The following is a 55,877-nucleotide window of genomic DNA, read 5'->3' as shown; positions in this document are numbered from 1 at the left end:
CCCAGCTCGACGCCGCCGACCTGGTGCGGCACCGGGCTCACCCCAAGGTGATTGGCCTGGCCGAGTTCATGAGTTTCCCCGGCCTGCTGGCCAAGGACGAGGCGGTGCTGGAGAAGCTGGCCGCCTTCCAGGACGGCCATATCGACGGCCATTCGCCGCTGCTGCGCGGCAAGCCGCTGAACGCCTATCTCGCCTGCGGCATCCGCAACTGCCATGAGACGACGGGACCTGAGGAAGCGCTGGAGAAGCTGCGCAAAGGCATGCAGATCCTGATCCGCGACGGTTCGGTCAGCAAGGATGTGCACGCGCTGGCGCCGATCATCTCGGCCGAGACCTCGCCGCTGCTCGGCCTCTGCACCGACGATCGCAACCCGCTCGACATCGCCGAGGAAGGCCATCTCGACCACCTGATCCGGGCCGCGATCCGCCAGGGCGCGCCGGTGGCCCATGTCTACCGCGCCGCCACCTGGTCGGCCGCCCAGGGTTTTGGCCTGCGCGACCGCGGCCTGGTCGCGCCCGGCCGCCGGGCCGACCTGGTGCTGCTCGACGACCTCGAGACCTGCGCCGTGTCGCAGGTGATCAGCGCCGGGCGTTTGGTCGGGCCGGAGATCTTCGCGGGCCGATCGGCGCCGGCGCCGGTCGGTCTCGGCTCGGTCAAGCTCGACCCGGTGGCGGTGGAGGATTTCCGGGCCCCGACCTCCGGCCCGACCGGCCCGGTGATCGGACTGATCCCGGGCAAGATCATCACCGACGCGTTGACCGCGACCCTGCCCTGGCGCGACGGCTGCCGCCACCCCGACCCGGACCAGGACATCCTCAAGATCTGCGTCTTCGCCCGGCACGGGGTGAACCGCAACATCGGCCGCGCCTTCGTGAAAGGCTTCGGATTCCGCGGCGGGGCGCTGGCCTCCTCGGTCGGGCATGACAGCCACAACATCTGCGTGGTCGGCGACAACGATGCCGACATGGCGGTGGCGGTGAACCGGCTGATCCAGCTGCAGGGCGGCTTCGTCGCGGTGCGCAATGGCCAAGTGGCCGGCGAGATCGCGCTGCCCCTGGCCGGGCTGATGAGCCTGCAGCCCTTCGAGCGGGTGGCCGACGATCTGCGGGCGCTGCGCCGGGCGGTCAGGGCGATGGGCTGCCCGCTGCCGGAGCCCTTCATCCAGCTCGCCTTCCTGCCGCTGCCGGTGATCCCGCACCTCAAGATCACCGACCGCGGCCTGGTCGATGTGGACCGGTTCGAGCTGATCGCGGCCTAATGGTGATGCAGTGCCAGCCAGACGGTCGGCTGGTCCGGATCGGTCCAGGCGACGCGGTGGCGGGCATGGGCCGGGATGTGCACCCAGTCGCCGGGGCGAAAGGTGCGGGGCGCCGGCTCGCCCTCGATCTCCAGCCCGGCGGAGCCGCGCAGCAGCACCACCCATTCCGCCCGCTCCTGGTCATACCAGAAGCCCGGCGGGCTGGCCTGGCCGGTGGAGACGATGCGCTCCAGCACGAAGCCCGCGCCCTGCAGCAGGGTAGTGAACTGTTCTTCCTCCGCCCCCGGCGGCAGGGAGTCGAACAGGTTGCCGGCCTTCACGGCAGCTTCAGCCGGGACGCGGCGGCGGCATAGCCGCCGGCGGCGCCGTCGACGAAATGGACATGGTCGCTGCGCAGCGGCGACGGGGTGAAGCAGGTGACGATCGCCGAATCCTGCCGGTGCAGGCCGAAGCGGGCGATCCCGGCCTGCTCCGCCGCCAGCAGGCGGGCCTCCAGCCGGTCGGCCAGGGCCGGGGTGCAGTCCAGTGTCATGCGCAGTCCGTCGTCGTATTTGCGGTAATCGGCATTGGCCACCATCTCGCGCATGTAGCGTCCGGGCTGGAAGCCGCCGAGCGGGATGCCGAAGCGGAACAGCGCCCAGCCGGCCAGGCTGTGCAGCCCCAGCGCCAGCTTGCGCAGCAGCAGCGGCTGGTTGGCGCCGCGCGACGCCCGCGCCTCCACATCCAGCCCGGGCGGCGGCCAGACCAGACCGCGCGCGAGGTCGGCGATCGGGTGCTCGGCCTCGCTCTCGCGCCCGGTCATGCGCAGGATGTCGCCGACCAGCTCGCGGAAGCCGGCCTCGCTCTCGGCCACCGTGGGGGCGGCGATCAACGACACCACCACGCCGTGCCGGGCGGGGAACTCCTGCCAGCGGCAGGACAGGCCGGTCAGGTCGGGCCGCGTGCCGGCCGGTGCCGGCTCGACAACGAAGGTGCCGGCCTTCAGCTCGCGCTCGGCCCAGGCCAGGCCGCCGCCCATGAACATGGCGTAGGCGACGTTCGGCGACGGGGCGTAGCGGGCGACGCGGATGTCCCAGCCGGCGGCGTGAATCGCCGCCACCGGCACCAGCCCGACCCGCAGGGTCAGGCCCAGCTCGTCGCGCACCCAGGCGGCGGTGGCGGCCAGCGTGGCGCGGGCGGTTTCGGCGTCGGCGGACGGCAGGGCGAAGCTGGCGCCGTCGCCGCCGAAAGCGAACGGGAAGTCGCGCTGCGCCAGGGCATTGGACACAGCGGCGATCAGCGCCGCGCCGGCGATGTTGACGCTCTTGTACTGCCCGGCCTGGATCGCGGCGGTGGAGGAGACGACGTCGGACAGGCCGATCACCCAGTCCTCCGGCAAGGGCCGGTACAGCGAGGCGTCGGTGAGCCGGGCGAAGCCGTCGAACACCGGCACCTGGAGGTAGAACTCGTCTTCGGCCATGGCGCATTCTCGCCGATCGGGCGGGGATCCGCCATCCCGTCGCTGCCGTTGATCCGGGACACCGCTCAACGCATGGTGGGCCGATGCAGCAGTTCCTCCACACCCTCCAGCTGACCACCCGCGGCAAGGGGCTGGTCGAGATCACGGCAGAGATCCGGCGCTGGGTCGAGGCGCAGCGGATCGGCACCGGCCTCCTCACCGTGTTCTGCCGGCACACCTCGGCCTCGCTGCTGATCCAGGAGAATGCCGATCCGGATGTCCGGGCCGACCTGGAGGCCTATTTCGAGCGGATCGCGCCGGAGGGCGATGGTTACATCCATGATTCCGAGGGGCCGGACGACATGCCGGCCCATATCCGCACGGCGCTGACCCAGGTGCAGCTATCGATCCCAGTCGTGTCCGGGCGGCTCGCGCTCGGCACCTGGCAGGGGATCTACCTATTCGAGCATCGCCGCCGGCCGCATCGGCGCGAGATCGTGCTGCATCTGCTGGGGGAGTAGCGCCCGGCCGTCAGCCCCGGCCGACTGCCTCAACGAACCGGTCGATCTCGGCCTCGCTGTTGTAGTAGTGCGGCGAGGCCCGCAGCATGGCGTCCAGCCCGCGGTCGGTCATGTCGAACATGGTCGAGCGGCGGCGGGTGACACTGGTGTTGATGCCGGCCGCGCGCAGCCGCTGGTGCAGCGCCTCGGCCGGCTCATCGGCCTTGGTGAAGCTGACGATCGCCGAGCGCTCGGCGCCCTTGTCGCGCACGGTGACGCCGGGCAGGGCCGACAGGCTGCCGCGCAGCCGGTCCGCCAGCGCGCGGTCGCGGTCGCGGATGGCGTCCAGGCCGTGCGCGAGGGCGTAGTCGACCGCGGCGCCCATGCCGAGGATGCCGGTGAAATTGCGCTCGAAATTCTCGAAACGACGGGCGTCCGGGCGCATCACGTAACGGTCAGGCGAAACCATCTCCGCCGCATAGAGGTCGAGGAAGGGCGGGTCGATCCGGTCCAGCATCGACCGCCGGACGTAGAGGAAGCCGACCGCGCGCGGGCCGCGCAGGAACTTGCGGGCGGTGGCCGACAGCATGTCGCAGCCGATCGCCTCGACATCGACCGGCATCTGGCCGACCGATTGACAGGCGTCGAGCAGATAGGGGATGCTATGCGCGCGTGCGATCTTGCCGATCGCCGCCGCGGGATTCACCAGCCCGCCATTGGTCGGGATGTGGCTGACCGCGATCAGCCGTGCCGGGCCCCGATCGGTCGCCGTCACCGCCCGCTCCAGCGCCGCGACGTCGAGCTGGCCGGCGTCGTCGTCGGGCACCACCTCGACCACCGCGCCGGTACGCTGCGCCACCTGCAGGTACGAGATGGTGTTGGAGGCGTATTCGGCCTTGGCGGTCAGGATCCGGTCGCCCGGCCGGAACGGCAGGCCGTAGAACACCATGTCCCAGGCCCGCGTCGCGTTCTCCATCATCGCGATCTCGGCCGGATCGGCGCCGATCAGCCGGGCGACCGAGACATAGGCGGCCTCCAGCCGCGGCTCGGCCTCGGCCGCGGCGGCATAGCCGCCGATCTCCGACTCCCGCCGCAGATGGTCCAGCATCGCGTCCAGCACCGGGGCGGGCGGCAGGGCCGAGCCGGCATTGTCGAGATGCAGCACCCGGGCGCAGCCCGGCGTGTCGGCGCGCAGCCGGCCGAGATCGAGCGTCATCGGTGCCTCCGGGTCGCAGAGACGGTTCGGAAATGCGCTGGCGCGAGTCGGCTGGTGGTGGTTTCGAGAACCGGAGCGCAGCGCACGTTTGGTGCGTGAGCACCGGAAGCGGAGAAACCGCCATCAGACGGCCACGCCAGTAGCATTTGCGGGCCGTCTCTCAGGTCAGGCCCAGCACCGAGCGAAGCCCGAGGAAGGCCGGCAGCGGGTGGGTGACGAGATAGGTCGGGATGCCGACGACGAAGCTGCGCATCCGGCCCTTGGCCTCGAAGCGCTGGCGGAACAGCGCGTCGTCGAACAGCGGCCCGAGCTTCGGCACGATGCCGCCGGCGATGTAGATGCCGCCGCGCGATCCCAGCGTCAGCGCCAGGTTGCCGGCGACGGTGCCGAGCATCGAGGCGAACATCGCCACCGCCTCGGCGCAATGCGGGTCGCCGGTCTTGGCGCCCTCGGTAACGGCGGCGGCGTCACGCTGCACCGGGTCGATTCCGTCCAACTGCGACAGCATCTCGTAGAGATTGACCAGCCCCATGCCGGACAGCACACGCTCGGCCGAGACGTGCTGGTGGCGGTGGCGCAGCCGGTCCAGCACCGCCGCCTCGCGCTCGGTCGCGGCCGCCATGGTGACGTGCCCGCCCTCGCCGGCCAGGGCGGTCCAGCGCCCGCCGCTCGGCACCAGGCCGGAGACGCCGAGCCCGGTGCCGGGGCCGAGCACACCGATCGGCTCGCTCGCCACCGGCGCGCCGCCGCCGATCGGGCTGCGGTCGCCCTCCTCCAGATAGGGCACCGCCAGGGCGACGGCGGTGAAGTCGTTGATCACCTCCAGCCGCTCCAGCCCCAGATCCTGCTTCAGGGCCGAGATCGAGAACGACCAGGCGGCGTTGGTCAGCGTCACCTGGTCGCCGGTGACCGGGCTGGCCACGTCGATCGCGGCCTGCCGGGGCGGGGTCGCCGGCTTGACCATGTCGAGATAGGCGTGGGCGGCGTCGGCCAGGGTCGGATAGTCCGCCCCGTGCAGGATCTTGGTGTCGCGGGTGCCGCCGGCATCGGCCAGGGCGAAGCGGGCATTGGTGCCGCCGAGATCGGCGATGAGGGCGAGGGGCTCAGGCATGGCGGGCCGGCTGGTGCGGGATGACCATGCTTCCCTCATGCGGCGGCCAGGGGCAAGCCCGAAGCGTCGGCCGGCCGGCCGGGAGTCGGCGTGTATCGTCGGGGCGGAGTCGATGCCGGAGTGTGCAGTGCAGCACAAACTTGATGCTAACTGCACATATCTTAGGCACGAGTTCGTTCTAAGTGGTTGTTCCGCATGGGTAATTCATTTTCCTCTTGATTTGTCCGGCGAACTGCCTAAATTGTGCATTGCGACATGCAGCGATGAGTTGCTGTCGTAACGCACTTCTTGGGCGTTTCCTCCCTAAACTCGGGCCGCAGTTCGCTGCGGCCCTTTTTCTTGGTGCGCCGGCCAAACGACGCGTCGGCAGCCGCGAGGGTTCAGCCTTCGCCTCCTTCAGATCCCGGCAATTGCCCCGAATCGCCGCGAAAGATCGGCCCAGACAGCGAAACGGCCGGGTCGCCCCGGCCGCTCGCGGTCGCGATGGGGTCCGATGCGCCCAGGCTCAGCGCTCGTCGCCGGCCTCGGCCTTGTCGTCGAACAGCGGAGTCGGGGCGGGCTGCGGGGCGGCCGCCGCCGCGGCCGGGACCGTCGCCGCTCCGGCGTCGCCGCCCAGCGGCTGCAGCGTGCCGATCAGCTTGCCGCCGGTCTCGACCTGCAACTCGCCGTACTTGATCGTGCCGGTGACGACGCCGCTGGCGCGCAGGCGCAGCAGGCCGGAGACCGACAGGTCGCCCTCGAACCGGCCAGCGATGTCGCCGTCGCTGATCTCGGCCGACCCCTTGAACACGCCCTGCTCGGCGATCTCGATGGTCTGGCAGTCCTTGATCTTGGCCTCGATCCGGCCCTCGACCACCAGGTGGTCGCAGGCGGTGATCTCGCCGGCCAGCGAGATCTCGCTGCCGACGATCAGCTTGCGCGGCGATTCGCGGCCGGTCGGTCCCGACGACTCCGCCGGGCGGCGGACGCCGCCGATCGCGCCGGTGCCGGGCAGGTCGACCCGGCGCGGCAGCTCGGTCTTGTAGCCGGTGGCGGGCTTGGCGGTGGACGACATGGGCTCTCCTTGAGGCGCGGTCGGGGCGGTGGGCCGAACTAAGGGCGTGTCCGTGGCAGCCGGATAGCCTTGCCGCTCGGCACCGCCATCCGATCCTCCGCCAGCGGGGTTGCGTCGACGAAACACGCGGGTGTCCCCCTGCTTGTTGTGGTTCCGGGCTGGATGCCCCCATCGGGCGATGGGGTCGGGACTGTAGCTGGATGCTTATCCGCCGATCAACCCGTGGCGGCCAGCCCCATTCCCGGCACAGGAGCAACTATGCCGCATTTCGGTCAAATGAATTATCCGGCCATCCGTCCCGCCGGGGCCCGGGCGGCGGCGGCGCCGACGGCGCGGTGGAAGACATGGGTCATGAAGGCGGCCCCCAGCACCGGCACCACCAGGTTGACCACCGGAATCAGCAGGATCGCGGCCAGCACCAGCCCGGCGACGATGAAGCGGCCCTGGCGTTCGCGCCACAGCGCCCGCGCTGCTGCGGGCTCGAAGCGGCGCGCCGCCACCAGCTCGAAATATTCGCGGCCGAGCAGGTAGCCGTTCACCAGCCAGAACACCAGCAGGTTGACGCCCGGCACCACCAGCACGATGCCGACCGCGACCAGGTTGAACGCCAGCAGGGCAAAGAAGAAGCGGGCCGAGCCCCACACGATCTCGCCGATCCGCTGCCGCCGCGGCGGTGGCAGGGCAGGATAGTGCCGGGCCTCCACCGCCTCGGCCACGTCATCGAGGAACAGCCCGGCCACCAGGCCGACGATGGCGGGGAACAGCAGGATGCCGAGCGCCAGCACGGCGACGCCGCCCAGCACGTCGAGAGTGGTGTCGACCCAGGACCAGTTGGCGATGTGGACGAAGGACAGGCCCCAGCCGGCGAGGGCCGGCAAGGTCAGCACCAGGGCGATGGTGGCGGCGAAGCTGACCCACAGCACCCGGCGGATCGCCGGGTCGGACGTCATCTGCTGCAGGGCGAGGCGGAAGGCGTTCGGCATCGGGATTCGGCACGGTTGATGTCGCGGCCGTTCACCTGGGGCGGCAGGGTCCACGGCGCAAGGGTTACTGGTCGTCTGTGATCGGGCCATCCTCGCCGGCGGTGGTACGATAGCGCGGCAGGCCGTCGGCAAGGTGTACCCAAGGCAGCTTCTCGCCGACATAGGCATGCTCCCGCGGCGGCAGGGCGGCGGGGTCGTCGAACGTCGTCACCAGCAGATGCACTTCGCCGGGCCAGCGCGCGCCTTCGTAAGCCAGCGACGTGCCGCAGCGGCCGCAGAAGCAACGCTCGGCACCGGGCGAGGATTGGAACCGCTGCGGGGCCTCGCCGCTCCAGCCCACCTGCACGCGCTCGAAGCCGGCATAGACGGAATAGGGCGCGCCGGTGAGCCGGCGGCAGTCGCGGCAATGGCAAGCCGCCACCCACCGCGGCGCGCCCGCGGCGGCGTAGCGGACAGCGCCGCAGCCACATCCCCCGGTGCGGCGATCAGTGACCTCCGACATCGACTTCCTCCGCCATGGTCTCACCTCGCGGAAACGGTGAGGGCGGTCAGGCGGCGGTCGCCTGCTCCAGCACCTCCGGCCCGAAGATCCGGGCCAGCGCGGCCCGGCCGTCCTCGGTCAGCGCCACGGCGCGGCTGTCGCGGTCGCGCCGGATCCAGCCGCGGTCGACGAAGCGCTCGGCCACGGCGGCGCCCAACGCCCCGGCCAGATGCGGCCGGCGTTCGCTCCAGTCGATGCAGTGCCGGGCGAAGGAGCGGCGGCCGTCGCGCAGCGCCGCGACATCGATGTCCAGCGCCGCCAGCCAGGCCGTCCCGGCCTCGGTCAGGGCGAAGGCATCGTCGCCCCGTGCCAGCACGCCCTGCGCCACCATCGCATCGGTCACCGCCACGCCCAGCCGGCCGGCGAGGTGGTCGTAGCACATGCGGCCGTCGCGCAGCGGCGCCGGCACGCGCGACCGCTCGACCGCCGGGGCCCAGGCGACCGTCATCATCTTCTCCAGGAGAGAGCCGATCTCCGGCCCCGACAGCCGGTAATAGCGGTGCCGCCCCATGCGCTCGACCGTGACCAGCCCGGCCTCGGTCAGCTTGGCCAGGTGGCTCGAGGCTGTCTGCGGCGTGACCCGGGCGTGGAACGCCAGCTCACCCGCCGGCAACGCCTCTCCGCCGAACAGGGCCGACAGGATCAGCGCCCGGCTGGGGTCGCCGATCAGGGACGATAATCTCGCCAGATCAAGACCTTCCTTCATACTTCGATGGTGATCGATTTATCTCTGCTGGTCAAGGGCCGGGTGCGGATGTGGAGTGGGGACGACCACCCTGGAGGACCGATCATGACCGACACCTTCGCTATTCTCGACTATGTCCGCCGCCATTGCCTGACGCCGCCGGCGCTGGTGCAGGCCGCGGGGCTGACCGAGGACCGGCTGCGCGCGCTGATCGCCGCCCGCTGCCTGCCGCAGCCGACCTATGTCCTCGACCCGTCCCTCGCGGCGCGCAGCGCCATCCGCAGCGAAACGCTGGCGCCGCAGCCGGAGGAATGGTTCGGCGCCGCGGTGCTGCCCTGGGCCCGCCGCGCCGCCGAATCGACCCTGCCGCTGGCCGCGCTGGCGGACCGGCTGCGGCAGGACTTCGCCGCCGATTTCCGCCGGGCCCTGCTCGCCTCCGAAGGCCGGACCCATGGCTGGACMGGGCTGTTCGACGCCGCCGGCGCGATCGACGAGGCCGCCTTGGCCAAGGCGCTCGACGAGATCTGGCAGGAGAACTGGCTCGGCGGCGCCTATGGCGTCTGCCTGCGCCGCTTCGACGGTCCCCATCTGGTGACCAAGTTGGTCGAGCGCAGCCGCATCCGCGCCCTGACCGACGAGGGTGCCAAGCCGGCGCTGACCGCGGCCGAGGCGGCGGAGGTCACGACGGCGATGGCGCGGCTCGACGCGGTGCTCACCCCCTTCGCCCCGCATGAACGGCCGCACGGCACGCCGGGGCTGTGGATCGACCGAATTGCCAACCGCTACGGCCTGCCCCATCCCGCGGCACCCGTTGACTCGGCGGCGGCCGCAGCCTAGAGGGTCAGGGACCCCTTGCGGGTCGCATCCCTGGCCGCAAATCAGCGAGACCCATGAGCGCCCGCTACGACGCCACCTGCATCGGCAACGCCATCGTCGATGTCATCACCAAGAACGACGAAGCCTTCATCACCCGGCACGGCCTGGTGAAGGGGGCGATGACGTTGATCGACGCGGAACGGGCCGAGGCGCTCTACGCCGCCATGGGACCGGGGCTCGAGGCCTCGGGCGGCTCCGCCGGCAACACCGCGGCGGGGCTGGCCTCGCTGGGCGGCAAGGCCGCCTTCATCGGCAAGGTGACGGGCGACCAGCTCGGCGCCGTCTACCGCCACGACATCCGCGCCGTCGGCGTCGACTTCGATTCGAAGCCGCTCGACCCCGGGGTGGCGGGCACGCCGCCGACCGCGCGCAGCCTGATCATTGTCACGCCGGACGCGCAGCGGACGATGAACACCTATCTCGGCGCCTGCGTCGAGCTGACGCCGGACGATGTCGACGAGGCGGTGATCTCCGACTCGCAGGTGACCTATCTCGAAGGCTATCTGTGGGACCGGCCGACGGCGAAGGAAGCCTTCATCAAGGCCGCCCGGGTGGCGCATGCCGCCGGCCGCAAGGTGTCGCTGACCCTGTCGGACAGCTTCTGTGTCGAACGGCACCGCGACAGCTTCCTGTCGCTGATCGAAGGCCATGTCGACGTGCTGTTCGCCAATGAGGCGGAGATCAAGGCGCTGTATCAGGTGGACGATTTCGACGCCGCCGTCGCCGCGGTGCGCGGCCGCTGCGAGGTCGCGGCGATCACCCGCAGCGAGAAGGGCTCGGTGATCGTGACCGAAGCCGAGACCGTCCTGGTCGAGGCCGCGCCGCTGGTCCAGCTGGTCGACACCACCGGCGCCGGCGACCTTTACGCCTCCGGCTTCCTCTACGGCTTCACCCGCGGGCTCGGCCTGGCCGAGAGCGGCCGCATCGGCAGCATCGCCGCGGCTGAGGTGATCAGCCATGTCGGCCCGCGCCCGCTGGTGCCGCTGCGCAGCCTGATCGGCTGATCAGCGCCGGAACACTGCCACCGCCTCGAGGTGCGGCGACCACAGGAATTGGTCGACCGGCGTCGCCCGTTCCAGCCGGTAGCCGCCATCGACCAGGGTCCGGGCGTCGCGCGCCAGGCTGGACGGGTTGCAGGACACGGCGACCACCACCGGCACGGTCGAGGCCGCCAGGGCCTCGGCTTGGTCGCGTGCGCCGGCCCGCGGCGGGTCGAACACCACGGCGTCGAAGCCGCGCAGCTCCGCCGCGGTCAGCGGCTGGCGGAACAGGTCGCGCCGTTGCGCCGTGATCCGCTCGCCCCGGCCGCCGCGCCGGGCAGCGGAGGCCAGCGCCTCAACCGATGCACCCTCGCCGTCGATCGCCGTCACCTGGGCGCTGCGCGCCAGCGGCAAGGCGAAGGTGCCGGCACCGCAGAACAGGTCGGCGATCCGCTTGGCCGGGCCGACGCCGTCACGCACCAGACGGGTCAGCGCCGCCTCGCCCTCGGCACTGGCCTGCAGGAAGCCGCCGGGCGGCATCGTCACCGGCACCTCGTCGAAATGCACCACCCCGGCCCGGCGATGTGCCACCGGGTCGGTTAAGCCGTCGGGGCCGCGCCAGGACAGCCGCGCCAGGTCCTGCGCCGCGGCGAATTCGGCCAGCATTTCCCGCCGCTTCAGGTCCAGCGCCGCCTCGGCCACGACCACCAGGTCGATGCCGTCATCCAGCAGGGTGACGGCGAGGTCGGCGCCGCCATTCTCCGGCAGGATCGCGGCCAGCACCGCGCGCAGCGGCGGCAGCAGGGCCGTGATCTCCGGCCGCATAACCACGCAGTCGGTCAGGTCGACGATCCGGCTTGACCCCGCCTCGTTGAAGCCCAGGAACACGCCCGACCGGCCGTGCCGCGCCGCCAGGCTGGCCCGGCGGCGGCTGCGCGGCGGGGTCTCGACCAGCGCCGCCACCTCGGTCTCCAGCCCGGCGCGGGCCAGGGCGCCGGCCAGCAGGCTGCGCTTCCACTCGGTATAGACGGGCGGTGCCAGATGCTGCACCTGGCAGCCGCCGCAGGGTCCGAAATGCGGGCAGGGCGGCTCGCGATGATTCGGGCCGGGCTGCACCAGCTCGATGAACTCGCCGCGATAGGCTTGGCCGTCCGGCCGGCCCAGCCGGGCACGCACCCGGTCGCCGGGCGCGGCGAAGGGCACGTAGACGCGCAGGTCGTCGACCATGCCGATACCGTCGCCGCCGCCGCCCAGACGCTCGACCACCAGTTCGATCTCACGCCGCGACCCTGGGGCCGCGGGCTTGCTCCGTCGCATCTGCCGCTTCATCGTGGCAGGCATGGCATGCGCGGCCCGGCCTTGCAAGGCGCGGGGTTGCATGCCCCTCGGGGGCAGGGCCATATCCCCTCACATAGGGGGACGGTCCTGTGGACCGCGACGACGTGCTGGAGACGGGTTTTGGATCTCGCCGCTGTGGTGGGCCGCGTGCGCGGCATGCTGTTCGAACCCGATGCCACGCTGGCCGCCCATGGGGTGCCGGCGCCGGGCTGGCGCATCGTGGTGCGCGAGCATGCCCTGCCGGTGCTGATCTTGACCTCGATCGGCGCCTTCCTGCTGCTGGCGCTGCTGCTCTCGGTCTCCGACGTGGAAACGCCGATCGGCCTGCTGGTGCTGTTCCTGGCGGTACGGGTGGCGGTGAACCTGGCGGGGCTGTTCGTCATGGCCGCCGTGATCCGCTTCTATGCCGGCATGTTCGGCGCCATCGCCAACTTCGATGCCGCCTTCGTCCTGGTGGCGCTGGCGATGACGCCGGTCTACGTCGCGGAGATGCTGGGCCCCGGCGTGCAGCTGGTGCTGTCCGGCGCCGCCGCTGTGCTGCTGGTGCTGCTGGCGATCGGCTACGCGCTGACGATCCTCTATCGCGGCACCGGGCTGGTGCTGCGCGTGCCGCAGGACCAGCGTGGCGCTCATTTCGGCCTGACGCTGGTGACCCTGGTGGTGCTGATGCTGTTGTTCGGCCTGCTGCTCGGGCCCTATGTGCTGCCGGTGCCGGCCTGATGTGCGGACGGTTCGTCCATAAGCTGCCGCCGGAGGAGCTGGCCACGATCGTCGGCGCCGAAGGTCCGGTCCCGAACATCCCGGCTCGCTACAACGCGGCGCCGACCCAGGATCTCGCGGTGGTCCGGTTCAACCCCAAGACCGGGCGGCGGGCGATCGACCTGCTGCGCTGGGGTCTGGTGCCAAGCTGGGAGAAGGACCTCAAGGGCGGCGCCAAGCTGATCAACGCGCGCTCCGAGACCCTGGCCGAGCGGCGCAGCTTCGCCAAGGCGTTCCAGGCCCGGCGCTGCCTGGTCCCGGCCGACGGCTTCTACGAATGGGCGCCGGACCGCACGCCGCATTTCGTCCGCCGCCTGGACGGCCGGCCGATGCTCTTCGCCGGGCTGTGGGAGGGTTGGAAGGACCCGCAGTCGGAGGAGTGGGTGCGGACCTTCACCATCGTCACCGCCGATGCGATCGAGCGGCTGCGGCCGATCCATCACCGCATGCCGGTGATGCTGGAGCCGGAGCAGTGGCCCGCCTGGCTGGGCGAGGACGCGGCATCGCCGGCGCAGCTGCAGGCCCTGCTGACGCCGCCCGCCGACCTGCCGGTCGAGGCCTATCCGGTCTCGGTCCGAGTCAACGCCGTGCGCAACGACGACCCGACGCTGATGGATCGGGCGGCGCATCAGGAACCCGCCATGAACGCCGCCAGCTCGGCCGCAAGCCCAGGGTCGGCGACCAGCCGCGGCACCTTGTTCTGACCGCCCAGCCGGCCGCGGGACTTCATCCAGGCGGCGAAACGGCCGGGCGGTATGGCCACTACCTCGGGCGGACCCATGCCGGTGCCGCCGGCGCGATGGGCGGCGTAGTCGTCGTTCAGGGCCGACAGCCTCGTGTCGAGCGTGGCGGCGAAGCGGGCGGAATCGGCCTCTCCCGGCCTCTCGGCGAATTCGACGAACCAGCGATGGCGACCGACCGGCGTGGCCTCGTCCGGGAACACGGCCATCACCGCGAAATCGGCGATGTCGGCGCCGATCGTGGCGGCGGCGTCGGCGATGGCGCGCTCGACCTCCTCCGCGATCAGGTGCTCGCCGAAGGCCGACAGGCCGTAGCTGGTGCGGCCGGTGATCAGGATGCGCGGCGGGTCGCGGCCGACCAGCCGCACCGTGTCGCCCAGCACATAGGCCCACAGGCCGGCGCAGCTGGTCACCACCACCGCGTAGTTCACGTCAGGCTCGGCATCGGCGATCCAGTGCCGGGTCGGCCGGGATGAGCCGACCTCCTCGACCGGCACGAACTCCAGGAACAGCCCGTGGTCGAGGCTCAGCCGCAGACCCTCGCCTACGCGGCCGTCCTGCAGCGCGATGAAGCCCTCGCTGGCGGCATAGGCCTCGCGGATCTCGGCGTCGGTGCCGGCGATCAGCCGCTCCAGCCGCGGCCGGTAGGGCGCCAGGGCGACGCCGCCGGGCACCAGCAGGTCGAGCGACGGATAGGGCGGGTCGGGCGCGTCGCCGCGGGCCCGGCGCAGCTCGCGCACCCGTTCCAGCAGGGGCAGCAGCCAGCTGGTGGTGCCGGAGACGCTGCGGATCGGCAGCTCCAGCGACCCGCGGGCGATGCGGTCCAGCTTCTCCTCCCAGTCGGTCAGCAGGGCCAGCTCCGGTCCCGGGAAGACGAAGGGCCGGGCCCAGGGCGGCAGGGTGCGGGCGGCGATGCCGCTGAGGTCGCCGCTGAAGATGCCGGGGGTGTGCTCGGTCAGCGTCGTGCTGCCGCCCAGCATCAGGCTGCGGCCGCCGAACATCCGGCTGCCCGGCCGGGCGCCGAGATGCCAGGTGGCCAGGTCGAAGGCGGCGCGGGTGTTGGACCGACGCATCGCGTCGCTGACCGGCACGTATTTGGAGCTGCCGCTGGTGGTGCCGGAGGACAGGGCGAAGTACGGGATGCGGCCGGGCCAGGACACATCCTGCAGCACCGGGAAGGCCGGCTGCCAGTAGTCGCGCCACATCTCCTCATAGCGGCGCAATGGCACCGCCGCCTGGAAGGCGGCGACGTCAGCGATGCGGCCGAAGCCGTGGTCGCGGCCGAAGCGGGTGCCGGCGGCACGGCGCAGCAGCTGCAGCAGCGTGCGGCGCTGGCTCTCCACCGGATCCAGCCGCTGCAGCCGCCGGCGCCGCAGCGCCGCCGCCAGCCGGAAGGCTGGGGTGGCGTCGATCATCGCGGCGACAGGCGGGTGAGGGTCGGGAACTCCCGCGCCACCGTCTCGGGCCGCAGCGGCAGGTGGATCGACCGGCGCTCGCGCCACAGCGGGATCTGGTCAGTCAGGCCCGCGCTGCCCAGCCAGCCATCCTGGCCGCCGAACAGCGTGACCCAGCTGGCATCGGGGTCGGACATGTCGGCGACGTGCCGGGCCATCGAGCCGTAGCTGGCGTTGTGCCGGCCGCGCACCAGCCCGTGCGCGGTCTTCATCGGCGTCTCGCGCGACCCGCCGGTCGGGTAGTCGCCGAACACGAAGAAGCGGCCGAGCACCGGCAGGGCGGCCAGGATATGGGCCACCCGCATCCGGTGCATCTCGCCCCAGCTCGGGATCGGGGCGGCATCGATCGCGGCCAGCCCGACCGCCTCGGCCAGCACCTGCCGACGACGGTCCGGCGCCAGCGCCGCCAGGTCCTCGCCGAGGAAGGCGGTGATCGCGTTCCACTGCGCCATCAGCCGCGGCATGGCGTCGATGGTCTCGGCGCCGTAGACCCGCGGCACCAGGTGGTGCAGCAGCGCCTCGAAGGCCGGGGCGCCGGCCGATCCGGCGGTGTAGTCGCCATCCCAGCCGGCCAGCCGGTCGAGGAAGCCGGGTTGCTCGCCGCCGATCCCGGCCGCCCGGATCGCCTCGACCAGGTGCCGGGCCAGGGCGCCGGAATCCGGCGACACCGTGTCGGCCTGCAGCGCCGCCAGATCTTCCGGCGTCAGCCGGTCCTTGGCGCGCAACAGGGCATAGAGGCGCCGCACCCGCTCATCGGCGGAGAAGAAGAAGCCGACCGGCAAGGCAGTGTCGGTCGGCCGATTGTTGGCGGTGGCCAGCACCCCGTCCGGCGGGTCGGCGGTCCAGGGCAGGTCCGGGGCATCGACCAGGCCGTGCCAATGGGTGTCCGGGTTGCCGGCATCCAGCACCGGGTCGGCCGGCGGGAAGCGGGTGCGGACCGGCAGGGTCGCGGCCATGATCTGGCCGATCCGCCCGTCCGCCCCGGCCACCAGCATGTTCTGGGCCGAGACGCCGAAGCCGGCAAAGGCGGCGCGGAACGCCTCCGGCGTCGTGGCGCGGCTGGCGCGCAGCAGGGCGGTGACCTCGTCGGTCGCCTCATGCCCGATCCAGCGCAGGGCGATGGTGTCGCCCGGCCGGCTGCGCGCCACCTTGGCGTCGCTGATGATCGGGCCGAAGCGCGTCCGGCGGAGCTTGCGCCGGGCGCGCCGCCAGAACCGGGTGCGGATCACCGTCTCGCGGGTCTGGATCTCCGCTTCCGGCAGGGCGCTGACGTCGTACAGGTCGCTCGACGCCGCGCGCATGTTGGTGCCGCCCCAGGCCAGGTGCAGGCTGCGGCCGACCGCGACGAAGGGCAGGCCCGGCACCATCAGCCCGGCCATGTGGTAGCCGGGCGAGCGCATGCCGGCGACGAGCCAGAGATTGGGCAGCGACAGCGACAGATGCGGGTCGCTGGCGATCATCGCCCCGCCGGTGGCGCTGTGCGACGCGGCCACGGCGACGCTGTTGCTGCCGGTGCGGCCGGTCGCGGTCAGCAGGGTGGCCAGCGCCGCCTGCCGGCTGTCGAGGGTGAAGCTGGTGACGGCGTTGGCGCCGGCCCTCAGCGTGCGGGCCCACGCCTCGGCGAAGCCGGGCGTGCCGCGGTCGCGCAGCAGGCCGAAATAGGCCACCCAGTTGATGTCGCTGCCGGCCAGCCGGCCGATCGTCCACATATCCCGCAGCGTGTAGGGCTCGTGCCGCAGCCCCAGCAGGGCGAATTCCGGCGGCGGCGCCCGCTCCAGCGCGTGATAGGCGTTGACGCCGGTGACGAAGGCCTCGGCGAAGGCGCGGCTGTCCGCCGGCATGCGGTCGATCACCGTGTCGGCGGCGTGGCCGTAGTCGAGGATGCGCAGCGCATGGTCGATGTCGCGCGCCACCGGCCCGGCGATCTCCGACAGGCGGCCCTGCGCCACCCGCTTCATCAGCGCGATCTGGCCGCCGCGCAGATGGGCATGGACCAGGCCCAGCGCCACCGCCAGGTCGCCGTCGGTCTCGGCCTCGACGAAGGGGATCTGGTGGCCGTTCCAGCGGATGTCGACCGGGCGTGACAGCGGCAGGCCGCCGGTCGGGAAGGCGGCCAGCCGCTCGGCCGCCGTCACCGGCTGCGGCGCCAAAGCGCGCAGCGCCGGCACCAGCGGGGCCAAGGCTGCAAGCAGCCGAAGGAGTGCGGGCATCAGCTGCGCTTGGCCAGGCCGAAGGCGGCCGACAGGAAGGCGGCCACGTCGCGGTCCGACCCGGCCCGCACGGCGTCGTCGCGGCCGATCAGATAGCCCTCGCTGCCGACGCAATTGGCCAGGATCAGCTTGCGGGTGAAGCTGCCGCCCATGGCGATGCCGAGATTGCCGTCGCGCACCGTCAGGTCGCGCTCGACCTGGAAGTCGCAGTCGTTCAGCAGCCGGCCGATCGGCCGCGGTCCCGGGCGGCTGCCGTCCCATTGGTGCACGGCGCCGGGATAGGTGATGGTCCGGACCTGCGAACCGCCCTGGCGCAGCGTCGCCGCGGTGGTCTGGCAGTCGGCCGGGTCCATGATGGCATCGCGGTCGCCCCAGGCCATCAGCACTGGCGCGCCGGTGGTGCGCGGCTCCTCGAAGCCGATGATGCAGGGGCCGTAGAAGGCGACATGGGCGGCGAAGCGCGTGTCGCCCAGCCGGTACAGCGCCGCGAAGCGGTCGGCGATGGCGGCGTTGGTGGCGACGATGCTGGCCATGGCGCCGTAGGAGAAGCCCCACACCGCGACCCGGCTGCCGTCGATCTCCGGCCGCGCCTTCAGCCAGGCCAGGGTGGCGTAGGCGTCGGCCAACGCCATGGTCTCGGTGATCTCGATCACCCGGTCGGTGAAGCTGGTGGCCAGGTCGCGGCGCGCCCCGAACACGTCGACCACGGCGGCGCCGATGCCCATCGCCGCCAGCTGTCGGGCATAGGTCGGCTCGCGGTTCTCGTCGATGCCGGCGGCGCCGTGCAGCAGCACCACGGCCGGCGCCTTCCGCGTCGCGTCAGCACCAGTGGGCGGGTAGTAGGTGACGCGCGCCGGGGTGGACGGGGCCTCGGGCCCGATCTCGGACGGCACAAAGGGGCTGTGGCTCGGCACCGCCACGATCCGCCCGGCGGCGTCGCCGACCGCGGGCCAGGGATCGGTGAAGGCCGGCTCGGCCCGGGCCGCGGACAGCAGGCCGAGCAGCAACGCCGCGGCGAGGGCGGCGCTGCGCCGGATGCCTGGGGTTCGACCGTGCTGCACCATGGATCGGGTCCTGTCGTGTCGAGCGGGCCGGGACGATCTTAACCGGGTTTCCGGGCGCGGCCAGCCCGGCCGTCCGGGCCATGGCGTCGCAGTCCTGCCGTTCTTGCGGCGACAAGCCGCCGGCCGACGCCTATCGTGGAGCAGCAGCCGCTCGGGCCGGGGCCCGCCACTTTTGTGGCCGATCGGTCCTTGAATGGCCGCTTTTGGTCATAGAATTGGCTTGGCGTCTTCGACTGGGAGATCGGGCATGGCTATTTTCTCGGGAAGCTCCGGCGACGATGTCATCTTCGGCACGGCCGGCGACGACGTCATTCACGGTCTCGGCGGCGATGACGGGCTCCACGGCCTCGGCGGTGCCGATGCGATCTATGGCGAGGACGGCAACGACACGCTCTGGGGCGGAGCCGGGGCCGATCTTCTGGTCGGCGGCGCCGGCTTCGACACGGTCAGCTACTTTGGCAGCGCGGCAGGCGTGACCGCCACCATCGGCGGCGCCGGATCCGGCGGCGACGCCCAAGGGGACCTGATCTCCGGCGATGTCGAGGACCTCGTGGGCTCGGCCCTCGCCGACACGCTGACCGGCTCGGCTGGCGCGAATGACCTTTCCGGCGGCGACGGCAACGACATCCTTGCCGGGCTCGACGGCAACGACCGACTGTTCGACGCCGGGGGTGACGACACGCTCGATGGCGGCGCCGGCACCGACTGGCTGGTCGGCGGCGATGGGGTCGATACCCTCCGGGGTGGCACGGGCGACGACATCCAATATGGTGGTGCCGGCGAGGATCGGCTGGAAGGCGGCGCCGGCGCCGATCAGCTGTTCGGCGGCGTCCAGGGCTCCACGGCGCCCTACGACCTGTCGACCGAGGACGGAGCCCATGACGAGCTGCTGGGCGGCGACGGCAATGACACGATCCAGGCCGGCATCCTGGACTCGGTCGATGGCGGGACTGGCATCGACAGGCTGGTCATCGACTATCGCGAGGGCGGCCAGAACGTCACCGCGGCGCTGGTCGGCACCAGCGTCTCCATCGGCCTGCTCGGGATCTCGGCGATCAATGTCGAGACCTTGAGCTATTACGGCGGTTCCGGCGCCGAGACCATCACGGGCGGGGCCGGGAATGACGACCTTGCCGGCGGTGCCGGCAGCGACATCCTGAACGGAGGCGCCGGCGACGACGTGCTGTCGCCCGGCGACCGGCTGTTCGTCGGCGGCGACAACATCGCCCCGGCTGCGGCGGTGGCCGCCGGGCCGGTGGTGGACCACATCGACGGCGGCGCCGGCATCGACCGGATCTCGGTCGATGACAGCGGCGAGACCGCGGCGATGACCCTGACCTTCAGCGGCACCTCCGCCACCGGCAGCGACGGCATGACCGCGATCAATGTCGAGAGCCTCGAATATTTCGGCGGCTCGGGCGGCGACACCGTCACGGGCAGCGCCGGCACCGACCTCATCAACGGCAATGGCGGCAACGATGTGCTCCGCGGCGGCGCTGGGGCAGACTACCTGAACGGCGGCGACGGCACCGACACGGCCAGCTACTACATCAGCGCGGTCGGGGTCTCGGCCAGCCTCGCGATCGGCGGTCCCAACACCGGCGGCGACGCCGAGGGCGACGACCTGCAGGGCATCGAGACCCTGTCGGGGAGCCAGGGCAGCGACAGCCTCACCGGCAATGGCGGGGCCAATGGGCTGCAGGGCTGGAACGGCGACGATGTGCTCACCGGGGCGGGCGGCAAGGACACGCTGGCCGGAGGCGCCGGGGCGGACCGCTTCGTCTATGCCGGCGCGGCCGACAGCCCGGTCGGGGCCAATGCCGACCGGATCACCGACTTCAGCCACGTCCAGGCCGACAAGATCGATCTGTCGGCGATCGACGCCAACACCGGCGCCGCCGGCGACCAGGCCTTCAGCTTCATCGGCACAAGCCTCTATACCGGCGTCGCCGGCCAGCTGCGCTACGCCTCCGACGGCGCCGTCACCACCATCGCCGGCGATCTCAACGGCGACGGCGTCTCCGATTTCCACATCCAGCTGACCGGCGCCATCGGCTTGGTCGCCGCCGACTTCGTGCTGTGAAATCGAGGCGGCGCCAGGCGCGGCAAACCGCCGCCCGGCGCCGCGTTCCTTGGTTTCCGCCGCCGTGATCAGGGCGGCGGGCCGCGCCCGAACTTGCGTTTTCCGGGCCGAAACCTGCGCGCTCAACGAAACTGTTCGAGCGTTAATCGTCTCGACTTGTACAAATAAGTCTGGACCTATCTCCGGAATGAGATATCTATTTCGAATCCATTCACAGGAGAGATTAGATGGGTGCGGACGTCGCCGATGATTTGAAGCCGACAGATGAGTTGCGGAAGCACACCGTTCAGATCGTGGCTGCTCATGTCTCGCACAACAGTGTCGCCCCGAACGACCTGCCGGCGCTGATCGAGCAGGTCTATGGCGCGCTGACCGGACTGGGCAAGCCTTCGACGCCGGTGCAGAGCCGGCCGGAACCGGCGGTGCCGATCCGCAAATCGGTGACGCCCGACTACATCGTCTGCCTCGAGGACGGCAAGAAGCTGAAGATGCTGAAGCGGCATCTTCAGGCGGCCTACAACATGAGCCCGGACGAGTATCGCGAGCGCTGGGGACTGGCGGCCGATTATCCGATGGTCGCGCCGAACTACGCCAAGCAGCGCAGCACGCTGGCCAAGAGCATCGGCCTCGGCACCCGCCGCRCGGTCGAGCCGCCGGCGCCGCCGCCGGCACCGGCGAAGCGGGGCCGCAAGGCAGCGGCCAAGTAAGACCAAGCCGGGCCGGCAGGGAACCGCCGGCCGGCCTCGGCGCTTTCTCCGGCAGGGGAAATCGTCGCGGAGACGGCCGATGGCAGCCCGCAGCTTCTGGTCCGGCTATCTCAAGCTCAGCCTGGTGACCTGTCCGGTGGAGATGACGCCGGCGGTCACCCAGGCGGAGCGGGTGCGCTTCCACACGCTGAACGAGGCGACCGGCAACCGCGTCGTCAGCCAGTATGTCGACAGCGTCTCCGGCAAGCCGGTGGCCGATGACGACCAGATGCGCGGCTATCCGGTCGGCGAGGACGACTATGTCGTCCTGACCGATGACGAGTTCTCCGCTGTGGCCCTGGAGACCACCCGGACGCTCGATATCGACCGCTTCGTCCCGCGCGCCGAGGTCGGCCTGGTGTGGCGCGACCGGCCGCATTACCTGTCGCCGAGCGAGCCGGTCGGCGAGGAGGCGTTCAGCGTCATCCGCGAGGCGATGGTTGCGACCGGGATGGTCGGGCTGTCGAAGCTGGTGCTGTATCGCCGCGAGCGGCCGGTCATGATCGAGCCGCGCGGCAAGGGCATGATCGTCTGGACCCTGCGCCAGGCCGACGAGGTTCGGGACGAAAAGGACATCTTCGGCGGCATCAAGCCGGCCGCGCCCCCGAAAGATGCCATGAAGCTGGCCCTGTCGGTGATCAAGGAGCGGACGGTCGACTGGAGCGCGGACCTGCTCGGCGACCGGGTCCAGGCCTCGCTGCGGAAGATCATCGCCCGCAAGAAGAAGGGCAAGACCGTCGAAGCGCCGAAGCCGAAGGCCGAGGAGGAGACCGGCAAGGTCATCGACCTGATGGCCGCCCTGCGCAAGAGCCTGGAGTCCGACAAGCGGAAGCGATGAGGGGCGGGATCGTTTCAGAGTGACCTCCGCCTTTCCGGAATAGATTTTCCCCATCTCCTTGCGGGAGGGGGGCCGCAGCCCGGACCGGCGGGCCCGCGCTTGGTCCAGCCTTCCTTCAGCCATCGGCGCGCGGACGCGCGCAGACCCCTCCCCCAACCCCCTCCCGCAAGGGGAGGGGGAGACTGGAAGGCTGGGCAGGCTGGTGATCGGCAAACATGGCGGGTGACGCAGCGCTCAGCTGCTGTCCGGTTTCGGCGGCTCCGGCACAGGCCGGCCGGCGCCGGACTCATCCGGCTCGACAGACCAATCCTTCGCAGGCTCGCAATCGGCGAGGCCTTCGGCGGCCTCCGACTCTGCGACGTCATCCATACCCTGGGGCGTCCGGATCGGGCGTGGCGGGCGGCCGATCTTGCGGCACACCGCCTGCAGGAACTCCTCCGGCGACAGCGTGTCGATCTGCACGTCCAGGATCTCGTCCTCGACCAGCCTCTCCCGCACCAGCTTCCGCACGCGCTCGACGTCGTCGGCGTCGTCGGGCCGCGTCACCGCCTGGACCACCGCCTCCGCGGCCTGCTCCCGGCGCTGCCGCCGGCGCTCCTGCTCGCCCGATGCTTTGCGCTTTTCCCGGCGCATCAGATAGTCGGTGCGGATCCGCTCGGTCATCGCCAGCGACAGCCGCACCGACCGGGACAGCCGCGACTGCGTCAGCCCGAAATCCGGTGTGTCCGGCCCCGCGGGCGTCCTGTCCTGCTGCCGCTCGATCATCCGCTTGGTGCGCAGGTCGGACTGGACCAGCTCGCGCAACGCATCCAGCGCCCATCCCGTCCAATGCATGTCGGCATCGGTCGGCTTGATCTCGTCGGAGTCGGATTGCGCCATGTCCATGGAACACAGCATGAACATGGACGGCCGGTAATACTACAGCGATCGCATTTTTGGTGGTGAATCAGCGGGTTGCCTCTCCCGCCTGGCGGGTCCTTTTCAGAATGGCAATCCATCCCTTGCCGTCATTCCCGCGAAAGCGGGAATCTCTTTCCAGTCCGAAGCGTTACGAGATCCCCGCTTTCGCGGGGATGACGGATCGGGGGTTCTTAAACGGTCTTGCAAGTGAGAGAGGAAATGCGTCGGTTCTTTCCGATGATCAGCTCGCCTTCCGGCGCGTGGTGCTGGCGGTGGGGGCCTTGCTCTTCGTCTTGCTCCTGGCGGCGGTCTTGGACTTCGCCGCGGGTTTGGATTTCGCCGCAGTCTTGCGGCCGGATTTCGCGGCGACCCCCGCACTCTCGCGCAGGGCCGCCATCAGGTCGATCACCTGGCCGCGCTTCGGCGCCGGCGGAGCCTTGATCGTCTCGCCGCGCTGCTTGGCCCGGATCAGCTCCATCAGCGCCGTCTCGTAGCGATCCTCGAACCTGTCCGGCTCGAACCTGCCCTTCTTCTGGCCGATGATGTGCTTGGCCAGGTCCAGCATCTCGCCGGCGATCTTGACGTTCGGGATGTCGTCGAAGGCCTGGGCCTCGTCGCGCATCTCGTATTCGAAATGCAGCAGATTGGCCAGGAAGCCTGGGCCCTCCGGGCACAGCATCACCACCCGGTCGCGCCGGAACAGCACGGTGCGGCCGATGCCGACCGCCCCGGCCTTCTCGCAGGCCGCCCGGATCACGGCGAAGGCCTCGGCCCCCACAGCATCGGTCGGCGCCAGGTAGTAGGGCCGGTCGATGGCGACGCGGTCGACCTGGTCGCGCGGCACGAAGGCCTCGATCTCGATGGTCTTGGTGCTGTCCGGGATCGCCGCCTCGATCTCCTCCTCGGTCAGCACGACATAGCGGTCGGTGTCGACCTCGTAGCCCTTGACCTGCTGGTCGCGCTCCACCGGCTTGCCGGTGCCGGAATCGACGAACAGCCGCCGCAGCCGGTGGCCGCTGCGCCGGTTGACCATGTTGAAGTGGATCTCGTCGCCCTCGCCGACAGCGGTGTACAGCCCCACCGGGCAGGACAGGAAGCCCAGCTTCAGTGTGCCTTTCCAGGTTGCGCGCGACGCCATCTCGTCCTCGGCAGCGAATCGATCCCGGAAGGAACGGCCGGGCGTCGCGTCAGGTTCCTGAATCGCATGTTCGTCCGCAAGGCGTCGCCAATGCCGCTGTTCCCGACCTGGCCCGATTTGCTGCTGCGGATCGCGCTCGCCACCCTGGCCGGCGCGATCATCGGCTGGAACCGCAGCACCCATGGCCGCCCGGCGGGGCTGCGCACCCATCTGCTGGTCTGCCTCGCCGCCGCCTTCTCGCTGGTGCTGGCCAACCTGCTGCTGTTCACCACCGGCAAGACCAGCGAGTCCTTCGTCCAGATGGATGTGATGCGCCTGCCGCTCGGCATCCTGTCCGGCATCGGCTTCATCGGCGGCGGCGCGATCCTGCATCGCGGCGACCTGGTGCTGGGCGTGACCACGGCGGCGACGCTGTGGTTCGTCACGGTGATGGGGCTGTGCTTCGGCGCCGGCGAGCTGATCCTGGGCGGCATCGCCTTCGCCATCGGCCTGGTGGTGCTGTGGGGGCTGAAGCGGCTGGAGGACCGGGTGCAGCAGGAGCGCAAGGCCAGCCTGAGCCTGACCGTGGATCTCGACCGCTTCGATCCCGCCGGGATCGAAGCCGCGTTGGCGGCGGCGGGCTTCCGCATTGCCGCCACTTCGATCACCCATCGGCCGGACACGCGGTCCAGGACGATGGGCTACGAGTTGCGCTGGATGGGATATCCGCACGACAGCAGGGTGCCGCCGGCGGTCGAGGAGCTGTTCGCGGCGTCCGGCGTGCAGGAGGCCAGCTGGTCCGCCCAATAGAGACCATTTGTAAATGCTACTGGCGCGGCCGTCTGACGGCGGGCTCGAAGCTTCCGGTGCTCACGGACTCAAACGTCCGCTGCGCGCCGGTTCTCGAAATCACCGCCAGCCGACTCTCGCCAGCGCATTTCCAAATGGCCTCTAAGGTCTTCCGGAACTGCCGGTTCGCGCGCATCGTTCCAGAAGCAGCGGAACTGTCAGGCGAAAGCGATGGCCAAGGACAGCCTGTCGACCTACCGGCGCAAGCGCGATTTCGAGAAGACCGCCGAGCCGAGCGACGCGACCGGCGTCGCGTCGTCGGACCGGTTGCGCTTCGTGATCCAGAAGCACGCGGCGACCCGGCTGCACTACGACCTGCGGCTGGAGCTGGACGGTGTGTTCAAATCCTGGGCGGTGACCAAGGGGCCGTCGCTCGACCCGCATGACAAGCGCCTGGCGGTGGAGGTCGAGGACCATCCGCTGGCCTATGGCGATTTCGAAGGCACGATTCCCAAAGGGCAATATGGCGGCGGCTCGGTCCAGCTGTGGGACCGCGGCTTCTGGCAGCCGGAGGGGCGCATGTCGCCGCAGCAGCAGCTGGCCAAGGGCGAGCTGAAGTTCTCGCTGGACGGCGACCGGCTGCACGGCAGCTGGGTGCTGGTGCGGCTGAAGCGGGACCGCACCCGTGGCAAGYGCACCAACTGGCTGCTGATCAAGCATCGCGACGAGCATGCGGTCGAGGCCGACGGCGATGCGGTCCTGGCCGAGGACCGGTCGGTCGCCTCCGGCCGCGCCATGGCCGAGATCGCGGCCGGCCGGGGCCGCGGTCCGAAGCCCTTCATGCTGGGCGGCCGGAAGACGGTGCGGGCGGATGCGGTGTGGGACTCCGCCGCCAAGCCGGAAGCGGCAGCGGCCAAGACACTGGCGCCGCGCCGCCGCAAGGCGAAGGCCGCCGCCTCGGCGATGCCGGATTTCATCCCGCCGGAGCTCTGCATCTCGGTCGACCGGCCGCCCGGCGGCGCCGGCTGGGGCCATGAGATCAAGTTCGACGGCTATCGCCTGCAGCTGCGGATCGAAGACGGCACGGCGACGCTGAAGACCCGCAAGGGCCTCGACTGGACCCATCGCTTCCAGGCTATCGCCGATGCGGCGAAGGGCTGGCCCGACGGCATCGTCGATGGCGAGGCGGTGGCGCTGGACGAGCACGGCCATCCCGACTTCGCGGCGCTGCAGGTGGCGCTGTCGGAGGGGAACAGCCGCGACCTGATCTTCTTCGCCTTCGACCTGCTGGTCGAGGGCGACCAGGACTGGCGGCCGGAACCGCTGTCGCAGCGCAAGGCGCGGCTGCGCGAGCTGCTGGAGGCGCAGGGCTGCGACGCCACCTCGACCATCCGCTATGTCGACCATTTCGAGGAGGCGGGCGACGCGGTGCTGCGCTCCGCCTGCAGCCTGAAGCTCGAAGGCATCATCTCGAAACGGCTCGACGCCGCCTATCAGTCCGGCCGCGGCGACCGCTGGACCAAGGCCAAGTGCCGCGGTGGCGAAGAGGTCGTGATCGGCGGCTGGTCGACCACCGGCAACCGGTTCCGCTCGCTGCTGGTCGGCGTCCATCGCGGCGACCACCTGGTCCATATCGGCCGGGTCGGCACCGGCTACGGCGCCGCCAAGGTGGAGCGGCTGCTGCCGCGGCTGAAGGCGGTCGAGGCGGATAAATCGCCCTTCACCGGCCCCGGCGCGCCGCGCAAGGAGCGTGGCGTGCACTGGGTGCGGCCGGAGCTGGTGGCCGAGATCGAATTCGCCGGCTGGACCGGCTCCGGCATGGTCCGCCAGGCCTCGTTCAAGGGGCTGCGCGAGGACAAGCCGGCCAAGGAGGTCGAGGCCGAGGCCCCGGCGCCGGCGGCCAAGACCAAGCTCGCGGAGCCGACCCCGGCCCAGCCGGCGGAGCCGGCCTCGGCCCAGGCCCCGGCGAAGCCTTCGCGGCCCCACGGCCTGTCCAAGGCGACGGTCATGGGCGTGTCCCTGTCCCATGCCGACAAGGCGCTGTGGCCGGATGCGGGCGACGGCGAGCCGGTGACCAAACACGATCTGGCGCTGTATCTGGAGGCGGTCGGCCCCTGGATGCTGCCGCACATCAAGGGCCGGCCTTGCTCGGTCCTGCGCGCGCCGGACGGGATCGGCGGCCAGATCTTCTTCCAGCGCCATGCCATGCCCGGCACGTCCAGCCTGATCTCGCTGGTCAAGGTGGCGGGCGACCGCAAGCCCTACATCCAGATCGACCGGATCGAAGGGCTGGCGGCGGTGGCGCAGTCGGGCGGGCTGGAGCTGCACCCCTGGAATTGCTGGCCCGGCGTCCCCGACCGGCCGGGGCGGCTGGTGTTCGACCTCGACCCCGGCCCCGGCCTCGGCTTCGATGCGGTGATCGACGCGGCGCGCGAGCTGAAGGACCGGCTGGAGGCGGTCGGCCTCGTCCCCTTCTGCAAGACCACCGGCGGCAAGGGGCTGCATGTGGTGACGCCGCTGGCCGCTTCGCGCGCCGGCGGGCCGAACTGGGCGACGGCCAAGGGCTTCGCCAAGGAGATCTGCGTGCGCATGGCCGGCGACGCGCCGGACCGCTACCTCGTCAACATGGCCAAGGCCAAGCGCCAGGGCCGCATCTTCCTCGACTATCTGCGCAATGACCGGATGTCGACCGCGGTGGCGCCGCTGTCGCCGCGGGCCCGGCCGGGGGCAACGGTGTCGATGCCGCTGACCTGGGACCAGGTGCGCAAGGGGCTCGATCCGAAGCGCTATACCCTGCGCACCGCGCCCGGCCTGCTGGCGAAAGGCTCCGCCTGGGACGGCTATGACGACGCCGCCCGGCCGCTCGCCGACGCGATCCGGCAACTGGAGCGACGCAAGGCGGCGGCCTGAGCTCTGGTGGGGCTCACTAGATTTCGGTGGAGGTCTGCCGGCATGCCCTAGCGTTGAAATCAGAATCCATGATTTTCGCGGCGAGGTGTGAATCATGCGGGGTTGCTAAATCTGGCGGATGATCCTAGTGTGGAGACTGAAGTCTTTCATTCAAGTAAAGGATGTATAAAATCTATGATTTTTGAGGCGCTAATTATTAGATAATGATATAAGTTCTAATCTTTGCTATAGGCATGAAGATCAGAAGAATTATTGATTGCGCTGCAGCATGAACGATGCCAGAAAAGATCTGTGGCCTGCGGCCGACGAACCCTATCGCAAGGCGTTCAGCCTGCGGGGCGAATGGCGCTTCGGCGCCATTGTGCCTGATCTGGGACCCAAACCCGGGGAAGGCGGTCGCGACTATCGGCTGATGCCGGCTTGTCCGGACGGCTGCTGGCGGCCGCGCACCTCAGTGAAGGGGGATCAGATGGAATCGAGCGACCACCGGCGTCCCAGAGCGAGACCCGACGCCCCGTAGCGCCGATATCCGAGCGTTCCAGCGATGACAGCCACCGCCTGCCGGCCGTGCCGGCGGGTTCGGGCCCGTCATGCCGCGATTCCGGAAGAGGCCCTTCCGGAGTCGCGGAAAGCTGGTCGCGCCACCCTCCCCCTTTCAACGGTTTCTCGGAGGGGACAGTGGATAAGCACCATAAGGACATGATCTCGGCGCTGAAGCTTGCGCCGGGCGATGAGGTTCTGGTTCCAGACTATCTGTTCGAAACCTTGACGAAGGATCTCGCCAACGCCCGGATCATCCCGTACAGCGCGGCGGCGCAGCTGAAATCGCCGGTTCCCGATCGCGCGATCGTGCATAAGGGGCTGATGCCCCGCCTGCCGCGGCAGAGCCTGCAGGCGCTGGTGATCCATGGCGATATCGTGCACGCCAACGAGGTCTTCGTGGTGTTCGCCCGGCATGGCGGCGGCACCAAGCCGTCGGTGCTGGACGTCGCCCGGCGCCGCCACAGCCAGCCGGTGCTGGACTACGTCAAGCGCGACATCCGCGTGCGGCCGTCGTCTGTCGAGAAGCGGGCGGCGGACCGGCGGGCGGTGGTGGTCTCGGCCTTCGGCGTCGGCAATGTCGGCGACGACGCGGTCAGCTTCGGCGCCCGCGAGGTGCTATACCGCAACGGCTTCGACCAGGTCGAGCTGGTCGGCCCCAACCCCGACTACTCGGTGATCGACGGCGCCGACCTGGTCGTGGTCGGCGGCGGCGGGCTGCTCTACGACAGCAGCTTCAGCAACGTCTCGAACTACACCGCGCCGATCCGCTACGCCTATGAGCGCGGCATCCCCTCCGCCGTGCTCGGCGTCGGCGCCCAGGGCATCCGCACCACGCTCGGCGCCGCCGCCTACAAGGACGCGCTGTCCCTGGCGCGGCTGGTCACGGTGCGCGAGCACAGCGACGCCAAGACCCTGACCGAGACGGTGGGGCTGAAGAACGTCCACACCACCGGCGATCTGGCCTTGCTGCTGGCCGACGGGCCGCGGCCGGTGCCGGTCCGGCGCGACCCGAACCTCGCCGTGCTGTCGCTCAGCCACAGCCTGGAAAGCTGGCTGGCCAAGCGCGACAGCACGATCGACGCCTATCTCGACGAGACGATCGATTCCCTCGGCAAGGGCTACACCACCGTGGTCGGCGTCGTGCATTCGGTCGATGACGAGGCGATCTACGAGCGGTTGCGGCAGCGGCGCGAGATCCATGTGGTCAAGGCGGCCGAGTTCGACGTCTCGGCGATCATGGACCTGTACGCCTCGGCCGGCCTGGCCGTGAGCTCCCGGTTTCACGGGCTGCTGTTCTCGGTGATGGGGCGGACGCCGCTGGTCCAGGTCTGCGGCCCGACCAGCAAGAGCGGCCGGGCGCTGGCCGAGCGCTTCCCGTCGCTGACCCGCGCCGCGATCCTGCTCGACCACGCCAACCGCAACCTGCGGATCGGCGACGCGATCGAGTTCGTCCAGCCGGTCGGCGAGGCGGAGCGGTCGGCGGCGATCGCGGGCGCGCGGGACAATGTCGAGCAGTTCGCGGCCGCCTTCGACCGCAAGCCGGCCGTCGCGGTCGAGGCCATCGCGATCGATCCGCCGCCAGCGGCCAGGGCGCCGGAGCCTGCGGCAACGGCCGTGGCCGAGGAACCGTCGAAGAACCAGGAGATCGTGCTGCCGGACCATGTCGTGGTGACCACGGCCGATGCCATCCAGCTGGCCGTGCCGGTCGGCGGCGCCGAGGCCGAGCTGCAGGAGATCGAGGCCCGGCGCTGGCGCAACAGCACGCTGGCCTGCGCCGCCAAGGTGCTGAAGCCGGGCGACAAGGTGGTCGATCTCGACCCCGGCTTCCTCTACTTCGCCTCGGCCTTTGGCTCCCTGGTCTCCAAGGCCGGGTCGGTGTCGGTGGCCTATGAGAAGAGCAAGGGCGAGCCGATCCTGAAGCAGTACCGCGCCCTCAACGGCAAGGGCGGCGGGGCGGCGATCAAGCTGTGCGATACGGCCGATGCGAAGCAGCTGTCCAAGGCCTGCGACGACGCGAGCCTGGTGCGGCTGCGCCTGTCGGGCCAGCCGGCCCGCGACCGGGCCGACTGCATCCGGGCGATCCGCTCGCGCTCGCCGCATGTCATCGTCGAGGCGGCCGACCTGCCGGCGGTGCGCAACGCGATCGAGAGCTTCCTGGGGTCGGAGATCGCCCGCGAGGGCCGGCGGATCTTCACCTTCGGCGAATCCGACCTGGTCGAGCGGCCGATCTACGAGATCGCCCAGCTCGACGAGACCACCCTGCTGCTCCAGCTCGAAGAGGCACGCCATGGATAAGGAAGCCGTCGTCGTCAGCTTCTACGGCGGGAAGCAGTATTATTATGACTCCGCTTACCACCTGGCCGAGGACTGCAAGAAGCTCGACATCGAATATGATTTCGAGGAGGTCAAGCTCGGGCCGGACGCCAACTGGGCCGACATCTGCCGCTACAAGGTCAACTACTACTCCCGCAAGCTGGAGGAGCATAAGCGGCCGATCATCTGGGTCGACATCGACACCCGCATCATCAAGCGGCCGGACCCGTTCCTGCGCAGCGAGAGCGACTTCGCCGCCTTCCTGCGGAACTTCAAGTACTTCCGGGAATACGACCCGTTCATCTTCGCGCGGACGTTCCATCCCGGGTTCCTGTTCTTCAACTACACGGCGCCAACCCGGCGGTTGCTGGAGCAACTGGTGGAGCTGGAGAAGGGCAGCAAGGAGCGCGGCACCGACGACTACTTCTTCGAGGAGGCCTGGCGGGCGCATTCCGAGCAGCTGCAGGTCACGCTGCTGCCGCCGAAGCGGATCGCCTGGGGCGACAAGCTGGGGGCCGCGGATGCCTGGTTCTCGTTCGGCGACAGCGGCAATGTCCGCGACTTCGTCAAGGAGGTGGCGCAGCACGACGCGCCGATCCTGGAGCCGTCGCGCCAGTATCGGGTGTTGAAGGCGATCTCGGAGCAGGAGCTGAAGGCCGGCAAGCTGCAGAACGCCGCGGTCTATCTGAAGAAGATGACCGATCTCGACCCGTCGCAGGACGACCCGCTGAACACCCTGGCCCGGCTGGCCCGCCGGCAGGAGGGCGAGCAGGCGGCGCTGGCGCTGTACGAGGGCCGGGTCGGCCAGCTGCGGCAGGAGGGCGAGTACAGCGACCGCCTGTCGGCGCTGCTGCAGCGCGTGGTCGATTTCTGCATCGAGTTCCACCTGCCGGAGGAGGGGCTGCGCTACGCCGGCGAGCTGGCGGAGCGCGGCACCGTCAAGGGCAGGGCCTTCGCCCAGGGCCGGATGCTGCGGCTGGGGCTGGAGCAGCGGGCCAAGGCGGCGGAGCTGCCGCTGAAGCAGCGGCCGCTTCTGTGGTGGATGGAGCAGCCCTATCCCGGCAATTTCGGCGACATCCTGAACCCCTACATCGTCGAGAAGCTGACCGGCCGGCCGCCGCGCTGGGTGGCGGCGGGCAGCGGTGCGCTGGTGATCGGCTCGGTGATCAAATTCGCCAAGAAGGGCACGCCGGTCTGGGGCACGGGCAGCCCGCGCCTGACCGACAAGCTGCACCCCCAGGCGGTGTACAAGGCGGTGCGCGGCCCGCTGACCCGGCGCCTGGTGCTCGACAGCGGCGGCAAGTGCCCGCAGGTCTATGGCGACGTCGCCCTGCTGCTGCCGCAGCTGTACCAGCCGAAGGGCGTCAAAAAGCACAAGCTCGGGCTGATCCGCCACTTCACCCATGTGGCGGCGCCGCTGGAGGTGCATCCGGACGTCAAGGTGATCGACATCATGCGCGGCTCCTACGACGGTATCGAGGCGTTCCTCGACGAGATCTCGGAGTGCGAGCACATCATCTCGACCTCGCTGCACGGGCTGATCGTGGCGCAGGCCTACGGCATCCCGGTCGGCTGGGCGGTGATGTCGACCAGCGAGACCCAGATCCCGGGCGGCAACACCAAGTTCGAGGATTATTTCGCCTCGGTCGGGCTGAAGGATGTCGAGCCCTTCGATCTGGCCGGGCTCGGCACGGTCACGCCCGACCATGCCCGGCTGTGCCGGTACATCCCCGAGCGGATGCCGGACCTCGCCGCGCTGCGCGAGGCCTGCCCGTTCCCGCTCGCGGCCTAGGATGGGGGAACCGGCACAGGCGCCGCTGACGGTGGTCCGCCGGCGGCGCGACACGGCCTTCCTGAGCGAGGAGGTGGTGGCGGAGCTGATCCGCCCCCGCCCCTTCGCCAAGGAGCGGGTGATCGCCGAGCGCGCCCGGCTGACGCAGGAGATGGGCCCGCAGGAGCTGTGGGAGGGCTATCGCGACTTCGCCGCGCCCGACGACAGCTTCAAGCGGTCCAGCAACAGCGTCCGCACCAGCCACAAATACGGCCGGGTCTATGTCGAGCTCGTCCGCCGGTTCCGGCCGTGGACGGTGGTCGAGATCGGCACCGCCTTCGGCGTCTCGGGAATGTACTGGCTGGCCGGGCTGGCGGCCAACCGCCGCGGCCGGCTGGTCACCTTCGACCCGAACCGGCAGTGGCAGGAGATCGCCCGCGCCAACCTGGCGGCGATCAGCCCGCGCTTCACCGCGGTGGCCGACACCTTCGAGGCCGGGCTCGAGGCGGCGCAGATCCGCTTCGGCCGGCCGGGCATCGCCTTCATCGACGGCATCCATGTCGGCGAGATCGTCAAGGCGCAGGCCGAGCTGCTGCTGCCGCGCTTGGCCGCCCGCTGGATCCTGGTATTCGACGACATCCGCTTCAACGCCGGCATGTACCGCTGCTTCCGCGAGATCGAGCAGGCGGAGGGGGTAGTGTCGGCGGTGGAGATCGAGACGCGGGTGGGGATCCTGGAGGTGGAGGCGGAGGCAGGCGGTCCGCCGTCCTGATCGATCGAGCGCTTCCGGCTGTGGTCGAGGCGCTGCAGCGATCAAAGGATGGCGGCGTACTGCCTCAGCGCCTTGACCGTTTTCGGCAGCGACTGAGCCTCGAGCGTGGCGAGGTATTCTTCAGCCGTTTTGGGAGGGGCCTTCAGTCGCCGCAAACATCTCTGAGCCGCGATCACGACCGCATGTTCCTGAAGATCGAATTGGAAGCTTATGAAATCATCGGGATGGATTGCCTCCAGATTGAAGCGCGCCAGTTCCGAACTCGGGAAATCCTTTAGGTTGAATGTGACAATCGCGTCAGCGCGAGCGTGAATAGCGGCTGCGACCACATGCCGATCGTCCGCGTCTGGAAGAGTTGCCAGTGGAATCAGGTGCTCATATCCCTCAACGAGACAGTCCGGCGCGTGCTCGTTCATCAGAGCGCATGTGCGCTCCAGTTTTTCACGCGTGAGATCCGGCCGGTCGAGGAGGAGATTTCGCAGCCATTCATCGTGAATGGCAGCGGTCCACTTGGCTCGGAACAGCTCTGCCGTCGCCAACTCCATCAGGAGATCCCGCAAAGGAGCGGGATAGAGGCAGCATGCATCGTAGACGACGGTGAAGCGTGGCAACTCAGTAGCCCAGCCCGAGGTCCTGGGCCTGTGCCGCCAATTCGTCCAGAGCCTTGGCTCGACCGGCCGCAGCCTGCTCCTTATAGGCTCTCAGGTCTCTGAACCGCACCCGCCGGTGCGAGCCAACCCTATGGAACTCGATGTCTCCGGCTTCGAGCAACTTCACCAAGTGTGGCCTGCTGACGTTGAGATAGTCGGCCGCTTCCTGAGTTGTCATTTCGGCATGGATCGGGATCAACGTCACAGCGTTTCCGTGTGACATTTCCGTCAGCAGATGAGTGAGAAACTGCCTCACCGCCTTTGGCAAGGGCAATTCCTGGCCATCGCTCAGATGGACGCGAAACTCCTCCTCGGGTCGCTTGGACGCCAGGATCCGGCTCGATTCAGCGGCCAGCCTGGCATCCTCTTCGGACGGCACGATGGTATCCGGCTTTTCGAGCAGAACGTTCATGAGCGGAGCCTCTGAATACTTTTTTTGATGTCGCGGGATAGCGCACTCCCTCTGGCCGCTTATTCGATGGGCCTTCATGGTTATATAAGTCCGGAAAGGTTAAACGCAATAACCGAAACGGAGTGCGCCACGTTGCCCGCCATGTTGATGCGGCCCAGCGGCTCCGAGATTGGGCTGAGCGGCACAGAGCGAAGCAGGATATGACGGGGAATGCCGCCGGAACATCCGTGTGGCGAAGACGTGCCAGCGTGTTCCCACGCTGTTGCGCGCGGGCCTGCGCATCCCCTGAGAGGGGAAATACCTTAAACCTGTCGATGTCCTGGAGGTCCGGTGGTGGGCGCGACAGGGATTGAACCTGTGACCCCTACGATGTCAACGTAGTGCTCTCCCGCTGAGCTACGCGCCCGGCACCGGGAAGGACGACCGAAGCCGGTCGTCCGCGGGAGCGCCGATGTAGCATCATCGATCGGGGGGTGCAAGCGTCAAACCGATCGCACTCGCCGGCCCCGCCGACAGCCGCCGTCGACAGCCCACGGGCGCTGGGATATGACGGGGGGATGGATGGTCAAGTCGCCTCGCAGTCGCCGGCGTCCGACGCGGTGGCGATCGCCCTGCCGCAGGATCGCCGTCTCCCGGTCGTGGTCGCCTCGCCGCACAGCGGCCGCGATTACCCGCCATCGTTCCTGGCCGCGGCGAAGCTGGACCCGCACACGCTGCGCCGCTCCGAGGACGGCTTCGTCGACGAGATCTTCGGCCGGGTGCCGGAGCGCGGGGTGCCGCTGCTGCGCGCCCTGTTCCCGCGCGCCTTCCTCGATGCCAACCGCGAGGCCTATGAACTCGACCCCGAGATGTTCGACGACGCGCTGCCGGGCTGGGTCAACACCCGCTCGCCGCGGGTCGTGGCCGGGCTTGGCACCATCGCCCGCATCGTCGCCCAGGGGAAGGACATCTACCGCGGCAAGCTGCGCTTCGCCGAGGCGGTGGAGCGGGTCGAGCGTTGCTACACCCCCTATCATGCGGCGCTGCGCCGGCTGGTCGACGAGACCCGTGCCGAATTCGGCCATGTCGTCCTGCTCGACGCCCACTCGATGCCGTCGCAGGGCGCCTCGCGCACCCCCGGCGGCCGCGCCGTCGACGTCGTGCTGGGCGACTGCTACGGCAGCTCCTGCGCCCCGGCGGTGACCGAGGCGGCCGAGCAGTGGCTGACCGGCCGCGGCTATGTCGTCACCCGCAACACGCCGTATGCCGGCGGCTTCACCACCCGCCACTACGGCCGGCCGCGCGCCGGCATCCATGCCCTGCAGATCGAGCTGAATCGCGCCCTGTACATGGACGAGGCGACGCTGGCGCCGACCAAGGGCCTGGCCCGGCTGACCGCCGACATGACCGATTTCGCCGCCGGCCTCGGCGCGCTCGAGCCGGAGGCGCTGTCGAGATAGGGCGGCTGCGGGCGAGGGAGGGGAGATCGCCATGAGCTTGCTGGTCAATATCGACGTGCCCGATCTCGAGGCCGGAGTCGCGTTCTATACCAGCGCCTTCGGCCTCGCGGTCGGGCGCCGCTTCGGCGGCGAGGTGGTCGAGCTGACCGGCTGGCCCGCGCCGCTGTATCTGCTGCGCAAGGCGGCCGGCACGGTCGGCGCCGGCGACAGCCGCCGCGGCTACGCCCGGCACTGGACGCCGGTGCATCTCGACGTGGTGGTGGACGATGTCGCGGCGGCGCTGGCCCGGGCGGTCGCGGCCGGCGCCGTGGCCGAGGGCGAGATCCGCACCGCGGCCTGGGGCCGGCTGGCGCAAGTGGCCGACCCCTTCGGCCACGGCCTGTGCCTGATCGAGTTCCTCAACCGCGGCTATGACGAGATCGCCGACCCGCCTGAGAGCCCGTTTGGGAATGCTACTGGCGAGGCCGTCTGACGGCGGTTTCTGCGCTTCCGGTGCTCACGGACCCAAACGTCCGCTGCGCTCCGGTTCTCGACACCACCGCCAGCCGACTCACGCCAGCGCATTCGCAAACGGGCTCTGAGCCGGCCGGCAACAGAACGGTTCAGCCTTTCTTTACTTTCCTGTAAGGATAGCCCCGCCACCCACATCGAGGGAGAGCGGGACGCGGGATGAGTCTCGAATTCATCAACGTCATATCCACCAAGCGATCCGGCCACCACGCCTTCGTCCGCTGGCTGCGCCAGCACCGGGACAAGCCGGCCGCCTTCGTCAACAACGTCGTGATCGGCGAGCCGATCCGGTCGCATCTCCGCTCCGTCACCGGTCCGGCGGCGCGCGGCAAGGGCGCGCATGGCACCACGATCTTCAACCATGAGGGCGTGACCCGGCTGGGGCTCGATGCGGCTTGGCGGATGCAGCGCGCGGCCGGGGGCCGGACGGTCGACCTCCTGTTCCTGCGCGACCCGCTGAACCTCACCGCCAGCCTGATGCACCGGAAGCGGCTGGCCCGGCTGGACCTGGTGATGATCCTGCGCCAGCTCTTCGCCCAGCGCGACTGGCTGCAGGCCTATGCCGAAGGCGCCGTGCCGGACCTGTCGCTGATCGGCTACAACGCCTGGGTGCTGGATGCGGATTACCGGCAGCGCGTGGCGGACCGGCTGGGGTTGCGGTCGAGCGAGCGCGTCGCCGCGGTCACCCGGCATGGCGGCGGCAGCTCGTTCAAGGACCTCGCCAGCGTCGGCGACGACGAGGCCCGGCGCCTGACCACGCGCTGGCACCGCTATCGCGACGATGCCCTGTTCGGGGTGCTGCTGACCCATCCCCGGCTGCTGCCATGGTTCGAGGCGGCGCTGGCCGGCGAGATCCGGGACAGCTTCGACGCCGATCTCGCCGATCCGGACGGGCTGGCCCATCTCCGGGCGGTCGCCCGTGCCCGGCCCCGGCAGCCCTATGTCGACCGCATGATCGACGCGCTGTCGGAGCGGCAGGACCTGTTCCACCGCATCGAATGCGGCACGTCCTTCGAGAAGAAGCTGGGGATCGCCCGGGCCCATCTGGCGATGCTGGCCGGGGCCGCGGGCCGGCGGACCGGCGCGCGGGCGGGGGCGCCGAGCTAAGAGACCGCTTGGAAATGCTACTGGCGAGGCTGTCTGACGGCGGTTTCTCCGCTTTCGGTGCTCACGGACCCAAACGTCCGCTGCGCGCCGGTTCTCGAAACCACCACCAGCCGACTCACACCAGCGCATTTCGAAACGGCCTCTAAGCCGGCACGCTCTTCTCCGGCCACTCGCACAGATCGGCGACGGGGCAGGCCGGGCATAGCGGCTTGCGCGCCTTGCAGGTGTAGCGGCCGTGCAGGATCAGCCAGTGATGCGCGTGCAGCTTCCAGCGGTCCGGCGTCACCCGCTCCAGCACCTTCTCCACCGCGTCCGGCGTCTTGCCGCGGGCCAGGCCGGTGCGGTTGCCGACCCGGAAGATGTGGGTGTCCACGGCGATGGTCGGCTCGCCGAAGGCCACGTTCAGCACCACATTGGCGGTCTTGCGCCCGACCCCCGGCAGCGCCTCCAGCGCCGCCCGGTCGCGCGGCACCTCGCCGCCATGCTGCAGCAGCAGGATGTTCGAGAGGGCGATGACGTTCTTCGCCTTCGTGTTGTAGAGGCCGATGGTGCGGATGTAGCGCGACAACCCCTCCAGCCCCAGCGCCGCCATCTTCGCCGGCGTGTCGGCCACGGCGAAGAGCGGCCCGGTGGCCTTGTTCACCCCGACATCGGTGGCCTGGGCCGATAGCACCACGGCGACCAGCAGGGTGAAGGGGCTGCTGTATTGCAGCTCGGTCCGCGGCTCCGGCATGCGGGCGGCGAGCCGGGCGTAGAAGGTGTCGATCGCGGCTGGCTTCATGCGCCGCAGCCTAGCGAGGCCTCACGGGCGGCGCCATCGGGCATTGCCATGCGTTCTCCGGGGATTATGCTCATGGGCATGCGCAGCAGCAGCCTCACCCGGATCGGCACCCATGGCGGCGCCGCGGAGGACCCGGTCCTGTTCGAGCGGCTGCTGCGGCCGAAGCGCAGCCTGGGGCCGATCGGCTTCTGGCTGGTGATCGGCGTGGTCGGCGTCACCAGCCTGTTCAACGGCGTCTTGTTCCTGATGCTCGGCGCCTGGCCGGTGTTCGGCTTCTACGGGGTCGACGCCCTGCTGCTGTTCGTCCTGATGCGGTCGAATCTGCGCCGGGCCGGGCGCAGCTGGGAAAGCCTGCGCCTGACCGCCGGCCGGCTGGTGATCGAGCATGGCGACCATCGCGGCGTGTCACATAGGATCGAGCTGCAGCCCTATTGGCTGCGGGTCGATGTCGACCGCAGCGAGGTCGGCCAGAACCGGGTCACCCTGACCAGCCACGGCCAGCGCTTCGCCATCGGCGGCTTCCTGGCGCCGTCCGACCGCGCCCATCTGGCGCGCGACCTGTCGGCGGCGCTCGACCGGCTGCGCGGCGGCGCCTGATCGCAACTTCCGGGTTGTCCGCCGGGGCCGGCGGCGGGACAGTGGCGGCATGAACACCGATCCCGCCATCGACCCCGCCGGGGACGAGCCGCGCCACGACGCGGTGGCCCGGGCCATCGCCTTGCTGGTGGAGCGGCGCGACGACCCGCCCGATCTGGCGACGCTGGCGGCCGAGGCCGGGCTGCATCCGCATCATTTCCAGCGCGTGTTCTCGCGCTGGGTCGGGATCAGCCCGAAGCGCTTCGCCCAGTATCTGCGGCTGGACCACGCCCGGCGGCTGCTCAGCGCCCCGACCAGCCTGCTCGACGCCGCGCTCGACACCGGCCTGTCCGGCCCGTCGCGGCTGCACGATCTGTTCGTGACCTGTGAGGCGATGACCCCGGGCGACTGGAAGGCGCGCGGTGTCGGCCTGGTGATCCGTTGGGGCCTGCAGTCCAGCCCGTTCGGCCGCTGCATCGTCGGCACCACCGACCGCGGCGTCTGCTGGTTCAGCTTCGTGAAGGGGGATGAGGCCGCGGCGGTGACCGAGTTCGCCGGCGAATGGCCGGGGGCGGAGCTGCTGCGCGACCAGGCCGCCACCGCCGCCGTGGTGGCGCGGATGTTCGCGCCGCTGGCGGCCGCGACGGCGGACAACCCGCCGCTGCCGGTGCTGCTGCGCGGCACCAATTTCCAGGTCAAGGTGTGGGAAGCGCTGCTGTCGATCCCGCCCGGCCGGGTGGCGAGCTATGGCGACGTCGCCGCCGCGATCGGCCGGCCGACTGCCAGCCGCGCTGTGGGCGGGGCGGTCGGGTCCAACCCGGTCTCGGTACTGATCCCCTGCCACCGCGTGATCCGGGCCAGCGGCATCCTCCACACCTATCGCTGGGGCTCGAGCAAGAAGCAGGCGCTTCTGGCCTGGGAGGCCGGGCTCACCGACGCCGCTGCGGCCTAACCGGCGATCAGCGCGTCCGCCACCTCCACGAGCCGCTCCCGCCAGGCCAGCGGCTCCAGCCAGCGCGGGGGGATGCCGGACAGGCCGTACAGGGCGCCGGCCAACTGGCCGGTGACGGCGCCGACCGAATCCGAGTCGTCGGCGAGATTCACGGCCAGAACCAGTGCTTCCTCGAAGCTGCCGGTGCGGTCCACTGCCCACAGGGCTGCTTCCAGCGTGTGGACGACATAGCCGGAGGATTCGATCAGCGCTCGCGGCTGGCGGCGCCAATCGCCATGGGCGATGCTCTGGATCCTGGCGGCACCGTCCCAGGCCCGGGGCGCCAGCGTCTCGGCCTTGCCGGCGCCCAGGATCGCCGATCGCAGCCTCTCCCCGAAGAAGACGCAGGCCTCCGTCGCCTCGCGCGCGCCATGGGTGGTGCGGCTTTGCTCGGCGGCGATGCGGCGGCAGGCCCCGGCGTCGCGGAGGGTGTGCAGCACGGCGGGGGCCAGCCGCATCAGCGATCCGTTGCCGGCCGTGGTCGGGTCGGTCGCCCCCGCGAAGGGGTCGCCACCCTGCAGGTAGTGATCGAGCGCCTGTCGTGTCGCATTGCCGATGTCGAAGCATGCGCCGGTGCTGGAGTAGCTGCCCTCCTGCCACCAGGCGACGAAGCGGTCCATCAGGTCGGTCGCATCGAAGCCGCGGCGGGCGATCAGGCTGTCGGCCAGGGCCAGCGCCATGCTGGTGTCGTCGGTCCACTGCCCGGGCTGAAGGCCGAACGGGCCGCCGCCGGTCATCTCCCGGTGGTGGGGCCGGCTGTCGCGGGTGCTGAACTCGAGCGTGGTGCCGAGCGCGTCGCCGACTGCGAGGCCGACCAGGGCGCCGCGCGCCCGGTCGATCACGGCGTCTGTCAGGATGTCGTCCATGCCGAACCATACCATGGCTCGCGGTGATGGCAGCCCCGCGGCCGGGCACCGTTGCCGCCGATGGCACCCATGCTAGCCTTCCCGCAAACAGGAGGAGGAAAGCGCATGGCGATCGTCACCGAGGCCCTGATCCGCGACTATGCGGCGCGCGACGGGCTGGGGCTGGCCGAATGGGTGCGCAGCGGCGCGGTCTCGGCGGCCGAGCTGGCCGAGACCGCGATCACCGTGATCGACCGGCTGAATCCGCAGCTCAACGCCGTCACCCGCAAGGCCTATGACATCGGCCGCGACCTGGCGGCGCGGGTGCCGGCCGACGGGCCTTTCGCCGGGGTGCCGTTCCTGATGAAGGATCTTGCCTCGCAATGGCAGGGCGTGCCGGCGACCTGGAGTTGTCCCTACTTCAAAGACCTGCCGGCGCCGAGCGACAGTGAGATGACCCGGCGGATCAAGCGTGCGGGGCTGGTCCCGCTCGGCCGCACCAATGTGCCGGAGGGCGGCTGGTGCATCTCGACCGAGCCGAAGCTGTACGGACGCACCCACAACCCCTGGCGCGAGGATGTGACCCCCGGCGGCTCCAGCGGCGGGTCGGCCGCGGCCGTGGCGGCGCGGATGGTGCCGCTGGCCGAGGCCAGCGACGGCGCCGGCTCGATCCGCGTGCCGGCGGCGAATTGCGGCCTGGTCGGGCTGAAGCCGTCGCGCGGCCGCATCACCTTTGCCCCGGATGCGGTCGATATCTGGTATGGCGGCGTGTACATGCTCTGCGTCTCGCGCACGGTGCGGGACACCGCCGCCTATCTCGACGCCGTGGCCGGCGGCACGCCCGGCGACCCCTACACGCCGCAGTCGCCGGCGGAAGGCTGGGCCGCTGCGGCGCGGCAGCCGGCCCGGGGCCTGCGCATCGGCCTGGTCACCCGGGCGCCGGATGGCGGCCCGATCCATCCCGAGAATCTGGCGGCGGTGCGCGGCACCGCAAAATTGCTGGAGAGCCTGGGCCATGCCGTCGAGGAGCACGATCTCGACTTCGACGCGCGGCGCGCCTGGGCGGTGTACACGAACATGCTGGCGGTCGAGACGGCGGCGATGTTCGCAGCGCTGGAGCCGCTGGTCGGCCGGCCAGTGACGCCGGCGGAGGTCGAGCCGCTGACCTGGGCCGCGATCGAGCGCGGCCGGTCGATCGGCGGCATCCGGCACGCCAATGATGTCGAAGCGCTGCGCCAGTTCGCCCGCGGCCTGATCGGGCAGCTGCTGCCCTTCGACGCCGTCCTGACCCCGACCCTGACCCAGCCGCCGCGGCCCTTCGGCCATTGGGACATGAGCATGACCGATTACGACGCCTACAACGCGCTGTGGTCGGACGCCGTGTTCATGTTCCCGTTCAACCTGTCCGGCCTGCCGGCGATGTCGCTGCCGATGCACTGGACGCCGGACGGGCTGCCGGTCGGGGTGCAGCTGGTCGGCCGCACCGGCGACGAGGCGACACTGCTGCGCCTGGCGACCCAGTTGGAGGCGGCGCAGCCCTGGATCGGGCGTTGGCCGCCGGTGTGTGCCGGGACTTAGCTCAGTCCCAGCACATCGTTCATCGAATAGAGCCCCGGCGCGCGGCCGCGGCCCCACAGGGCGGCCTTGAGCGCGCCGCGGGCGAAGATGCCGCGGTCGGTCGCCTTGTGCCCCAGCTCGATGCGCTCGCCGGCGCCGGCCAGGATCACCGCATGCTCGCCGACCACATCGCCGCCGCGCAGCGTGGCGAAGCCGATGGCGCCCTCCGCCCGCTTGCCGTCGCGGTTGATCGCCTTCACCGCGTCGAAGTCGACGCCGCGGCCCTCGGCGGCGGCGCGGCCCAGCAGGATGGCGGTGCCGGAGGGGGAGTCGATCTTGTGGCGGTGATGCATCTCCACCACCTCGAGGTCCCAGCCGGCGTCGAGCGCGCGGGCGGCCTGGCGCACCAGGGCCGCCAGCAGGGTCACGCCCATGCTCATATTGTAGGACTGGATGATCGGGGTGTGGCGCGCGGCCCGGCTCAGCGCCGCCAGATCCTCGGCCGAGAAGCCGGTGGTGCCGGTGACCAGCACCGCCTTGCCCTGCGCCGCCAGGGCGGCGAAGCGGACCGAGGCCTCGGGCCGGCTGAAGTCGATCACCGCATCGGCGGTGGCGAACAGCTGCACCGGGTCGTCGGAGACGGTGACGCCGCAGGCCGGGCGCCCGGCCAGCAGGCCGGCATCCTGGCCGATCGCGGCGCTGCCCTCGTTGCCGACCGCGCCATGCAGCGCCACCGAGCCGTCGGTCGCATCCAGCACGGTCTGGATCAGCATCCGGCCCATCCGGCCGGCGGCGCCGGTGACGCCGATCCTGACGGGGCCCACGTCGGGGCGGGGGGTGTCGCCGGCGGTCATGCGGCAGGGTCCTCTGCTGGTCCGGGCATCCGGAGAGGATGCCTCGGCTCTTTGCGGTCCCTGGATCACCGGGTCAAGCCCGGTGATGACAGAAGGGGAATGGCGGCCGGCTGACGCCGCCGCTACTCCTTGAAGAACTCCTTCACCTTGGCGAAGAAGCCCTGGCTCTCGGGGCTGGTGCCGCCACCGCCCTCGCGCTCGAACTCCTCGAGCAGCTCGCGCTGGCGCTTGCTCAGATTGACCGGGGTCTCGACCTGCAGCTCGACATACATGTCGCCGCGGCCGGCCGAGCGCAGCACCGACATGCCCTTGCCGCGCAGGCGGAAGCGGGCGCCGGACTGGGTGCCGGCCGGCACCGTGATCTTGGCGCGGCCGCCGTCGATCGCCGGGATCTCGATCGGGCCGCCCAGCGCCGCAATGGTCATCGGGATCGGCGCCTTGCAGAACAGGTCGGCGCCGTCGCGCTGGAACAGGGCGTGCGGCCGCACCGACAGAAAGATGTACAGGTCGCCCGGCGGGGCGCCGCGCATGCCGCTTTCGCCCTCGTTCGACAGGCGGATGCGGGTGCCGTCGTCCACCCCCGGCGGGATGTCGACCTTCAGCGTCTTGTCCTTGCGGACGCGGCCGGAGCCGCTGCAGTTCCGGCACGGGTTCTTGATCACCCGGCCCTGGCCGCCGCAGCCGGGGCAGGTGCGCTCGACCGTGAAGAAGCCCTGGGAGGCGCGGACGCGGCCGGCGCCGCCGCAGGTCGGGCAGGTCACCGGCTGGCTGCCGGGCTCGGCGCCCGAACCGTCGCAGACCTCGCAGCCCACCGAGGACGGCACCTTGACCGTGGCCTGCTTGCCGACGAAGGCCTCTTCAAGCGTGATCTCGAGGTTGAAGCGGACATCGGCGCCGCGCCCGGCCTGGGCGCGCTGGCCGCCGCGGCGGCCACCCATGAAATCGCCGAACATCTCCTCGAAGATGTCGGCGAAGCCGCCGGAGAAGTCGGCCCCGCCCGGGCCCCGCGGCCCGGCGCCGCCGTCGAAGGCGGCGTGGCCGAAGCGGTCATAGGCAGCACGCTTCTGCTCGTCCTTCAGGACGTCGTAGGCCTCGTTGATTTCCTTGAACTTGTGCTCGGCGGTCTGGTCGCCCGGGTTGCGGTCCGGGTGATACTGCATCGCCAGCTTGCGGTAGGCCTTCTTGATCTCATCCGCGCCGGCGCCGCGCGCRACCCCCAACAGATCGTAAAAATCCTGCTTCGCCATGCCGATCCTCGTGCCGAACCGGGAGAGCCCTGGCGGCCCCGGCCCGGATGAAAACCGCCCCCGCGCGGTCCGTCACGGACCCTCGCGGGGGCGGTGTGCCCCTTGTCAGTGTGTCGTGGTCATGCGACCGCGGTCACGCCGACTTCTTCTTCTTGTCGTCGTCGACTTCCTCGAAATCGGCGTCGACCACGCCGTCATCCGGCTTCGCCGAAGCCTGCTCGCCGCCCTCCGGCGCCGCGCCCGACTCCTGGCTGGCCTTGTACATGGCCTCGCCGATCTTCATCGCCGCCTGGGCCAGGGCATCGGTCTTGGCCTTGATCTGGTCGGCGTCCTCGCTCGACAGCACCGACTTCAGGTCGGCGATCGCAGCCTCGACCGCCGCCTTGTCGGCCGCGTCGACCTTGTCGCCGAACTCGGCCAGCTGTTTCTCGGTCGAATGGACCAGCGCGTCACCATGGTTTCGCGCCTCGACCGCCTCGCGGCGCTTCTTGTCGCCGGCGGCGTTGGCCTCGGCGTCCTTGACCATCTTGTCGATGTCGCCGTCCGACAGGCCGCCCGAGGCCTGGATGCGGATCGCCTGCTCCTTGCCGGTGGCCTTGTCCTTGGCGCTGACATTGACCAGGCCGTTGGCGTCGATGTCGAAGGTGACCTCGACCTGCGGCATGCCGCGCGGGGCCGGCGGGATGCCGACCAGGTCGAACTGGCCGAGGATCTTGTTGTCGGCCGCCATCTCGCGCTCGCCCTGGAAGACGCGGATGGTCACCGCGGTCTGGTTGTCCTCGGCGGTCGAGAAGGTCTGGCTCTTCTTGGTCGGGATCGTGGTGTTGCGCTCGATCAGCCGGGTGAACACGCCGCCCAGCGTCTCGATGCCCAGCGACAGCGGGGTGACGTCGAGCAGCAGGACGTCCTTGACCTCGCCCTTCAGCACGCCGCCCTGGATCGCGGCGCCGACGGCCACGACCTCATCCGGGTTGACGCCGCGATGCGGCTCCTTGCCGAAGAACTGCTTCACCGTCTCGATGACCTTGGGCATGCGGGTCATGCCGCCGACCAGGATCACCTCGTCGATCTCGCTGGCCTTCAGGCCCGCATCCTTCAGCGCGGCGCGGCACGGCTCGACCGTGCGCTGGATCAGGTCGTCGACCAGCGCCTCGAGCTTGGCCCGGGTCAGCTTGATGTTCAGGTGCTTCGGGCCGGACGCGTCGGCGGTGATGAACGGCAGGTTCACCTCGGTCTGGACCGAGGAGGACAGCTCGATCTTCGCCTTCTCGGCCGCTTCCTTCAGGCGCTGCAAGGCCAGCTTGTCGCGGCGCAGGTCGATGCCCTGCTCCTTTTTGAACTCCTCGGCCAGGTAGTCGATGATCTTGGCGTCGAAATCCTCACCGCCCAGGAAGGTGTCGCCGTTGGTCGACTTCACCTCGAACACGCCGTCGCCGATCTCCAGCACCGAGATGTCGAAGGTGCCGCCGCCGAGGTCGTAGACCGCGATCGTGCCCGACGCCTTCTTGTCCAGGCCATAGGCCAGGGCGGCCGCCGTCGGCTCGTTGATGATGCGCAGCACCTCGAGCCCGGCGATCCGGCCGGCGTCCTTGGTGGCCTGGCGCTGGCTGTCGTTGAAATAGGCCGGGACGGTGATGACGGCCTGCGTCACCTTCTCGCCCAGGAAATTCTCGGCCGTCTCCTTCATCTTCATCAGGGTGAAGGCGGAGATCTGGCTGGGGGCGTATTTCTGGCCGCGCGACTCGACCCAGGCGTCGCCGTTGTCGCCGGACACGATCTGGTACGGGACCAGGCCCTTGTCCTTCTGCGTCATCGGGTCGTCGTAACGGCGGCCGATCAGGCGCTTGACCGCGAAGATGGTGTTCTCGGGGTTGGTCACCGCCTGGCGCTTCGCCGCCTGGCCGACCAGCCGCTCACCCGACTCGGTGAAGGCGACGATCGACGGCGTGGTGCGCGCGCCTTCCGCATTCTCGATCACCCGGCCCTGGGCCCCATCCATGATGGCGACGCAGGAATTGGTCGTGCCGAGGTCGATACCGATGACTTTGCTCATCTCTTCCTCATTCCTTCAGCAGGTCGCGGCTGGCCCTCGGTGAGGCACCGCCGGGACCCCCAATGTTTCCATGCCGCCCCGGAAGGCGGCTCTTGCTTCCCCGTGCATATAGGCGGGGCGTCCTCGCGCTGCAACGTGGAGTCTGCAGGATTGTGACCGACCGGGACGGCTGTGGCCGCCGCGTCACGTCCGGCCCATCAAACCCGGCGGGGCGCGCCGAGGAGGAGACCGGCCAGGAAGCCGCCGATATGGGCCTGCCAGGYGATCTGGGCGTCCAGGCCCATGAAGCCGCCGCCCATCAGCGCGAACAGGCCGTTGGCGATGATGGTGAAGCCGATCAGGTTCAGCGCCAGGCGCCGCCCGGCCGGGTCATGCCGGGCCAGGGCCAGCCGGCAGAAGGCGGCGATGCAGCCCGACACCGCGCCGGAGGCGCCGATCAGCGTGGTCTCGGCGCCCCAGCTGGCGGCGACCTGCACCAGGGCCGCGGCCACGGTGGTGCCCAGCAGCAGCACGGCGTAGCGGCGCGGGCCGAAATGCCGCTCGCAGACGCTGCCGAAGGCCAGGAAGAAGCCGAGATTGGCGATCAGGTGGATCGGCTCGTAGTGGATCAGCGCGTAGAACACCAGCGACGCGACCACCGTCAGCGCGTCGAGCGGCGGCAGCTGGTCGAGATACCCGAAGAAGGCCGGGACCACGGCCATGCGGTAGACGACCGGCGCCCAGATCGATTCCGGCAGCAGGTGGATGATGGCAAAAACCGCGACCATCACGCCGCTCAGCCACAGCGTGATCGGCGGGACGTTGAAGATCGGCTGGCGCGGCATGGCCCCTCGGGCGCTCTGAGACGGGTCCCGCCTCTTACAGGAGTGCCGGTCGGATCGGAAGCCCGCGATCCGTCACGCCGGGCCGGGATCCGCCCCTGGCGGCAGCAGCAGCGCCCGGAATGCCTCGTCCGCCGCCCTGATGGCCGGGGCATGGTCCCAGATGCCCGGCCGCGGCGCCATCTCGGAGAGTGCGGCGGTGAGATAGGCCTCCAGCGACGGGATGCGGGCGGCCATGTCGGATTCGGTGGCAGCCCGCTTGCGAAGCAGCAGCATAGCCACGTCCTCGCGCAGATCGTCCGGCAACGGGGCACCTTCCATCAGGCTGGGCAGGTCCATCGGCGGCGGTGCCGCCTTGCGGTGGATCCAATCCAGGGCCAGCGCCGGCCGCAACGCATAGAAGTAAGATTTCAGCCTGACCGGATCGTCTCCCGGCGCCCAGGCGCGGCGGGCGGAGCGGTCGTAGTGATAGGCCAGCGCCGGCAGATGCGCGCACGCCCTGGCCAGGCCGTTTAGAAGGGTGCCGGTGTCCTCGTCGCGCCGATAGACCACCGGCGAGCTCAGCCACTCGGTCACGACGGCATTCGATTTGGCGATCAGGCCGAGAGCCTTGCGCAGATCCCAGCCGTTCACGTCCAGCGTGCCGTCGACCGGCAGCTCGATCACGTCGCGCCGGGTCTCGACCGAAAGATAGTCTGCGATCGGCCGGACATAGATGAAACGGACGTCGTAGTCGCTGTCGCGCGACGCGAAGCGCCAGGCGCGGCTGCCCGATTCCACCGCGACCAGGATGCGAACGCCTTCGCGTCGCTCGATCTCGTCCAGGATCGGGCCGATGCGCTCCCGCATCCCCTCGTCGATCATAGGATCCTGCGTCATGCGCCCTCTTCCAGGATCTGCCGGCGATGCGCTCCCACAACCATGGCCTCGGCGGCGGCCAGATCCGGCTCCGTGGGCAGGATCGATGCCGCGGCGGCCGCTTCGGCCCGCTCCATCAGCAGCTCGATCTCCTCGGCGACGGTGGCATAGGGCAGCTCGCCGCGTTTGATCCGCAACAGATGGTCTGCCGTGGCCAGGGGAAACCTCAGGCGGCCGGTCGTGAACAACTCCAGCGCCTCGTGCCCGACCCGCACGGCGTGCGACAGCGCCTTCCAGTCGATGCCCTGCTGGCGTTCCGCCTCCAGCGCCCGCTGTCCGTATTCGGCCACCAGCCGTGCCGCCAGCTCCCGCGCCGTCTTGATCGAGGCATGGAACGGCGCCTTGCGACCGCAGATGTCGAGATGCCGCGCCAAGCGCCCGGGCTGGACCTCGATGTCGACCAGGGCGACATGCTCGGCCGCGGCGGCCAGCGTCTCCAGCATGGCCTCGGCCTGGTCCAGGCGGCTGCCGGCGCCATAGGCACGCTCCGCGGCTTCCAGCACGGCCAGGGCCTGCCGAGCGGTGGCGGCGCGGGAGCCCTTGATGCCGTATTTGTTGGCCTGCTGCCGGCAATAGCGGACGAAGGACGCGGCCCGCCGGCTGACCAGCCGCGGCGCCGCGGCCTGAAGTTCGCGCCAGATCCCGTCCGGCGGGACGGTCATCACGCTGTCCGGGGCGAACAGCATCTCGATCGCCATGGGCTGCCCGCCGACCAGGAGATCCAGATAGCGCTGCAGGCTGAACACCTCCCGGTCGACATCGCCGGGCCGGTTGCGTTCGCCATGTTCCTTCGGGCGGGAGTCCACGATTGTGGCGGGAACCCGTTGCAGCAGCAGATCGCGCGCCGCCGGGAGGTAGACGGCCTTCAGGTCGATGTCGGAATCGGGCGTTGCGGTGCCGTACAGATGCGACCCGCACCGCATCTCGACCAGGATGCGCATCTCACCCCGCCCCCAGGATCTCCGCCCGGGCTGCCCGGGTCAGCTTGGCCAGGACCAGGCGGTGCGCCTCGCGCAGATAGGCCTGCAGGTCGTCCGGCGGCAGGGCGTCGAGCGCCGCCGCCACCCATTTAGCGCGGGCCAGATAGGGCGCCGGGCGGATGCCCGGCTGCTCGACCAGCAGGATGTAGGAGAAGTCCGACGCCTTGAACCAGGCTTCGGGCGCGCCGCGCGACATCCCGGCCAGGATGGTGAAGATCTTGCCGCCGACCTTGAACACATGGGCGCCGCCCCATTGCACGCTCAGGGCCGCGCCGGGCAGGGTCAGGCAGAATGCCTCGACCGTTTCGGGCGTCACCGCGCCCTCGGCGCGGTCAGTGGCCGTGGCGGTTGGCCTTGCGGACGAAGCGGCGGCCGCAATAGTTGCACACCACCTCGTGCTCATGCCCGATCGGGTAATAGACCATCGGGTGGCCCAGCGGCGCGCCGCCGCCGTCGCACCCGACGGTCTCGACATCGCGGTCGACCTCGATCACTTCGGACGGCTGGAGGGTGGCGGGCTGCATGGCTGTTCCTGGCGGCAAGGGCATGACGGGCGATGATTGCCCGGATTCCGGCCGGATGATACCCATGGCGTCCGGCCGATCAACTGTTTCACGATAATCATGAATGCCGCGCCGAACGCCGCACCCGAGAGCGCCATCCGCCTGCGCGGCCTGACCAAGACCTATCGCGGGCGCAACAAGCAGCCGGACAAGCTGGCGCTGCACCCGATCGATCTCGACATCCCCGCCGGCTCGATCTTCGGCCTCTTGGGCCCGAACGGCGCCGGCAAGTCGACCCTGATCAACATCCTGGCCGGCCTGGTCACCAAGACCGCGGGCGATGCCTGGATCTGGGGCTTCGACATCGCCCGGGCGACGCGCCAGGCGCGGGCCGCGATCGGCGTGGTGCCGCAGGAGCTGAACATCGACCCGTTCTTCACCCCGCGCGAGCTGCTGGACCTGCAGGCCGGGCTGTACGGCGTGCCGAAGAAGGAGCGGATCACCGCGGATCTCCTGGCCGCAGTCGGCCTGGCCGACAAGGCCGACGCCTATGCCCGCACCCTGTCGGGCGGCATGCGGCGGCGGCTGATGGTGGCCAAGGCGATGGTGCATTCGCCGCCGGTGCTGGTGCTGGACGAGCCGACCGCCGGCGTCGACATCGAGCTGCGGCGCAGCCTGTGGGCCCATGTCCGGGCGCTGAACCGGGCCGGCACCACCATCGTGCTGACCACGCATTACCTGGAGGAGGCGGAAGAGCTGTGCGACCGGATCGCGATCATCGATCAGGGCCGCATCGTCGCCTGCGACAGCACCACCAACCTCTTGTCCAGCGTCGACAGCAAGACCCTGGTGGTGAGCTTGAGCGAGCCCTTGGACGCACTGCCGCCGGCCCTGGCCGCCCGCGGCATGGAGCTGGCGGACGCGACCCGGCTGGTGGTGCGCTACCGGCCGAGCGAGACCCGGCTGGGCGACCTTCTCAACCTGATGGACCAGGCCGGCGTGCGCATCGCCGACCTGACCACCGAGGAGACCGACCTGGAGGACATCTTCCTGCAGCTGACCGGTGAAGGCGCCGCTGCGGCCCGGAAGGCGGCGGGGGAGTAGATTGCCTCAGCCGGCGTCCGCATCGGCCGGCGGCTCGTCACCGGCCTCGTCGAGAAAGCGCAGGAACGCTGCCCGGTCTCCCGCGGCCGCCCGCTTCCGGAAGAATTCTTCCGTTTCGAGCGCCGACAGCTTTTCGGCCACGGCAACGTTGATGAACTGATTCAGGCTGGTGCCTTCCGCCGCCGCCAAGCGCTCAGCCGCGCTCTTGAGCGAAGGCTGAAGCCGCAGCGCATAGTTGGCCTTGCTCATCCGATCCTCCTCAGCAGCTCTGCAGGCGCGACGATCTCGATCCCGAACCGATCTGCCGGTGTGAAATGCCCGGTGTTGAAGGTCACGATACAGTCCGCTCGGCCGTTGATCGCCGTTTCCAGCACCATTTCGTCCGCCACGTCGCCGAGTTGCGGCCGCCACAGATAGTGCAGCCTCACCGGTGCGACCAGCCCGGCAAGATAGTCCAGGAATCCCGCGACCGCCTCGGGCGTCAGACGGGCTGCCAGCAGGTGCTCGGGCCGGCACAACACGGCTTCATACTCCAGAAAGAGCGGAACGCTTGCCAACATCCGAAAGCGTCGCTGATCGACCGCACGGAGAAGCGCGTTAGAGGCGCTCATCCGGCTGCGACGGGCTGAAACCAGGATGTTGGTGTCGAGAACCGCTCGTATCATCAACCATCATATCATATCGCGGATGATATGAAACCATGATCATCCACCTACTGCGCCGCCTGGGCCGAGGCGAGCTGGCGGGAGACCAGCTGGGCGTAGAGGCCGCCGCGGACCAGCAGCGCCGCATGGGTTCCGGTCTCCGCCACCCGGCCCTCGTCCAGCACCACGATCAGGTCGGCGTCGCGCACGGTCGAAAGGCGGTGGGCGATGACGATGGTGGTGCGGTCGGCCTGCAGCCGGTCCAGCGCCCGGCGCACCGCCTGCTCGTTCACCGTGTCGAGATGCGAGGTCGCCTCGTCCAGGATCAGCACCGAGGCGTTCTTCAGGAAGGCGCGGGCGATGGCGACGCGCTGGCGCTGGCCGCCGGACAGGGCGGTGCCGCGCTCGCCGACCGGCGAGTCGAGCCCCTCGGGCAGGGTCTCGACCAGCTCGGCCAGAGAGGCGTGGCCGATCGCCGCCGCCAGCTCCGCCTCGCTCGCCTCCGGCCGGGCGATCAGGATGTTGGCGCGCAGCGTGTCGTTGAACAGGTAGGTGTCCTGCGCCACCAGGGCGATGCGCCGCCGCAGATCGTCGAGCTCGTAGTCGCGCAGGTCGGCGCCGTTCAGCAGGATCCGGCCCTCATCCACGTCCCAGAACCGCATCAGCAGCTGCGCCGTGGTGGTCTTGCCGGCGCCGGAGGTGCCGACCAGCGCCACGGTCTTGCCGGCCGGGATCTCCACCGTCACCCCGGACAGGGCGCGCCGGCCCTGGCCCGGATAGGTGAAGCCGACGCCCTGCAGCGTCAGCGCCGCCGGGCCGGAATGGTCCGGCACGCCCGGACCGTCGAAGACCGGCACCGGCTCGGCCTTCAGCCCATAGATGCGGCGGGTGGCGCCCAGCGTGTCGGCCAGCTGGCGGCCGACCTGGGCGATCTCCGACACCGGCAGGAAGGCGGCCATGGCCAGGATGGTCAGCAGCGGCAGCAGGCCGGGGTCGATCGCGCCATGGGTCGACAGCGCGGCGCCGGTCACCACCACGGCCAGGCCGCCCAGGCCGGTCAGGATCTCCAGCAGGCTCTGCTGCCGGGTCAGCTCGGCGAAGAAGGGCAGGCGCAGCCGGATGAAGCGCTGCGACAGCGCGTCCAAACGGTCGCCGCGCGCGCCCTCCTGCTGGAAGGCGACGATCTCGCCCAATCCCTGCACCGAGTCGACGGCGAAGGCGCCGAGCTCGCCGGCCGCCTCCCGCGACTCGGAGCCGAGCGTGTCGACCCGGCCGCGCATCAGGAACGGGCTGACGGCCACCGCCAGCAGGAAGGGCAGCAGCGCCAGGGCGATCCACGGGCTGGCCCAGACCAGCACCGCCAGCACCGCCGCCGGCACCAGCACGGCGACGAAGGCCGGCGCCACGGTGTGGGCGAAGAAATACTCCACCAGCTCGATGTCGTGGGTGACCAGCGCCATCAGGTCGCCGGTACGCCGCCGCACCAGATAGGCCGGGGCCAGGGCATCGAGCTTGCGGAACACGTCGCCGCGCATGTCGGCCAGCAGGCGGAAGGCCATGTCGTGCGCGATCCAGGATTCCAGCCAGTGCAGCACGCCGGACAGCGGCGCCACCACGGCCAGGGCCCAGAGCAGCCCGCCATAGGGCTCGCCGTTCTTCAGCGCCAGCAGGACCAGGGCGCTGAGCACCCCGACGCCGATGAAGCTGACGACGCGCAGCACGCCGAAGGCGAAGGTCAGGGCCAGCTTGCCCTTCCAGGGCATGGCCAGCTTCATCAGCTCGGCCACCAGCCGGCCCCAGCCCAGTCCCTCGGCCTTGAGGATGCCCTCGGTCTCCGATTTGGACGCGGCGCCGGGCGCAGTCGGAGCCGACTCGGCGGTGCGGGCGGCGACGGGTGAGTCGATGCCCAGCGTGTCGATGATCGTGCTGGCGGCGGATTCGCGCGCCTGCTCGGCCATCAGCCCGGCATAGACGCCGCCCTGCTGCATCAGTGCGGCATGGGGGCCACTCTCGACCACCCGGCCGCGGTCCAGCACCAGGATGCGGTCGCAGCCGATCACGCTCGACAGGCGGTGCGCCAGCACCAGCGTGGTGCGGCCCTGCATCAGCCGGTCCAGCGCCTCCTGGATCACAGCCTCGTTCTCGGCGTCGACCGCGGACAGCGCCTCGTCCAGCACCAGGATCGGGGTGTCGCGCAGCAGGGCGCGGGCGATGGCGACGCGCTGGCGCTGGCCGCCGGACAGCTTCACGCCCTTCTCGCCGACCACGGTGCGATAGCCCTGCGGCAGCGACTGGACGAAGCCGTGGATGTTGGCGGCGCGGGCGGCGGCCTCGACCTCGGCCTCGGTGGCCTCCGGCCGGCCCATGCGGATGTTGTCCTCGACCGTGCCGTGGAACAGGAAGGTGTCCTGGTTCACCACTGAGATCATCGACCGGATCTGGGCGAAGGACAGGCCGCGCAGGTCGTGCCCGCCCAGGCGGATCGAGCCGGCCTCCGGGTCGTAGAAGCGCAGCAGCAGGCGGACGATCGACGATTTGCCGCCACCGGACGGGCCGACCAGGCCGATCCGCTCGCCGGCCCTGGCCTCGAAGCTCAGCGCCTCATGGATGGTGCGGCGGGTGCCGGGATAGCGGAAGCGCACGCCGTCGAATTCGATGGTCGGGTCCAGCGGCCGGGCCAGCGCCGCCGGGGCGGCATCCGCCACCTCCGGCGTGTCATCCAGCACCCCGTAGATGCCCTGGGCGGCGGACAGGCCGACCATGCCCTGGTGCAGCACCGACCGCAGCTCGCGCATCGGCCGGAAGATCTCGACCCCCAGCATCAGGATGACCAGCAGCGCCGACAGGGCCATGGCGCCGCTGTCAACCCGCCAGGCGCCCAGCGCCAGGGCAGCGGCGGCGCCGCTGGCGATGGCGCTGTCGGTGATGCCGCGGGCCAGCACATTGGACCCCAGCACCCGCATGGTGCTGCGGAACACCGACTGCGCCTTGAGCTTCAGGGTCGCGCCCCGCGCGCCGCTCTGGCCGAAGGCCTTCAGCGTCGCCAGGCCCTGCACCGAATCCAGGAACTCGGCGGCGAAATCGGCATAGACCTGGCGCAGCTGCAGCGAGCTGCCGGTCTCGCGCCGATGCCACAGCGCCGGGCCGAACAGGGCGATCAGGGCGAAGGCCAGCATCACCACGGCCACCGGCAGGTCGACGAAGGCGATGGCGGCGAAGATCAGGATCGGCGTCAGCAGCGCGATCAGGAACTGCGGCAGGAACTGGCCGAAATAGACCTCCAGCTGCTCCACCCCGTCGATCAGCGACAGGGTCAGCGCGCCGGAGCGGCGGCGAGCGACGGTGCCGGGCCCCAGCGCGGCGATCCGGTCGAAGATGGTACGCCGCAGCCGGGCCTGGACCCGCGACGCGGTCTCATGTGCCACCATCACCCTTCCGTATTCGGCGACGCCGCGCAGCACCATGATTCCGGCGATCAAGACGATGGACGGCACCAGCTCGGCCAGCGGCCGGCCGGCGAAGACCTGGCCGATCAGCCAGCCCAGCAGGGCCAGCCGGGCGACGCCGAGCGCCACCGAAACCAGGCCGACCGCCACCGCCCCGGCGATGCGGAGGCGGACTCCTTCCGTGAACTTCCACAGGCGCGGTTCGAAATGCATCGCATCCCTCTGATGAAATGATGCTGCCGGTCGCCTGTCGTCGGATGGGTCGGGCCGGCCCCGACCTGACGATATCGTGAACGCTGGTGAACGGAATTCGACAAATTCGAGGACAGGCTGTACGTTTCTGTTCAGGCATATCGAGGCAGGAGATGCGAGCCATGGCCGCCGACTGGGACGATCTGCGCGTGTTCCTGACCCTGGCGCGCGAGGGCAACCTGACCGCGGCGGCGCGGCGGCTGCAGGTCAGCCACCCGACCGTGGCGCGGCGGGTGCGCAGCCTGGAGGAGTCGATCGGCGCCCGGCTGTTCGATCGGCTGCCGGACCGATTCGTGCTGACCGCGGCGGGCGAGGAGCTGCTGGCCGACACCGAGGCGATGGAGCGCGCCGCCGAATCGATCCAGCGGCGCAGCGCCGGGCTCGGCGACACCGCGCATGGCACGGTCCGGGTCTCGGCCGGTGAGGCGATGACGGGCTTCCTGGCCGACCACCTGCCGCCGCTGCGGCGCGGCCTGCAATGCATCGAGATCGAGCTGGCGGCCAGCCACATGCTGGCCAACCTGTCGCGGCGCGAGGCCGACCTGCTGATCCGCGAGCAGGTGCCGGACGTGTCGAGCCTGGTGGCGCGGCGGCTGGGCCGGGTCGAGTACGCGATCTATGCCGGCCGCGGCCATGAGGTTGCCGACACGACGCCGGAAGGGCTGCGCCGCCTGACCTGGGCCGGCTTCGACGAGGAGCATAGCTACATGCCCGGCCAGGCCTGGGTGGCGGAGCTGTTGCAGGGCGCCCGGCCGGCGGTGCGGGTCAACAACTGGCTGGTGCTGCAGCAGGCGGTGCGCAGCGGCGAGGCGGTGGGGCTGCTGCCCTGCTGTGCCGGCGACCCGGACCCCGGCCTGCGCCGGCTGCGGCCGGTGGTGGAGGAGGTCGGGGTCGACCAGTGGCTGCTGGTCCACCGCGACCTGCGGGCCCTTTCGCGAGTCCGACGGGTGATGGATTCGCTCGTCGCCCTGTTCCGTGAACGGCGCGATGTGCTGGAGGGCCGGCTGCAGGAGGTCGCGACGCCTTGATCCTGCCGCCGCCGGCGGTTGAAATAGGGCCATGCTGGTGAGCGACAGATCCGTCATGACAGCTTCCGCCCGGTCCCGAAGGGCAATCGCCTGTTCTTGCACGCGTTGCCTCTCCCGCCTGGCGGGAGAGGTCGGACATCCGTCAGGATGTCCGGGTGAGGGTTGGTCM

51 protein-coding genes and 1 tRNA gene (1 of these 52 running past the window's edge) are annotated in these 55,877 nt (G+C 70.2%); 22 read left to right on the top strand and 30 right to left on the bottom strand.

The features are described 5' to 3' along the window. A protein-coding gene (gene ade / locus AB4Z01_RS17130; RefSeq protein ID WP_441695717.1) for an adenine deaminase crosses the window boundary here: on the top strand, positions 1-1,259 show its 3' portion. It extends 448 nt beyond the left edge of the window; the window shows 1,259 of its 1,707 coding nt (coding positions 449-1,707); its start codon lies off the left edge, out of view; it ends in the stop codon at positions 1,257-1,259. Here ade and AB4Z01_RS17125 read toward each other — a convergent pair. Together AB4Z01_RS17125 and AB4Z01_RS17120 are read right to left on the bottom strand one after the other, a co-directional pair. Then, positions 1,256-1,579, bottom strand: coding sequence for a cupin domain-containing protein (locus AB4Z01_RS17125; RefSeq protein ID WP_441695715.1), 324 nt, complete (start codon positions 1,577-1,579; stop codon positions 1,256-1,258). The genes ade and AB4Z01_RS17125 overlap by 4 nt on opposite strands. Beyond that, on the bottom strand, positions 1,576-2,718 hold the full coding sequence (locus AB4Z01_RS17120) for a DUF3095 domain-containing protein (RefSeq protein WP_441695713.1): 1,143 nt from the start codon (positions 2,716-2,718) through the stop codon (positions 1,576-1,578). The genes AB4Z01_RS17125 and AB4Z01_RS17120 overlap by 4 nt, the downstream gene beginning before the upstream one ends. A gap of 83 nt (positions 2,719-2,801) precedes the next feature. Between AB4Z01_RS17120 and AB4Z01_RS17115 the strand changes: the two genes are divergently transcribed. Further along, positions 2,802-3,218, top strand: coding sequence for a secondary thiamine-phosphate synthase enzyme YjbQ (locus tag AB4Z01_RS17115; RefSeq protein ID WP_441695712.1), 417 nt, complete (start codon positions 2,802-2,804; stop codon positions 3,216-3,218). Positions 3,219-3,228: 10 nt separating this feature from the next. Here AB4Z01_RS17115 and AB4Z01_RS17110 read toward each other — a convergent pair whose 3' ends face one another. The 6 genes from AB4Z01_RS17110 to AB4Z01_RS17085 form a co-directional block, all read right to left on the bottom strand. Next, a complete protein-coding gene (locus AB4Z01_RS17110; RefSeq protein WP_441695710.1) occupies positions 3,229-4,413 on the bottom strand; it encodes an aminotransferase class V-fold PLP-dependent enzyme in 1,185 nt (394 codons plus the stop codon). A 160-nt stretch (positions 4,414-4,573) separates the two neighbouring features. Beyond that, entirely contained in the window at positions 4,574-5,524 is a 951-nt protein-coding gene (gene glk, locus AB4Z01_RS17105) for a glucokinase (RefSeq protein ID WP_441695708.1), read from the bottom strand. Positions 5,525-6,029: 505 nt separating this feature from the next. Beyond that, the gene (locus tag AB4Z01_RS17100) at positions 6,030-6,578 is read right to left on the bottom strand and encodes a bactofilin family protein (protein WP_441695707.1); all 549 of its coding nucleotides are present in this window, start codon (positions 6,576-6,578) and stop codon (positions 6,030-6,032) included. 281 nt (positions 6,579-6,859) lie between these two features. Continuing rightward, on the bottom strand, positions 6,860-7,561 hold the full coding sequence (locus AB4Z01_RS17095; protein ID WP_441695705.1) for an EI24 domain-containing protein: 702 nt from the start codon (positions 7,559-7,561) through the stop codon (positions 6,860-6,862). A 64-nt stretch (positions 7,562-7,625) separates the two neighbouring features. Continuing rightward, positions 7,626-8,063, bottom strand: a complete 438-nt coding sequence (locus AB4Z01_RS17090; RefSeq protein WP_441695703.1) for a GFA family protein — start codon at positions 8,061-8,063, stop codon at positions 7,626-7,628. Positions 8,064-8,109: 46 nt separating this feature from the next. After that, positions 8,110-8,808 carry an ArsR/SmtB family transcription factor gene (locus AB4Z01_RS17085; protein WP_441695701.1) on the bottom strand — a complete coding sequence of 233 codons (699 nt, stop codon included), beginning with the start codon at positions 8,806-8,808 and terminating at the stop codon, positions 8,110-8,112. A gap of 84 nt (positions 8,809-8,892) precedes the next feature. Between AB4Z01_RS17085 and AB4Z01_RS17080 the strand changes: the two genes are divergently transcribed. Together AB4Z01_RS17080 and AB4Z01_RS17075 are read left to right on the top strand one after the other, a co-directional pair. Further along, a complete protein-coding gene (locus AB4Z01_RS17080; protein ID WP_441695699.1) occupies positions 8,893-9,624 on the top strand; it encodes a DUF6058 family natural product biosynthesis protein in 732 nt (243 codons plus the stop codon). A gap of 53 nt (positions 9,625-9,677) precedes the next feature. Then, on the top strand, positions 9,678-10,667 hold the full coding sequence (locus tag AB4Z01_RS17075) for an adenosine kinase (protein ID WP_441695698.1): 990 nt from the start codon (positions 9,678-9,680) through the stop codon (positions 10,665-10,667). On the opposite strand, the gene AB4Z01_RS17070 is transcribed toward AB4Z01_RS17075, so the two are convergent. After that, entirely contained in the window at positions 10,668-11,960 is a 1,293-nt protein-coding gene (locus AB4Z01_RS17070) for a class I SAM-dependent RNA methyltransferase (RefSeq protein WP_441695696.1), read from the bottom strand. It lies immediately after the preceding gene. Positions 11,961-12,101: 141 nt separating this feature from the next. Here AB4Z01_RS17070 and AB4Z01_RS17065 point away from each other — a divergent pair, with 141 nt between their 5' ends. Then, a complete protein-coding gene (locus AB4Z01_RS17065) occupies positions 12,102-12,701 on the top strand; it encodes a YIP1 family protein (RefSeq protein ID WP_441695695.1) in 600 nt (199 codons plus the stop codon). Continuing rightward, positions 12,701-13,444 (top strand): SOS response-associated peptidase, encoded by a 744-nt coding sequence (locus tag AB4Z01_RS17060; RefSeq protein ID WP_441695693.1) that lies wholly within the window; start codon positions 12,701-12,703, stop codon positions 13,442-13,444. The genes AB4Z01_RS17065 and AB4Z01_RS17060 overlap by 1 nt, the downstream gene beginning before the upstream one ends. Here the strand turns inward: AB4Z01_RS17060 and AB4Z01_RS17055 are convergent. Genes AB4Z01_RS17055 through AB4Z01_RS17045 form a run of 3 tightly spaced genes read right to left on the bottom strand, consistent with a single transcriptional unit; the run spans position 13,369 to position 18,208 of the window. After that, positions 13,369-14,895: a GH3 family domain-containing protein gene (locus AB4Z01_RS17055; protein WP_441695691.1), complete on the bottom strand. Its 1,527-nt coding sequence runs from the start codon at positions 14,893-14,895 to the stop codon at positions 13,369-13,371. The two genes, AB4Z01_RS17060 and AB4Z01_RS17055, sit on opposite strands and share 76 nt — an antisense overlap. Continuing rightward, complete coding sequence (locus AB4Z01_RS17050; protein ID WP_441695689.1) at positions 14,892-17,144, bottom strand: penicillin acylase family protein; 2,253 nt, start codon at positions 17,142-17,144, stop codon at positions 14,892-14,894. The genes AB4Z01_RS17055 and AB4Z01_RS17050 overlap by 4 nt, the downstream gene beginning before the upstream one ends. Beyond that, positions 17,144-18,208 carry a dienelactone hydrolase family protein gene (locus tag AB4Z01_RS17045; RefSeq protein ID WP_441695688.1) on the bottom strand — a complete coding sequence of 355 codons (1,065 nt, stop codon included), beginning with the start codon at positions 18,206-18,208 and terminating at the stop codon, positions 17,144-17,146. Before AB4Z01_RS17045 ends, AB4Z01_RS17050 begins: the two co-directional genes overlap by 1 nt. A gap of 247 nt (positions 18,209-18,455) precedes the next feature. Between AB4Z01_RS17045 and AB4Z01_RS17040 the strand changes: the two genes are divergently transcribed. From AB4Z01_RS17040 to ku (AB4Z01_RS17030), 3 genes are all read left to right on the top strand, one after another. Then, positions 18,456-20,291 carry a calcium-binding protein gene (locus AB4Z01_RS17040; RefSeq protein ID WP_441695686.1) on the top strand — a complete coding sequence of 612 codons (1,836 nt, stop codon included), beginning with the start codon at positions 18,456-18,458 and terminating at the stop codon, positions 20,289-20,291. A gap of 227 nt (positions 20,292-20,518) precedes the next feature. Beyond that, entirely contained in the window at positions 20,519-20,998 is a 480-nt protein-coding gene (locus AB4Z01_RS17035; RefSeq protein WP_441695685.1) for a MucR family transcriptional regulator, read from the top strand. A 79-nt stretch (positions 20,999-21,077) separates the two neighbouring features. Then, positions 21,078-21,875 (top strand): non-homologous end joining protein Ku, encoded by a 798-nt coding sequence (gene ku / locus AB4Z01_RS17030; RefSeq protein WP_441695683.1) that lies wholly within the window; start codon positions 21,078-21,080, stop codon positions 21,873-21,875. Between the two features lie 234 nt (positions 21,876-22,109). Here ku (AB4Z01_RS17030) and AB4Z01_RS17025 read toward each other — a convergent pair whose 3' ends face one another. After that, complete coding sequence (locus AB4Z01_RS17025; protein ID WP_441695681.1) at positions 22,110-22,760, bottom strand: hypothetical protein; 651 nt, start codon at positions 22,758-22,760, stop codon at positions 22,110-22,112. Positions 22,761-23,016: 256 nt separating this feature from the next. After that, positions 23,017-23,913: a non-homologous end joining protein Ku gene (gene ku / locus AB4Z01_RS17020; RefSeq protein ID WP_441695679.1), complete on the bottom strand. Its 897-nt coding sequence runs from the start codon at positions 23,911-23,913 to the stop codon at positions 23,017-23,019. Between the two features lie 90 nt (positions 23,914-24,003). Here ku (AB4Z01_RS17020) and AB4Z01_RS17015 point away from each other — a divergent pair, with 90 nt between their 5' ends. The 5 genes from AB4Z01_RS17015 (at position 24,004) to AB4Z01_RS16995 (ending at position 32,990) form a co-directional block, all read left to right on the top strand. After that, positions 24,004-24,702, top strand: coding sequence for an MgtC/SapB family protein (locus tag AB4Z01_RS17015; protein WP_441695677.1), 699 nt, complete (start codon positions 24,004-24,006; stop codon positions 24,700-24,702). A gap of 210 nt (positions 24,703-24,912) precedes the next feature. After that, on the top strand, positions 24,913-27,591 hold the full coding sequence (gene ligD / locus AB4Z01_RS17010) for a DNA ligase D (RefSeq protein WP_441695676.1): 2,679 nt from the start codon (positions 24,913-24,915) through the stop codon (positions 27,589-27,591). 678 nt (positions 27,592-28,269) lie between these two features. Beyond that, positions 28,270-30,429 (top strand): polysaccharide pyruvyl transferase family protein, encoded by a 2,160-nt coding sequence (locus tag AB4Z01_RS17005; RefSeq protein ID WP_441695674.1) that lies wholly within the window; start codon positions 28,270-28,272, stop codon positions 30,427-30,429. Next, complete coding sequence (locus AB4Z01_RS17000) at positions 30,422-32,239, top strand: polysaccharide pyruvyl transferase family protein (protein WP_441695673.1); 1,818 nt, start codon at positions 30,422-30,424, stop codon at positions 32,237-32,239. Before AB4Z01_RS17005 ends, AB4Z01_RS17000 begins: the two co-directional genes overlap by 8 nt. A 1-nt stretch (position 32,240) precedes the next feature. Further along, on the top strand, positions 32,241-32,990 hold the full coding sequence (locus AB4Z01_RS16995) for a class I SAM-dependent methyltransferase (protein WP_441695671.1): 750 nt from the start codon (positions 32,241-32,243) through the stop codon (positions 32,988-32,990). A 41-nt stretch (positions 32,991-33,031) separates the two neighbouring features. Here AB4Z01_RS16995 and AB4Z01_RS16990 read toward each other — a convergent pair whose 3' ends face one another. The 3 genes from AB4Z01_RS16990 to AB4Z01_RS16980 all read right to left on the bottom strand — a co-directional run bounded on the left by AB4Z01_RS16990 (position 33,032) and on the right by AB4Z01_RS16980 (position 34,458). Beyond that, positions 33,032-33,601, bottom strand: coding sequence for a PIN domain-containing protein (locus tag AB4Z01_RS16990; RefSeq protein ID WP_441695669.1), 570 nt, complete (start codon positions 33,599-33,601; stop codon positions 33,032-33,034). 1 nt (position 33,602) lies between these two features. After that, complete coding sequence (locus AB4Z01_RS16985) at positions 33,603-34,052, bottom strand: helix-turn-helix domain-containing protein (protein ID WP_441695668.1); 450 nt, start codon at positions 34,050-34,052, stop codon at positions 33,603-33,605. Positions 34,053-34,383: 331 nt separating this feature from the next. After that, a tRNA-Val gene (locus AB4Z01_RS16980) sits at positions 34,384-34,458 on the bottom strand. Positions 34,459-34,609: 151 nt separating this feature from the next. Between AB4Z01_RS16980 and AB4Z01_RS16975 the strand changes: the two genes are divergently transcribed. From AB4Z01_RS16975 to AB4Z01_RS16965, 3 genes are all read left to right on the top strand, one after another. Continuing rightward, a complete protein-coding gene (locus tag AB4Z01_RS16975; protein ID WP_441695666.1) occupies positions 34,610-35,491 on the top strand; it encodes an N-formylglutamate amidohydrolase in 882 nt (293 codons plus the stop codon). 31 nt (positions 35,492-35,522) lie between these two features. Next, positions 35,523-35,963, top strand: a complete 441-nt coding sequence (locus AB4Z01_RS16970) for a VOC family protein (protein ID WP_441695664.1) — start codon at positions 35,523-35,525, stop codon at positions 35,961-35,963. Between the two features lie 197 nt (positions 35,964-36,160). After that, positions 36,161-37,108: a hypothetical protein gene (locus AB4Z01_RS16965; RefSeq protein WP_441695662.1), complete on the top strand. Its 948-nt coding sequence runs from the start codon at positions 36,161-36,163 to the stop codon at positions 37,106-37,108. A gap of 142 nt (positions 37,109-37,250) precedes the next feature. On the opposite strand, the gene nth is transcribed toward AB4Z01_RS16965, so the two are convergent. Continuing rightward, a complete protein-coding gene (nth, locus tag AB4Z01_RS16960) occupies positions 37,251-37,889 on the bottom strand; it encodes an endonuclease III (protein ID WP_441695661.1) in 639 nt (212 codons plus the stop codon). 72 nt (positions 37,890-37,961) lie between these two features. Here nth and AB4Z01_RS16955 point away from each other — a divergent pair, with 72 nt between their 5' ends. Next, complete coding sequence (locus tag AB4Z01_RS16955; RefSeq protein WP_441695659.1) at positions 37,962-38,486, top strand: DUF2244 domain-containing protein; 525 nt, start codon at positions 37,962-37,964, stop codon at positions 38,484-38,486. A 49-nt stretch (positions 38,487-38,535) separates the two neighbouring features. Further along, positions 38,536-39,417 carry a bifunctional transcriptional activator/DNA repair enzyme AdaA gene (locus tag AB4Z01_RS16950; RefSeq protein ID WP_441695657.1) on the top strand — a complete coding sequence of 294 codons (882 nt, stop codon included), beginning with the start codon at positions 38,536-38,538 and terminating at the stop codon, positions 39,415-39,417. Here the strand turns inward: AB4Z01_RS16950 and AB4Z01_RS16945 are convergent. Next, positions 39,414-40,322 (bottom strand): ADP-ribosylglycohydrolase family protein, encoded by a 909-nt coding sequence (locus tag AB4Z01_RS16945; RefSeq protein ID WP_441695655.1) that lies wholly within the window; start codon positions 40,320-40,322, stop codon positions 39,414-39,416. The genes AB4Z01_RS16950 and AB4Z01_RS16945 overlap by 4 nt on opposite strands. 105 nt (positions 40,323-40,427) lie before the next feature. Here AB4Z01_RS16945 and AB4Z01_RS16940 point away from each other — a divergent pair, with 105 nt between their 5' ends. Then, positions 40,428-41,879: an amidase gene (locus AB4Z01_RS16940; RefSeq protein ID WP_441695654.1), complete on the top strand. Its 1,452-nt coding sequence runs from the start codon at positions 40,428-40,430 to the stop codon at positions 41,877-41,879. On the opposite strand, the gene dapB is transcribed toward AB4Z01_RS16940, so the two are convergent. The 8 genes from dapB to AB4Z01_RS16900 all read right to left on the bottom strand — a co-directional run bounded on the left by dapB (position 41,876) and on the right by AB4Z01_RS16900 (position 49,255). After that, on the bottom strand, positions 41,876-42,712 hold the full coding sequence (gene dapB / locus AB4Z01_RS16935) for a 4-hydroxy-tetrahydrodipicolinate reductase (RefSeq protein ID WP_441695653.1): 837 nt from the start codon (positions 42,710-42,712) through the stop codon (positions 41,876-41,878). The genes AB4Z01_RS16940 and dapB overlap by 4 nt on opposite strands. Positions 42,713-42,834: 122 nt before the next feature. Continuing rightward, positions 42,835-43,959, bottom strand: coding sequence for a molecular chaperone DnaJ (dnaJ, locus tag AB4Z01_RS16930; RefSeq protein WP_441695651.1), 1,125 nt, complete (start codon positions 43,957-43,959; stop codon positions 42,835-42,837). A 133-nt stretch (positions 43,960-44,092) separates the two neighbouring features. Continuing rightward, positions 44,093-46,012 carry a molecular chaperone DnaK gene (gene dnaK, locus AB4Z01_RS16925; RefSeq protein ID WP_441695649.1) on the bottom strand — a complete coding sequence of 640 codons (1,920 nt, stop codon included), beginning with the start codon at positions 46,010-46,012 and terminating at the stop codon, positions 44,093-44,095. A gap of 197 nt (positions 46,013-46,209) precedes the next feature. Beyond that, a complete protein-coding gene (locus AB4Z01_RS16920) occupies positions 46,210-46,836 on the bottom strand; it encodes a rhomboid family intramembrane serine protease (protein WP_441695647.1) in 627 nt (208 codons plus the stop codon). Between the two features lie 72 nt (positions 46,837-46,908). After that, a complete protein-coding gene (locus AB4Z01_RS16915; protein WP_441695646.1) occupies positions 46,909-47,712 on the bottom strand; it encodes a nucleotidyltransferase domain-containing protein in 804 nt (267 codons plus the stop codon). Beyond that, on the bottom strand, positions 47,709-48,692 hold the full coding sequence (locus tag AB4Z01_RS16910; protein WP_441695644.1) for a DNA polymerase beta superfamily protein: 984 nt from the start codon (positions 48,690-48,692) through the stop codon (positions 47,709-47,711). Before AB4Z01_RS16910 ends, AB4Z01_RS16915 begins: the two co-directional genes overlap by 4 nt. Position 48,693: 1 nt before the next feature. Continuing rightward, on the bottom strand, positions 48,694-49,047 hold the full coding sequence (locus AB4Z01_RS16905; protein ID WP_441695642.1) for an MmcQ/YjbR family DNA-binding protein: 354 nt from the start codon (positions 49,045-49,047) through the stop codon (positions 48,694-48,696). A gap of 16 nt (positions 49,048-49,063) precedes the next feature. Further along, positions 49,064-49,255 carry a zinc-finger domain-containing protein gene (locus tag AB4Z01_RS16900; protein WP_441695640.1) on the bottom strand — a complete coding sequence of 64 codons (192 nt, stop codon included), beginning with the start codon at positions 49,253-49,255 and terminating at the stop codon, positions 49,064-49,066. Between the two features lie 99 nt (positions 49,256-49,354). Between AB4Z01_RS16900 and AB4Z01_RS16895 the strand changes: the two genes are divergently transcribed. Further along, positions 49,355-50,338, top strand: coding sequence for an ABC transporter ATP-binding protein (locus AB4Z01_RS16895; RefSeq protein WP_441695638.1), 984 nt, complete (start codon positions 49,355-49,357; stop codon positions 50,336-50,338). 6 nt (positions 50,339-50,344) lie between these two features. Here AB4Z01_RS16895 and AB4Z01_RS16890 read toward each other — a convergent pair whose 3' ends face one another. Genes AB4Z01_RS16890 through AB4Z01_RS16880 form a run of 3 tightly spaced genes read right to left on the bottom strand, consistent with a single transcriptional unit; the run spans position 50,345 to position 54,641 of the window. Continuing rightward, a complete protein-coding gene (locus tag AB4Z01_RS16890; protein WP_441695636.1) occupies positions 50,345-50,587 on the bottom strand; it encodes a toxin-antitoxin system HicB family antitoxin in 243 nt (80 codons plus the stop codon). After that, on the bottom strand, positions 50,584-51,003 hold the full coding sequence (locus AB4Z01_RS16885; RefSeq protein WP_441695634.1) for a putative toxin-antitoxin system toxin component, PIN family: 420 nt from the start codon (positions 51,001-51,003) through the stop codon (positions 50,584-50,586). Before AB4Z01_RS16885 ends, AB4Z01_RS16890 begins: the two co-directional genes overlap by 4 nt. 47 nt (positions 51,004-51,050) lie before the next feature. After that, positions 51,051-54,641 (bottom strand): ABC transporter ATP-binding protein, encoded by a 3,591-nt coding sequence (locus tag AB4Z01_RS16880; RefSeq protein ID WP_441695632.1) that lies wholly within the window; start codon positions 54,639-54,641, stop codon positions 51,051-51,053. A gap of 161 nt (positions 54,642-54,802) precedes the next feature. Here AB4Z01_RS16880 and AB4Z01_RS16875 point away from each other — a divergent pair, with 161 nt between their 5' ends. Further along, positions 54,803-55,708 (top strand): LysR family transcriptional regulator, encoded by a 906-nt coding sequence (locus AB4Z01_RS16875; RefSeq protein ID WP_441695630.1) that lies wholly within the window; start codon positions 54,803-54,805, stop codon positions 55,706-55,708. Positions 55,709-55,877 lie beyond the last annotated feature (169 nt).

Source organism: Inquilinus sp. YAF38, from assembly GCF_052113205.1.
In the GTDB taxonomy this organism is placed as follows: domain Bacteria; phylum Pseudomonadota; class Alphaproteobacteria; order DSM-16000; family Inquilinaceae; genus Inquilinus.
This window is presented reverse-complemented; position numbering and strand designations above follow the sequence as displayed.

Bases quoted from the DNA above. Each gene is read 5' to 3' on its own strand.
- AB4Z01_RS16975 (WP_441695666.1), top strand. From the start codon at position 34,610: ATGGATGGTCAAGTCGCCTCGCAGTCGCCGGCGTCCGACGCGGTGGCG.
- AB4Z01_RS16875 (WP_441695630.1), top strand. From the start codon at position 54,803: ATGGCCGCCGACTGGGACGATCTGCGCGTGTTCCTGACCCTGGCGCGC.
- AB4Z01_RS16940 (WP_441695654.1), top strand. From the start codon at position 40,428: ATGGCGATCGTCACCGAGGCCCTGATCCGCGACTATGCGGCGCGCGAC.
- AB4Z01_RS17040 (WP_441695686.1), top strand. From the start codon at position 18,456: ATGGCTATTTTCTCGGGAAGCTCCGGCGACGATGTCATCTTCGGCACG.
- AB4Z01_RS17015 (WP_441695677.1), top strand. From the start codon at position 24,004: ATGCCGCTGTTCCCGACCTGGCCCGATTTGCTGCTGCGGATCGCGCTC.
- AB4Z01_RS17050 (WP_441695689.1), bottom strand. From the start codon at position 17,144: ATGCCCGCACTCCTTCGGCTGCTTGCAGCCTTGGCCCCGCTGGTGCCG.
- ku (WP_441695683.1), top strand. From the start codon at position 21,078: ATGGCAGCCCGCAGCTTCTGGTCCGGCTATCTCAAGCTCAGCCTGGTG.
- AB4Z01_RS16955 (WP_441695659.1), top strand. From the start codon at position 37,962: ATGGGCATGCGCAGCAGCAGCCTCACCCGGATCGGCACCCATGGCGGC.
- AB4Z01_RS16985 (WP_441695668.1), bottom strand. From the start codon at position 34,052: ATGAACGTTCTGCTCGAAAAGCCGGATACCATCGTGCCGTCCGAAGAG.
- AB4Z01_RS17000 (WP_441695673.1), top strand. From the start codon at position 30,422: ATGGATAAGGAAGCCGTCGTCGTCAGCTTCTACGGCGGGAAGCAGTAT.
- AB4Z01_RS17085 (WP_441695701.1), bottom strand. From the start codon at position 8,808: ATGAAGGAAGGTCTTGATCTGGCGAGATTATCGTCCCTGATCGGCGAC.
- AB4Z01_RS17025 (WP_441695681.1), bottom strand. From the start codon at position 22,760: ATGGACATGGCGCAATCCGACTCCGACGAGATCAAGCCGACCGATGCC.
- AB4Z01_RS17060 (WP_441695693.1), top strand. From the start codon at position 12,701: ATGTGCGGACGGTTCGTCCATAAGCTGCCGCCGGAGGAGCTGGCCACG.
- AB4Z01_RS17110 (WP_441695710.1), bottom strand. From the start codon at position 4,413: ATGACGCTCGATCTCGGCCGGCTGCGCGCCGACACGCCGGGCTGCGCC.
- AB4Z01_RS16950 (WP_441695657.1), top strand. From the start codon at position 38,536: ATGAACACCGATCCCGCCATCGACCCCGCCGGGGACGAGCCGCGCCAC.
- AB4Z01_RS17090 (WP_441695703.1), bottom strand. From the start codon at position 8,063: ATGTCGGAGGTCACTGATCGCCGCACCGGGGGATGTGGCTGCGGCGCT.
- AB4Z01_RS17070 (WP_441695696.1), bottom strand. From the start codon at position 11,960: ATGCGACGGAGCAAGCCCGCGGCCCCAGGGTCGCGGCGTGAGATCGAA.
- AB4Z01_RS17115 (WP_441695712.1), top strand. From the start codon at position 2,802: ATGCAGCAGTTCCTCCACACCCTCCAGCTGACCACCCGCGGCAAGGGG.
- AB4Z01_RS17120 (WP_441695713.1), bottom strand. From the start codon at position 2,718: ATGGCCGAAGACGAGTTCTACCTCCAGGTGCCGGTGTTCGACGGCTTC.
- AB4Z01_RS16970 (WP_441695664.1), top strand. From the start codon at position 35,523: ATGAGCTTGCTGGTCAATATCGACGTGCCCGATCTCGAGGCCGGAGTC.
- AB4Z01_RS16900 (WP_441695640.1), bottom strand. From the start codon at position 49,255: ATGCAGCCCGCCACCCTCCAGCCGTCCGAAGTGATCGAGGTCGACCGC.
- AB4Z01_RS17095 (WP_441695705.1), bottom strand. From the start codon at position 7,561: ATGCCGAACGCCTTCCGCCTCGCCCTGCAGCAGATGACGTCCGACCCG.
- AB4Z01_RS16915 (WP_441695646.1), bottom strand. From the start codon at position 47,712: ATGACGCAGGATCCTATGATCGACGAGGGGATGCGGGAGCGCATCGGC.
- AB4Z01_RS16910 (WP_441695644.1), bottom strand. From the start codon at position 48,692: ATGCGCATCCTGGTCGAGATGCGGTGCGGGTCGCATCTGTACGGCACC.
- AB4Z01_RS17100 (WP_441695707.1), bottom strand. From the start codon at position 6,578: ATGTCGTCCACCGCCAAGCCCGCCACCGGCTACAAGACCGAGCTGCCG.
- AB4Z01_RS16880 (WP_441695632.1), bottom strand. From the start codon at position 54,641: ATGCATTTCGAACCGCGCCTGTGGAAGTTCACGGAAGGAGTCCGCCTC.
- AB4Z01_RS17045 (WP_441695688.1), bottom strand. From the start codon at position 18,208: ATGGTGCAGCACGGTCGAACCCCAGGCATCCGGCGCAGCGCCGCCCTC.
- glk (WP_441695708.1), bottom strand. From the start codon at position 5,524: ATGCCTGAGCCCCTCGCCCTCATCGCCGATCTCGGCGGCACCAATGCC.
- AB4Z01_RS16965 (WP_441695662.1), top strand. From the start codon at position 36,161: ATGAGTCTCGAATTCATCAACGTCATATCCACCAAGCGATCCGGCCAC.
- AB4Z01_RS16890 (WP_441695636.1), bottom strand. From the start codon at position 50,587: ATGAGCAAGGCCAACTATGCGCTGCGGCTTCAGCCTTCGCTCAAGAGC.
- AB4Z01_RS17075 (WP_441695698.1), top strand. From the start codon at position 9,678: ATGAGCGCCCGCTACGACGCCACCTGCATCGGCAACGCCATCGTCGAT.
- AB4Z01_RS16995 (WP_441695671.1), top strand. From the start codon at position 32,241: ATGGGGGAACCGGCACAGGCGCCGCTGACGGTGGTCCGCCGGCGGCGC.
- nth (WP_441695661.1), bottom strand. From the start codon at position 37,889: ATGAAGCCAGCCGCGATCGACACCTTCTACGCCCGGCTCGCCGCCCGC.
- dapB (WP_441695653.1), bottom strand. From the start codon at position 42,712: ATGACCGCCGGCGACACCCCCCGCCCCGACGTGGGCCCCGTCAGGATC.
- AB4Z01_RS16945 (WP_441695655.1), bottom strand. From the start codon at position 40,322: ATGGACGACATCCTGACAGACGCCGTGATCGACCGGGCGCGCGGCGCC.
- AB4Z01_RS16885 (WP_441695634.1), bottom strand. From the start codon at position 51,003: ATGATACGAGCGGTTCTCGACACCAACATCCTGGTTTCAGCCCGTCGC.
- ku (WP_441695679.1), bottom strand. From the start codon at position 23,913: ATGGCGTCGCGCGCAACCTGGAAAGGCACACTGAAGCTGGGCTTCCTG.
- dnaK (WP_441695649.1), bottom strand. From the start codon at position 46,012: ATGAGCAAAGTCATCGGTATCGACCTCGGCACGACCAATTCCTGCGTC.
- AB4Z01_RS17055 (WP_441695691.1), bottom strand. From the start codon at position 14,895: ATGATCGACGCCACCCCAGCCTTCCGGCTGGCGGCGGCGCTGCGGCGC.
- AB4Z01_RS16895 (WP_441695638.1), top strand. From the start codon at position 49,355: ATGAATGCCGCGCCGAACGCCGCACCCGAGAGCGCCATCCGCCTGCGC.